The following is a 51211-nucleotide window of genomic DNA, read 5'->3' on the forward strand; positions in this document are numbered from 1 at the left end:
ACAGGTTGTCAGTTCTGAACAGTTCAAAGCGCGGCTACAGCATGCCAGAAATGTAGAATACATCGATTATGAGGCGGTTGCTGCGGTCAAGCTTGAGGCACTAAAGGCAGTGTTTGAGGTATACAATGCGCGTTACCTGTCGAAAAACAGCAAGCAAAACCGCGCGTTCAGAGCGTTTGTTAAAGAAGGCGGTGAAAGTCTTGATATGCTGGCAACCTATGATGCGCTGCAGGAAACCCTGAAAGATCAGGGTAAGCCGTTCTGGGGCTGGCCAGTATTTCCGGATGACGTCAAAGATTTTCATACCGACGCTGTGGCTAAATTTAAGAAAAAACACGCACGGCACATTAAATTTTATCTGTTCCTGCAGTGGATTGCCGCGCAACAACTTAAGCACGCCAGTGCTATCGCCGATGAATGCGGAATGACCATTGGGTTGTATCGTGACCTTGCTGTGGGTGTCAGTGAGGGTAGTGCCGAGATCTGGGGTAACAAAGACTTGTACTGCACCGGTGCCAGTGTTGGCGCGCCGCCCGATATTCTTGGTCCGTTAGGCCAGAACTGGGGACTGCCGCCGATGGACCCGCACAAACTGTATGAGCAGGCGTACCAGCCAATCATCGATTTGTTTTCATCAAACATGGCAGGCTCCGGGGCATTGCGCATTGATCATGTCATGGCGTTGTTACGTCTGTGGTGGGTGGTCAAAGGTGATCATGCAAGAGACGGCGGTTATGTGTACTACCCGGTCGATGATTTGCTGGCGATTCTGGCATTAGAAAGTCATCGTCATCAAAGTCTGGTGATTGGTGAAGACCTTGGTACCGTGCCTGAGGAAATCCGCAGCAAACTGGCGGATAACGGGGTTTACTCTTACCGTGTATTCTTCTTTGAACAGGCCGAAGACGGTGGCTTTTTCTCACCCAGCCACTACCCGGTGCAATCCATGTCCACCTTGACAACCCACGATATGCCAACCTTAATTGGCTACTGGCACTGTCTTGATCTGGAGTTGGGCAAAGAACTCGGTTTATACCCGACTGACGAAATTCTTGCGCAATTGTATCAGGACCGCCACGACAATAAGCAGGCTATTCTGGATTCCCTGCATGGTCATGGCTCTGTCGATGACCATGTCGGGCGCGACGTAAATCAAACCGGCATGACACAGGCGCTTAACTTTGGCCTGCAAAAACATATGGCCGGTGGCTCCAGTGCGCTGCTAAGCTTGCAGCTGGAAGACTGGCTACAGATGGATAAACCGGTAAATATCCCCGGTACGTTTGATGAGTACCCCAACTGGCGACGAAAATTGTCGCGGGACTTGTCAGGTATATTCGATGATCCGGATATTCAGTCACTGGCGCAGGCACTGACAGAGGCGCGCAAGCGCGCCAGCGAATAACACAGTATAATGACGCCCGCTTCTGGCGGGCGCAGGTCAGGAGTACTTCATGCAAGACTACCAGCAACTGGCATCGGCCACATGCGCTCACCCTTTCTCGTACCTTGGCGTAACGCCACACAATAAAGGCGTGAAGGTGACTGCTTATGTGCCCGGCGCGATTAACATCAGTGTGCGTTTCGCTTCGGGTAATAAGGCTTACGCGCTGGAGGCAAATAGCCTGGATGGCATTTTTAGTGCCACTATCAGCATGCCACCGGGCGATCAGTACTTGCTGGAGATCACTACCGCAGACGGCACGTTCACGCGTATCGATCCCTATCAGTACCAGGACGATGCCTTTCATGCTGTGCACTTTATAGATCATGAGCCCGCTAACCTGTACCGGCAGGCAGGGGCACAAACGGTCTCTGTGCCATTTGGTGATAATCGGGTCGATGCTATCCGCTTTGCGGTCTATGCGCCGAATGCCTCTTCTGTGTCTGTGATTGGTGATTTTAATCAATGGGATGGCCGTCGCCATCCTATGCAGAAAACAGAGCTGGGTTACTGGGTACTGATTATTCCTGAGCTGGCAGTGGGTCAGCGTTATAAATACGAAATAAAGGATGGGCAGGGAAATGCGCTGCCGCATAAAGCCGATCCCATTGGGTTTTATGCAGAGCAATACCCGTCGCATGCGTCCGTCATATTCGACCATCAGCAGTACGAATGGAACGATGACGCCTGGATGAGTGCACGTAACAAGGATAAATACAGTGCGCCGATGAGTTTTTACGAAGTTCATCTTGGCTCCTGGCGACGTCCCGATGACAGCGAGAATAAGCGCTACCTGAGTTATCGGGAACTGGCCGATGCACTTATCCCTTATGTAAAAGATATGGGTTATACGCACATAGAGTGCCTGCCCGTATCGGAATACCCGTTTGACGGCTCCTGGGGCTACCAGCCAGTGGGGATGTTTGCCCCGACCAGTCGCTTTGGTAACCCGGATGACTTTAAATTTTTTGTCGATGCCTGCCATCAGGCTGACATTGGTGTGGTTATCGACTGGGTACCCGCGCATTTTCCTGAAGACGGACACGGGCTGGCCCGGTTTGATGGCAGTCATGTGTATGAGTATGCCGATCCGCGCCGTGGCTGGCACCCCGACTGGAATTCCTGCATTTACGATTTTGGTAAAGATACGGTGCGTCAGTTTCTGGTGGCGAATGCCCTGTACTGGCTGGACAAATTCCATATCGACGGGCTGCGTGTCGATGCCGTGGCCTCTATGCTGTATCTGGATTACTCGCGTAACGAAGGAGAGTGGATCCCCAACGTCGATGGCGGTAACGAAAACTATGAGGCCATCAGTCTGTTGCGTTGGCTGAATGAGGAAGTGTATCGCCATTATCCGGGGGCCATGACAATTGCCGAAGAGTCTACTTCCTTTCCAAAAGTGTCCCGCCCGGTTTATGACGGCGGCCTGGGTTTCGGCTTTAAATGGAATATGGGCTGGATGCATGACTCTCTGCATTTCATTTCCAAAGACCCGGCCTATCGCCGCTATCATCACGGTGATATCACCTTCAGTATGGTTTACGCTTTTGATGAAAACTTTGTGTTACCCATTTCCCACGACGAAGTTGTGCATGGAAAGGGCAGCCTGATTGGTAAAATGCCCGGTGACGAGTGGCAACAGGCGGCAAATCATCGTTGTTATGCAGGCTTTATGTATGGGCACCCTGGTAAAAAGCTGAATTTTATGGGGAACGAACTGGGCCAGAGTAAAGAGTGGGACCACGATGGTCAGTTGCAGTGGGAGTTGCTTGAGTATGACAAACACAAGGGGCTGCAGACACTCTACCGCGACCTGAATAAGCTTTATCAGTCAATGCCTGCGCTTCACGAGGGCGACCATGATCACAATGGCTTTGCCTGGATTGACCATGAAAATGCGGGGCAGAGCGTGGTGTCATTCGTGCGTAAAGGCCGCAAGCACATGCAAAAAGTGTATGTGGTGAGTAACTTTACCCCCATTCCCCGCGAACATTTTCGGCTTGGCGTAGAAGACGCCGGTGAATATACGCTGGCACTGAATACCGACGACGGGGTATATTGGGGCAGCCAGTATCCGGTTCGCGAACGCATGCAGGCAAGTCAGGAGCCCTGGAATCATCAGCCCTGTTCGATAGAACTGGCATTGCCGCCGCTGTCGACGCTGTTTATTGTTTATGAGTAGGAGCATGTGTGGACACGCACACAAGTATGGAATCCCTGTCTGTTTCTGCGGGCGTTGCCTATCCATTGGGCGCGACCCTGACACACGCAGGCTGTAATTTCGCAGTCTACTGTCCGGATGCCCGGGCCGTGCTGCTCTGCTTATTTAATTCGGACACGGAAGAGCCGGTAGCCGAATTACTGTTGCCGGAACGATCCGGGGATATCTGGCATGGCCATATTGAGCCAGTGGCTGCCGGGCAGCTATATGGTTACCGGGTCGAGCGTAAGGAGGTGCAGCTCAATGAAGCGCCGTCCAATAAGCTGCTTATCGATCCGTATGCCCGCAAACTATCACGTCCTCAGCAGTGGGACGCGCGCCAGTATCAGCACGACTCTCAGTTTATGATTGCCAAAAGCGTGGTGGTTGATCCACTTGCTTATCCGCCAGCCCGCAAAGGGCCGGCACTGGAAGATAACCAGCGGGTGATATACGAAACGCATGTCAAAGGGTTAACCAGGCGACACCCGGAGGTGCCAGAAGACGAGCAGGGCACATACCTGGGGGCGGCGCACCCCTCGGTTATTGCACACCTGGTGTCGCTGGGGGTGACTTCGGTGCAGTTCATGCCAATGGCGTCATTTATGCCTGAGCCCTATATCGTGGGAAAAGGGATGACCAATTATTGGGGTTATAACCCGGTGAATTTCTTTGCGCCGGAACCCCGCTATGCAATAAAAGATGCACTGGGCGAAATAAAAGCCATGGTCGACGCCTACCATGATGCCGGGCTTGAGGTGATTGTGGATGTGGTGTTCAACCATACAGCCGAAGGTGGCAAAGGCGGTCCGGTGCTCTCGTTTAAAGGTATGTGTCCGCTTCAGGCCTACATGATGGAGCAGGCCTCCAGTGGCGAGCTTGTTTATGCGAATCATTCAGGTTGCGGCAATACTATTGACACTGCTCACCCTGCGATGACAACGCTGATCATGGACGCGTTGCGCTTCTGGTATTCCGTCATCGGTGTGGATGGCTTCCGTTTCGATCTGGCGGTGTGTCTGGGGCGTGATCCTCGCATGTTCAGAGCGTCCGCCGGATTATTGCGTGCCATTCACCAGGACCCAATGCTGCAGGCCGCGGTACTTATCGCCGAGCCCTGGGACATTGGGCCTGATGGCTATCAGTTAGGCGGCTTTCCGACTGGCTGGCTGGAGGTCAATGATCAGTTCCGCGATACGGTCAGGGCGTTCTGGCGCGGCGATGAAGGGCTCACCGCTGATTTTGCCACGCGTCTGATGGGCTCACGGGATATTTTTCACAAAGGGGCCCGTCGCATCACCGCTTCAGTGAACCATATTACTTACCATGACGGCTTTACGTTACATGATCTGGTGAGTTATGCAGAGCGCCACAATCATGCCAATGGCGAAGATAACGAAGATGGCCATGGCCATAATATTTCCGCCAACTACGGCGAGGAAGGCGAAACCCGCGATTCCCGGATACTCTCTCTGCGTGAGCGACAAAAGCGTAACATGGTAACCACCCTGATGCTGTCGCAGGGCACGCCGCATTTTCTTGGTGGCGATGAACTCAGTAAAACCCAGGACGGCAACAACAACGCGTATTGCCAGGACAATGAGATTAACTGGTACCAGTGGGAACTGAATAAACGCCAGCAGGACTTTCTGGACTTTTGCCGGCATGTAATTACTCTGCGCAGACGCAGCAATCTGTTCAGCGAGCTAAGACTGGATGATGATCACTTTACAGTGAGCCGCAATGTGGCAAGTATTCAGTGGTTTAAGCCGGATGGCTCAAACAAGGCGTCGGAAGACTGGCAGACGCAGCACAATCAGGCCTTTGGTGTTGAAATTCGCGGCTGTGCACAGGCGTCAGACAATCCTGAACACTGGTTTTTGTGTGTCAACGCCAGTGACAATGATGTACGTTTTAATATGCCGGTACTCACCCCCCGCGGCGGCTGGACTCTGGAGCTGGATACCCGCTACGCCTCTGTGGCTGATCAACCTCTGATTTGTATTCAGCAGATATTTTTACAGGCCGGGAAGTCAGTCGCACTGTTCAGTTATGCCCATCAGCGTAAACAGCCGTAGCGTGCTAAACGCTTTACAGCCCGGGAAAGAAACACTGTGCAGGAGTCGGGTATTGTTCGCATCCTCGTAACGCGGGTGGTATGATGCGCACCCATCTGAAACAAGAGGGTGTCTCTATGCAAAATGAAGGTGGAAAAGCGCAGTCAGCAGAATGCGATATCGGGTTTATTGGTCTTGGCGTTATGGGCAACAATCTCACCATGAACCTGGTGGACCACGGTTACCGTGTTGCCTGTTTTGACCTTGATCAGCAAAAGGTTGAAGCCATTCGCAGTAAAGATGCGTCTGAACGCGCTGATGGTACCGCCCCCCGCGTAGAAGGCTGTAGTTCCTACACAGAATTACTCAGTAAACTTAAAGCGCCTCACCTCATTTTTCTGTCTGTTCCTGCCGGCGACCCGGTTGATCACGTCTGCAATCATCTTATTGATGCCGGTATTCAGGCCGACGATATCGTAGTGGATACCGGTAACAGCCTGTGGACGGATTCGGTGGCACGTGAAGAGCAGTACAAAGGCAAGTTCATTTTCTTCTCTACCGCAGTATCCGGTGGTGAAGTGGGCGCCCGCTTTGGTCCGTCGCTCATGCCCTCCGGGAATCCGTATGCCTGGACACGTATTGAACCTGTGCTAACGGCCATTGCAGCTAAAGTCGATCCTGAAACCGGTAAGCCCATCACTTCGCATACGCCAGGGGAACCCATCACTGAAGGGGAGCCCTGTGCCACCTATATTGGTCCGGTTGGTGCGGGTCACTATGTCAAAATGGTACACAATGGGATCGAGTACGCTGACATGCAGCTTATCTGCGAAACATACCATGTTATGCGTAACGCGCTGCACATGGCACCGGCAGAAATAGCCGAAGTCTTTCGCCGCTGGAATGACGGCAAACTCAATAGCTATCTGATGGAAATCAGTGCTGAGGTACTTGAGCAGCTTGACCCTGAAACACACACGCCGCTGGTCGATGTGATCCTCGACAAAGCGGGGCAAAAAGGCACCGGTCTGTGGACCGCGGTTAGCGCTCTGCAAGTCGGCAGCCCGGCTCAGACCATTGCCTCGGCCGTTTTTGCGCGCAGTCTTTCCAGTCTCAAAGACGAACGCATGGCAGCCAGTGAAACCCTCAGTGGTCCAAGCGCTAAAAACTACAGCGATGAAGAAAAAGCCGAACTAATCCACAAACTGGAAGAGGCACTGTACTGCTCTAAAATCTGTGCCTATGCGCAGGGCTTTCAGTTAATGGCCATGGCCGGTAAGGAACATGGCTGGGATCTGGATTTTGGCGAGATTGCCAAAATCTGGCGGGCCGGCTGTATTATTCGTGCGGTCTTTTTGCAGTCGATTTCACAGGCTTATGAGAAAGACGAAGAGCTGACCAACCTGCTCATCGATCCGTTCTTTGCTGAGCAGATCACCCGTTATCAGGCTGACTGGCGTGAATCCATTGCCCAGGCGACGCTTGCCGGGGTGCCATGTCCGGCTATGATGTCGGCGCTGAGTTATTACGACTCCTATCGCACGGCGGTGTTGCCTGCGAACCTGCTGCAGGGACAGCGCGACTATTTCGGTGCGCATACCTATCAGCGGGTGGATAAACCTGCTGGCAAGAAGTATCACCTAGAATGGAGTGATCCTGCCCGCCCGCAAACCGCTATCAAACGGTAATTCAACCGGGTAATGAGGGTAGTATGACCCAGCAACAAAACTGGCGTGAAAAACTAAGCGATGAGGAATACCGGGTGTGTCGGGAAGCAGGCACAGAGCGGCCTTTCAGCGGTGCACTGCTGGATGAGACGCGCGATGGCATGTACCTGTGTAAGTGTTGCAGCGCGCCGTTGTTTCCTGCGGATGCCAAGTTCGATGCAGGCTGCGGCTGGCCGTCTTTTTATAAGCAGGCTGACAGTGATAACGTGGGTTACCGCGATGATGACAGCCTGATGATGCGCCGCATTGAGATATTCTGTAAACAGTGCGACGCGCACTTAGGTCATGTGTTTCCAGATGGACCGAAACCGACGGGACAGCGTTATTGTGTGAACTCGGTATCAATGACATTTGAGCCGCAACAGGGCGATAAAGTGGAAGGCTGACAGCTGAAAAGTACCTTATCTAATGGTTAAAAAATAACCATGTTGCGATTCGAAATAGTAAAATCCGTGCCGGGCAGCACGGATTTTTACTTTGTGGCATGAAAATTTATTACAGACCGACTGTCAGAGCCGGGCAAGCTGCAGTTCATCAGCGTTAAAGTCACCGCCATTAATCGCTGAGATAATCTCATCAGCGACTGCGTCAAGGACGTCGAAAGGAAGCTCGGTACGCGCAGCCATAAGGGTTTTGGAGTCGGTCAGAGCTTCGTCATCGTAATATTCTGTGACTTTCAGCCAGACATACGCGAGCCGGTAGTTTTCCTGCTCAAGGGCAATGGAAACCAGGGAATGATAAATTTCCATATCCACGGCGTCGGCAGTTTCGTAAAGCGATAATGCCTCGTACAAAATGGCAGTGGTCCGCTGCAGATCCCGCTTTACTTCTTCTTCTGCCCGAAACACCAGCAGTGCCGGATCCTGCACGTCATGGCTGCGCATATACTGTCGGAAACGTTCAAGCGCCTCTTTATTACCATGGCGAGACCAGTGATAGTAGGAGAGATAAGGGTCGGCAGCATGGCGAGTTTCCCGGGACAAGCGTTTCAGCTCTTTCTGTGCGGTCAGTACGCCTTTGAGACGGGTCGCCTCTTTGTCGCGGTACTTTATGTGCTCAATGCCTGACGCCTTGTCTACACAGGCCAGATAATCCTCAAACGCCAGCATCAGTGGGTATTTGTACTGCTCTGATTTGTCATCCTTATGGGTATGGCGCAGCCGTATGATGGTTGCCTTTTCCGAGCGACACCAGCCATCCTGATTGAGATCGCTGCACAGGGCAGGATCGTCCTTACAAATTTCTGCGACCGTGGGTTCAAACAGGTTGTCACAGCCTGTGAGCAGTAACAGACTAAACGGCAAACTACGGACAGCGACTGAAAGTGTGGAAAACTTACGAAAAAATTGTCGCTTTCGTCCATTGTGCGCCACGTTTTTGAAATTTATCAACAATTTGGTCATCCCAGTCTCTTTACTTACACTAACGCTCGCTGGTGCGCAGCGCTGGATTCACACATTCATAATGTACCCTATAGTATCGCGTTTGCGTGTGCAGTCATTGGTTAAATTTTTCCATGAGAAGGCGAGAGCATGAATCAACAGTTTGAGCAGGAATTACAAAGTAGCTGGCAGGAGCGCCAGGAATACGCAGAAATGATGTTACCGCTGATTGGTAAACTGTACCGCAATCACGCGGTCGAGATTTCTGTTTACGGCCGTCCATTGTTAAATGCCAGTGCCATTGATGTCATTAAAGCGCACCGCAAAGTGCGTCTGCATGAAGGCGTCAAACTGCGTCTGCGTGAGAGTTATCCTATTTTACATGCCCTGAGTGCTATGCAACTGGCGCCTGCCGAAATTGATATTGGTAAACTGGCGTTCGATTTCCACTATGGTTCGGCCGTCGATAAGGACGATTTACAGGCCTATCTGCACAGCAAACTTGGCGATGTGATTGATAAAGACGATGAACAGCAACCGCAGGACGTGGTGCTGTATGGTTTTGGCCGTATCGGACGGTTACTTGCCCGTCTGCTGATTGAACGCCAGGGCAAAAGTAACAAACTGCGCCTGCGCGCCATTGTCGTGCGTGGCGGCCGCGAAGGCGATCTGGAGAAACGTGCCAGCCTGCTGCGCCGCGACTCTGTACACGGCCCATTTAATGGCAGCATCACCATTGACGAAGAACGTAATGCGATTAAAGCGAACGGGTCCTATATTCAGGTTATCTATGCAGACAGCCCTGATCAGATTGACTATACCCAGTACGGTATTGATAACGCCATTGTAGTGGATAACACCGGCAAGTGGCGCGATGAAGATGGACTGGGCCTGCACCTTAAAGCGAAAGGTACCGCGAAAGCTATTCTGACAGCACCGGGTAAAGGCAGCATCAAAAATATCGTGCACGGTGTTAATCATGACGCGATCAAGGCCGAGGATAAAATTCTGTCGGCGGCCAGTTGTACCACCAACGCCATTACTCCCGTACTCAAAGCGCTGGACGAAGAGTTTGGCATCAGCAGTGGACACGTTGAAACGGTGCATTCCTATACCAACGACCAGAACCTGATTGATAACTACCACAAGGCTGACCGGCGCGGCCGTAGTGCACCACTGAACATGGTTATTACTGAAACAGGTGCAGCCAAAGCGGTGGCCAAGGCATACCCTAAACTGTCTGGTAAACTGACGGGTAATGCGATTCGTGTGCCCACACCCAATGTGTCGCTGGCTATTCTTAACCTGACGCTGGACAAAGACACGGACAAAGTGGCAATTAATGAGTTTTTGCATAACACTGCGCTGTTCTCTGCGCTTCAGCACCAGATTGATTACACGGGCAGTAAGGAGATTGTCTCAACGGATTTAGTAGGCTCCCGGGCCGCCGCAATCGTTGATTCACAGGCAACCATCGTGTCAGAAAACCGTCTGACATTGTATGTCTGGTATGACAATGAATTTGGTTACAGTTGCCAGGTAATGCGCTGCGTGCGCGATATGGCTGGACTGACATTCCCGTCGCTGCCAGCTTAACTGCGAAGCGACACTGAAACCGGCACCGTCTGCGACGTGCCGGTTTTTTTATACCTGTTACAGTATATAAGTGGCGGTTTGTGTGCGTGTCAGCGTACACTTGCGATTGCAGTTCAGCGTGGTCTTTGGCCTGAATCGCATAGCACTGATACAGCCGACTATGCTAGATTAATGCAATCTCAGGTCAGCTAACGCTGATCCGCTACCGCCAGAAAACACGAAGAGGTTGTTCTGGCTGGTCATCAGCCCGCCATACAACTGGCATAAGACCAGTATGAGCGGAGCGACCGGGCGTACCTTCCCTGACACGACAATTACAAAGGAACACGACAGAAAATGCATATATCCAGTCAGTTCGATAGCGGCAACATTGAAGTAGTTAATGCCGAGTCTGCCGACAATATTCAGCTTAAAATTAATAAAGATAATCAGTCAGAATTCTACCAGTGGTTTCATTTTCGTCTGGTAGGCGATGTGTATGCAAAGCACACCATGACGATTACCGACCTGGCACGGTCAGCATACCCGGATGGCTGGAAAGAATACCAGGTACTGGCCTCTTATGATCGTGATACCTGGTTTCGGGTTCCCACTCAGTTTGACGGCGATAACCTGACATTCTCGCTTACACTGGAACAGCCTAGTGTGTTTTTCGCCTACTTTATTCCTTACAGCTATGAGCGCCACCTTGACCTGATTCATGATGCGCAGATGTACCTTGACTGTGAGCACCGTTTTCTTGGTCTGACCCTTGATGGGCGTGACATGTCGATGCTGGTGATAGGTGATGAAGCGCCGAATAAGAAAAAAATTTGGGTCACAGCCCGCCAGCATCCGGGTGAATCAATGGCCGAGTGGTGTGCAGAAGGACTGTTATACCGGTTACTGGATGAAGAGGATGGTCTGAGCCGTCAATTACTCAAAGACGCCGTTTTTTATATTATTCCGAACATGAACCCCGATGGCTCTGCACGCGGTCATTTGCGCACTAATGCTGTAGGCAGTAACCTCAACCGGGAATGGGCAGAGCCAACCGCTGAAAAAAGCCCTGAAGTGTTATATGTCACACAGGCCATGCAGGAAATTGGTGTCGATATGTACCTGGATCTGCACGGTGATGAAGCCCTGCCATACAATTTTGTCGCGGGCAGTGAAGGGATTCCGTCTTACAACGATAAGCTGAAGGATCTGGAGGAGACGTTCAAGCAGGCGCTGCTTACCGCCACCCCAGAGTTTCAGGACATCCACGGTTACGAAAAAGACAAACCAGGCGAAGCGAATCTGACGGTTGCCTCCTGCTCTGTTGCAGAAAAATTCAAGTGCCTGGCGTACACGGTTGAAATGCCGTTTAAAGACAATGCTGACCTTCCTGATGAAGTGTATGGCTGGTCTGTGCAGCGCTGCCGTCAGCTAGGTGAAGATTTGCTGGTGGCGACACGTGCCGTTGTCAACAAGCTTAGATAAAATAAACATTTACAACAATAACAATATAAAAAGGAACTCAGCGTGGAATGGTTATATAATTTTCTGACGACGATCGACGGCTTTCTGGGCGGTGCGTTCTGGTTTCCGTACGTGCTGTTGGGAGTAGGGCTGTTTTTTACAATCTATCTGGGTTTTCCTCAGATCCGATACTTTAAACATGCCTGGCTGGTGATTACAGGGAAGTTCGACAAAGAGTCGGACCCCGGTGACACTACACACTTTCGGGCACTGACCACGGCACTCTCCGGTACGGTAGGTACGGGCAATATCTCCGGCGTCGCATTTGCGTTGTATTTAGGCGGGCCGGCAGCCATATTCTGGATGTGGGCAACGGCCTTCATGGGCATGACAACCAAGTTTGTGGAAGTCACCCTGTCGCATAAATACCGCGTAAAAACCGAAGATGGCACGATGGCCGGTGGCCCTATGTACTACATGGATCGCCGTCTGAACATGAAATGGCTGGCGGTGGCGTTTGCCGTTGCAACCGTGATTTCCTCATTTGGTACCGGTAACCTGCCACAAAGTAATGGTATTGCGCAAAGTATCGAAGCCACATTCGGTTTTGAGCCCTGGATTGTTGGCAGCGTGCTGGGCGTACTGCTGGCGCTGGTGATTCTGGGTGGCATACAGCGTATCGCAGCGGTCACCGCCAGAGTCGTGCCGTTTATGGCCGTTATATATCTAATTGGTGCGCTGGCAGTTATTTTCGCTAACCTTGAAAATATCGGCCCCTCGTTCACCTCCATCATTAAAGATGCCTTCACCGGATCAGCTGCCGCAGGTGGCTTTTTGGGCGCATCGCTGGCCTATGCGTTTAATAAAGGTGTGAACCGTGGTCTCTTCTCAAACGAAGCCGGTCAGGGTTCTGCGCCCATTGCGCACGCTGCTGCAAAGACTAAAGAGCCTGCCTCGGAGGGCATGGTGTCACTGCTTGAACCCTTCATCGATACCATTTTGATATGTACCATTACGGGTCTGGTGATCCTGTCTTCAGGGGTATGGAAAGAGAAGCATGAAAATATCTTTGACCGCTCTGACATGTATTACGTGGCAGGGGACTACACCGATAGCAACGATGCCGATGTTAACAGCCTTTACGAATACTTAAATGAGATTGACGGCAATTCAGTGAAGCCCTACACCGGTACGATTACGGTGGTAAACGGCACCGCTGTAAGTGATGGCTACACCCTGATCAATGCCCGTTCGGTGGCAGAAAACGTTAAGTACTACGTGGGCGGCGATGATGCCTTTACCGGTACACTTGAAATTGACGAGGGTAAACCGGTTAAAGACAATCTGGAGGTGCGCGGCAAGTCGCTGGTGCATTCAGCAGCGCTGACGACCATCGCCTTCACCCGTGGCTTCTTTGGTGATTTTGGTCAGTACATTGTGTCAGTGGGTCTGATGCTGTTTGCTTTCTCTACGGCCATTGCCTGGTCTTACTATGGTGACCGGTCGATGACCTACCTGTTCGGGCCGCGTTCGGTGATGCCGTACCGGGTTATCTACGTAGCCGGCTTCGTATGGGCAGCAGTCTCAGATACAACCCTGGTATGGGCGTTGTCTGCGGTTGCCATTGTGGTCATGACACTGCCTAACCTGTTTGGGATAATGTTACTGGCCAAAGAAATGAAGCAAACCATCAATGATTACTGGAGCCGAGTACACAAATAATCATGAAATGGTACACTAACCGCCCTGCACAGGCGTGGTAGCGTGAAAGCTTGTGCAGAAACGGTTTTTTCATTCCCGCCGGAACACCGCCGGCGGGAATTCTTGTTAGACCATCGCTGCCCTGACTAACGAATGAAGCAAACAGGAGCATTACATGGCACTGATAGACTGTCCTTCCTGCAACAAGAAAACATCAGACAAAGCTGCATCCTGCCCGCACTGTGGGTTTGGTGTTAGTGATGCCACAGATGAAGATATCGAACGTAAACGACAGCTTAAAAAGTTTCAGAAACTGCAGAGCATCCAGAATCAGTCTCTGATCGCCGTGCTGATGTTCGTAGCTGGTTTTGGCATGATGTACTGGGGCGGCGCTCAGGGCAGTGATCTGCAGTACAATCTGTCTATTCTCTGCAGTGTGGTTGGTTTTGTATGGTACATTATTAACCGCGTGCGAATTGTTATGGTTAAACGGTTTTCCAAATGAACGTAGATGCACTTTTACAGGCCATGACGCCGGATGTTTTTGAACGTTTGCGTCAGGCCGTAGAAACCGGCAAGTGGCCCGATGGCACAGCACTCGATGCTGCGCAGCGAGAGAGTTGTATGCAGGCGGTGATGCTGTATCAGGCAAAAGTTGCCAGGAGTACTGACCACATGACGGTCAATGCGAACGGTGAAATTGTGCATAAAACGAAACGGGATTTTTTACGCGACCTCAAGCAGGATGTGGAAGACGACAACACCATTGCACGGTTCAATCAGGATGATATTTAATCGTTTCTTTACCCCCGCGTACCGCAGTGACAACCCGCAAACCCGGATAAAAGCCATTGACTCGCTGGCGCCGGATAAGCCGCAGGAAAAAACTATTCTGCATGAACTGGCGTTCAATGATGCCAGTCCTGACGTTACGCTTGCGGCGCTGCACCGCCTGAACAGCTTCGCGCTGTGGCAAAAAATGGCGGCTATCGCACACACCGAACGGGTCAGGCGTGAAGCAGAAAAACAGGTGGAGGGGATCCTCAAAGGTCAGATTGACGTGGCGATCTCTGATAACGAGCGTCGCGCATTTCTTACAGAGTCAGCAAGCTCCGCGCTTATCCGCGAGCTGCTCCTGGCCGATCCGTCATTGCATAACGATGCCAGTTTCGTTGTTACGCTGCTTACGCGGGTCGGGGAGTCGAGATTTACACAGCAGGTGTTCCATTTTACGCCCAATGCCTCAGTTCAGGATGCGATAATCAGCCAAAGTGCTGACACCGACTTTCTTGGCCGCCTGCAGCGCAAGGTCACAGACTCAGCGCTGAGCGAAAAAATTGCAGGACGCATAGACGCGCTGGTCGCACAGGCAGAAAAGCCGGTTGCACTGAAAAAGGCGGTAACCCTGTGTCTGTCAAAATATCAGGCATTGCTGGATAAAAATGATTACGCGGATGCAGCACAAAGAGCAGAGTCGCTTGAGGCGGAGTATCAGACGCTGATGGCCGACAGTGACTGTCTGACAGCAGAAGACGCATCCACGCTGCGAGACAAACACGCAGTAATAAGCGAGCAAATCAGTCGTCACTGCGCGCGTTTAAAGCCACAGTGGCAGGCGCAGCAAAAAGCGCGCGAGATAGAGCAGACCCTGCAGCACGCTAAATCGCAGGCTGACGCTTTGCAACGTGAAGTGTCAGCGCTTTATGATGAAAAGCTGTTAACCGCCACCGCCGAAGAGGTTGGTCAGGTGACAGATAGTCTGGCTGCTTTTAAGCAAGCGCTGTCGACGCTATCCGGTCTTGATGATCAGCACACCCATCTGCCACAACTGACGCGGCAGTGGGAGCGGCTAAGCGACGATGTGGGAAGTTTTGCCGCGCAGCAACAAGCCGGTCAACGGGTGCTGGCATTACTCGAAGACGCCGACGCTTTCTTGCAGCGCGTACAGCAAGACTCACCGGTTACCCACGAACAGCGTCACCAGGCAGAGCAGTTCGCTGTAAACTGGCGTGAAACGTCTCAGGCTCTCAGGCATCTGCCTGCACCGTGGCAGGCGCGCTGGAAACAAATCTGGTCAGCCTGGAAGACGACAGTCAGCGCGCAGGATGACGCGGCAGAGCAACAAATAAAGGCGTGTCGTAAGCAATTGAATATTATCGACAGCCAGATTGAGAAAGGCCGGTTTCGTCCCGCCATGCGTGCTTTTGACAAGCTTCGTATGACGTACCAGCAGTTGCCCGCGGATGCACAGCAGGCGCTCAGGAAGCGCTTTGACAACACGCAGGCCGATATAGAGCGCCTCGAGGGCTGGCAAAGTTACCTTGCTACGCCGCGTAAACCCGCACTGCTTGAACAAGCCCGTGAACTGGCTGCCAGCACGCCGGATGATATTCAGGCGCGCTCTGACGCGATTCGGTATCTGCGTCAGCAGTGGAAGTCGCTGGGTAGTACCGGCGACGCCCATGATGATGAGCAGAATGCACAGTTCGATGGGTATCTGGAGGCGGCATTCGCACCCTGTCGGGAATACTACGCAAAGGAAGATGCACGTCGTGAGCAAGCCTTTGGTGTCAGGCAGGCATTGATAGAAAATGTGCGTCAGCTTAATAGTGAAGAGGAGCCGGCCACGCTGGTCAGGACGCTGGACCGGCTTCGCGACAAATGGCACCATGCCGGGCAGGTAGACGTGAAGCGCTACCGCAAGTTAAAACAGCAGTGGGACAGTGCCATTGCGCCACATCAGCAGCGCATTGATGCATGGCAGCAGCAAAACCGGGAAGCCAAACAGGCGCTGATTAAGCAGGCTGAAGCCTTAAGTCAGTCCGATGACGTTGCCGCGGCGGCCAGAGACGCGCAGCAGTTACAGCAGCACTGGAAAACCATTGGCCATACCGGGCGGCGCACTGAGTCGGCGTTATGGCAACAGTTTAAAGCGGCCAACGATGCATTGTTTGCGAAACTAAAGGCTCAGCGTAAGTCGCAGGATGAGGCGCAGTCGCAGCAGGCCAATACGTTGCTTGATAAGCTCTCTGAACTGCACAGTCAGCGGGAAACGCTGCCTGACAATGAAATGCGCAGTGCCATCAGAGACATCGAGCGGGCACTGAACGGATTAAATGGGTCGCTGAAGCGTAAAGTGCTCAATAAGATGAAAGAACTGGATACGTTGCTTACCCGTCAGCGAACGCAGCAGCACCAGCGTGAGCAACAAGCTAAGTATGCAGCATTACAGGCGCTGCTGCGCAACTGGCGCGATGGCACAGCAAAGGACGCGATAGCTGCGTCTGAGTTTGCAGATCTGGGCAGACAGTGGCAGCAGGCCTGTGAAAGTCAGGAGACCTCGGCCTATACGCGTGCCTGGCTGACCACCGCTCTGGAACTTCATTGTGCAATGCCATCGCCGGCCAGCGTGTCTGAAGAACGTCAGGCAGTGCAGCTGGCGTTGCTCAGTGCCAAAATGGAGCAGGGTGAAAAGTGGAATACCGACGCGCTTGTCGAGCACTGGTTGCGGGCCGGGCCTGTCAGGGAGGACGAACAGCCTCTGGCCGCGCGCGTAAGTGAGGTTATCCAGGCGCAGCAACAAAAACAGGAGCAGCAATAAGTGCACACCGATATTGAATACGGCTTCCCGAGTGAAGCGATTGCCTATAAATTTCTCAATACGGTGCGGCATTTTGATGCTGAGGCATTGCGGGTCAGACTGGGACGCAACGATCATCATGTCAGTATTGCGTACCGGCCAGTTACTGATGGTTTTGATCCCACATTGTCGGAGCTTGATGATTTGGCAAGAGAGCTGGGTGGCGAAGAGGCACGCTGACAACGCCAGAGGGAAGCGTGACGATTGCCGCCGCTTCCCTGATCCGTCTCAGGTGTTCAGCGTGACCTGATAGCCGGCATATTTGCGAATATTAATCACTCTGTCCTCATCCAGCAGCCAGTATTGCCCCTTAATTCCCTGCAATGTACCGCTAAAAGACGGGGTTTTGTCCAGATTAATGGATTTGATTTTTTCCGGGTAGCGTTCAACCGGATAATCAATGGCATGGATTTCATCTGTTACCGGACTGACAGCCTGCAAGCCTTTTTCATGACGCAATTCATCCAGCGGCGCGGCAATGGCTTCAAGTAACTCATCACGTACCTGGCTGAGGTTGACCTCATCAGGCTGACCTTTAAGCATGGTGCGCCAGTTGGTTTTATCGGCAATATGCGCCTTGCACAGTGTCTCGACTTTACCACTGGTCAGTCTGTCTGGTACCCGCAGCATCACCATAGCCTGTGTGGCACCCTGATCCATCCAGCGGGATGACACCCCCTCAGTCACATGGCGGGTAATCCCAACTTTAACCGTGCCGGTATTGGCCAGATACACAAAATGGTCTGTCAGGCAGTGCTCTTCACCCCATTGCGGCTCTCTGCAGGTGCCTTCGTGATAGTGGCATTGTTCCGGCTTGATGATACAACTGTCACATTGCGCCAGCGTGATCAGGCACCGGTAACAATAGCCCTGATTAAAGCTTTTTTTGGTTTTAGAGTGACAGTGCACGCAATGAATTTCACCGTTAAAGGTAAGGGTCAGTGACTGACCAATAAGTGCGTTCATATCCACGCGCTCGTCACCGACGGGCAGCGTGTACTGTACCTGGTTTTCTTTATTGGTTGCGACCTGCATTTTGCGCAGGCCGCCGGAATACATCGTCATCACTTAGTCCTGTGTTAATTCGCCGCGGATATTGGCCGCCAGTTGTGTTTGTAATGCGTCATAGGGCATCGACTTACTCAGCAGGTAGTGCAGTTTCGCCAGTGCCGCCTCTGGCGTCATGTCGCTGCCTGAGATCACGCCCGCCTCGCGCAGACCGTGGCCCGTCGCATAGCCCCCCATATTCACGCGGCCACGCAGACACTGCGTGCAGTTTACCACCGGTATTTCCCGGTCTCTGGCGTAGTTAAGTTGGGCAATTAATGCCGGATTTTGCGGTGCATTACCCACCCCATAACTCAGCAAAATGAGTGCATTTACCGGCTGCTGCAGAGTATTTTTAATTACCTCTGCGGAAATTCCCGGGTATAGACTTACCATGCCGATTGGCTGCGCAGTGACCGGTGACACCGTCAGCGGCGTATCGGTATCTGTGGCGAGTTCACCGGCTTTCAGACGAATATTAATGCCTGCTTCCAGCAACGGCGCAAAATTTGGCGACTCAAAGGCATTAAAGCCGTCGGCATCAACCTTACGGCTGCGGTTGCCGCGTAGCAGGCGGTTGTTGAAAAACAGACTGACTTCCGCAATTGGAAAGTTGGCAGCGATGTATAAGGCGTTAAGCAGGTTCACTTGCCCGTCGGAGCGCAGCTCTGCCAGCGGGATCTGTGAGCCGGTGACAATCACGGGCTTGCCCAGATCTTCCAGCATAAAGCTCAGAGCCGACGCCGTGTAGGACATGGTGTCGGTGCCGTGCAAAATAATAAAGCCATCGTAATCGTTATAATTACCGGCTATATCATCGGCAATGCGCTGCCAGTCGGTAGGATCCATGTCAGAGGAATCGATCAGGTTGTCGTACTCGTGCAGCGTAAACTCCGGCATTTCAGGACGATGAAACTCGGGCATTTTTTTGAGCGTGTCAGACAAAAAACCGGGCGCCGGGACATAGCCCTGTGAAGAAGGCCGCATACCAATAGTACCGCCAGTATAGGCAACATAAATACGTTTTCGCATACTCTGCCTGTTAAACGTTTGGGGGAAGATGCGCGGTATTGTAGCAGGGCGCAGCCGATTGTCATCTCTGTGCGAGAGAAGGCTTGTATTTCGCTGCAAAACCAGCCAACAATAGCAGTAAAACGGAAACGCCCTGCGACACAGAAGGAGCCTTACCTTGCGCACACCCCTGATTTTATTGTTCTGCCTGATAGCCGGTCCCGCCATGGCGCTGCACGGGCAGCCGTCAACGCCAGCACAACCACATAAGAGCGCAACGCGCGCCTTTCTGAATAGTCTTGATGACAAATTACTGCCGCTGAGTGAACGCAGTAACGTTCGCGACGCCATCACCCGCGATCGTTTTGAAACGGTCTTACCCGATATCATGCGACGCAATAATCTGGATATGTGGGTCATTATTGCGCGCGAATATAACGAAGATCCGGTGATGAAAACCATGCTGCCCGCCACCTGGCTGTCGGCGCGCCGGCGTACCATGCTGGTGTTTTATGATCCGGGCTCAGGGCAGGATCTGGAACGCCTTGCCGTTGCAAAATATGATATTGGGTCGCTATTTGAACGTGCCTGGGATGAACAGCGTTTCGCCGATCAATATGCGGCGCTGGCCCACCTGATAAGCCAGCGTGATCCGGCGCGTATCGGGGTCAACATGTCGACCCATCATGGTCACGCGGACGGACTGTCTGCGACCGAATGGCAGTTACTGAATGACGCCTTACCCGAGCGTTATCAGGCGCGTCTGGTGAGCGCCGAGAAGACCGCGATCGGCTGGCTTGAAACCCGTACCGAAACAGAAATGACGCACTACCAGACACTGACAGAGGTTGGTCATGCCCTTATCGCTCACGCGTTTTCCCGTGCGGTAGTAACGCCCGGTAAAACCACCACCGCTGATGTTGAGTGGTGGCTGCGTGAACAAAGCGCGGCGCTGGCGCTACCAAACTGGTTTCATCCTACCGTGTCGTTTCAGCGTCCCAGCGCGACCACCGGGAACGATTTCAGTGGCGCGCGTCGCAGCGGCGTTGTAGAGCGCGGCGATCTGCTGCATGTAGATTTTGGCATGACCTATCTGAACCTGAATTCTGATCAGCAGCAGCACGCCTACATACTGAAAAAAGGTGAATCACAGGCTCCAGGCGTGCTGCGCGAGGCGTTGACTGTGGGTAATCGCCTGCAGGATATCTTGCTGAGTCACTATAAAGTGGGAAGAGAGGGCAATCAGATCCTGGCACTCGCCCGTGAACAGGCCAGCAATGAGGGCATTACGCCCATGATTTATACGCATCCTATTGGCTTTCACGGTCATGCAGCAGGTACGACTATAGGTATGTGGGATGCCCAGGATGGTGTGCCGGTTCACGGCGAGTATCCGCTGCACCCGAATACCGCTTATTCCATCGAGTTAAATGCCGCGGTTGAGATCCCTGAGTGGGGCGGCGCGGTGCGCATTATGCTGGAGGAACAGGCCTTTTTTGATGGCGACAGCATTGAGTATATGGATGGCAGGCAAACGGCACTGCACCTGATTGGCGACGTAAAATAACAACTGGCTTTCAGTGACGAGCAGTTCGTATCTTCCTTAGTGGGTTATCGTTTAATGTCGGCGTAACATAAAAATTTAAAAAGGTATCTATGACTGAAAAACAGGGAACACTGGTCTGTGTCGGACCGGGGGTTATCGTTGGTGCGCATATTTCCATTCGTTGCCAGAAGCATATTGAACAGGCAGATGTCGTGTTTGTTAATTCTCATCCGATTATGCTGCAGTGGATAGAAACAATGAATACGGATGTGCGAAGCCTCCAGCATTTTTATGGTGAAGGTAAGGACAGGCGCATTACCTACCAGGAAATGATTGACGCGATCCTCGACGAAGTGCGACAAGGTAAACGTGTTGTTGGTGTGTTTTACGGTCACCCTGGGGTCTTCGCCAAAGTGCCGCACAAAAGTATTGCCCAGGCGCGAAAGGAAGGCTTTCGTGCCGTGATGGAGCCGGGCATATCAGCCGAAGATTGTCTGTATGCGGACATGGGCATTGATCCGGGCGATTATGGGTGTCAGCACTATGAAGCCAGTCAGTTTTTATTTTACAACCGCCGGTACGATCCCTCGGCTTACCTGATTTTATGGCAGATTGCGCTGGCTGGTGATATCACGATCGCTAAGCGTCTCAGCAGCCCGGAAGAACGGCAGTTTCTGGTGGATATGCTGAAAAAATCCTATCCGGGTACGCATAAAGTCGCATTGTATGAGAGCCCTACGCTAATCACCGACGCTGTGCGTGAAGAGTGGATAGCCCTTGATGAACTGCCGACTGCTGACCTGACACCAGTGACTACACTGGTTATTCCTCCATGCGAAAAAATGGTGAAAGATGAAGGGATAGTGGGTGCCATTCGCGCCTTATCTTTACCATCATAGCCGGGCACTATAATGTTTGGCAGGCAGGGAATTCGAATTCCCCGTTTTTGTTTTTTCAGCACCTTGGCTGCATAGCAGCATGAGGTTATTCATCGTCCCCGGCACAGATGCTGATATCTGGCTGTTGTGGTAGCGATGGAGTAAGCTGCCGGGGTATCGGCGGGTATGTCAAAAAAAAGTTCGTCTGGGATTAGTAATTGGTGCCGATACATGGCTTTCTCATGCATGCAGATGCATATTCTGTAATGATATTTAAAAGGAATTAGACTACTATAGCGTTTTGTGGCGTGGTTGTTGATCTGTGTCGACACAAAAGCTATCAGCGCTTTCATGTTAAGAGAGAGTAACTATGAGCATAATAAAAACCCTGGAACAACTGGGTCAAAACCCGGGCATGTCACCTGAAACATTGAGTGTACAGCAACGGGAAGAAATTCAGCGTCTCAAAGACAGTGCACTTTTTATCAACGCATCAATGAATATTTCAGATCCAGACGAACCTGACGATTCTCCTGATCCTGACAAAAATCCTGACAGATAATCCCTGACGCAATCAGCATGAGGAAAGTAGTTGTAACCTTATTGTTTGCTATGGTGTGGCATGTTGCCACGCCGGCTCATGCACTATCAGACCAGGAGAAGTTACAACGGGCTGAAGCAAACCGTCTGGATAATCACCGCCAGGCACAAGAGTTAATAGACTCCATTGATATCAGTAACCTAAGCCGAAAAGAGAAGGAGTTATACTGGTATCTGAAAAACTGGCTAAGGACATTTGATGGCAATGATTTGCTTGGGATTTATGAGCGTTATGGAGAATTAGTTCACACCGTTGAATCTGCAGAAGTAAAAATACGGGTGCTGACCTCTCAGCTTTCACTGGCGTCTTATTTAGGCAAGTGGGCAGAAGGCTTTACGATGGCCAACAAGGTGCAGACATTGTTGTCTGACTCGCTTTCCGAGGCCGTCCAGGCCAGTACTATCAACGGCATGATTACGTTCTATATCAAGGCCGAACAACCACAAATTGCGAAAAACCTTATTCAACGATTTGAACCCATCGCAGAAAACGTGCCTGGCGCGAAATGTCTGCTGGGCGTTCAGAAAATTGACCTGTTGTTAGAGCAGGATCTTAAGCAGTTATCACTTAACGATATCCTTAATACTAAGCTTGAGTGTGAACGGGCCAATAATAGCTATCATGCGCTTTACAGTGAGATGAACCTGTTTTATTACCTGGTCGAAACCGGTAACCTGCAACAGGCGAAAGTGATAATGGGGCCGCTTGAAAAAAAAGTCGAAACGCTGGATTTCGTGTTTATGAAAACCGGTTTTTTAGCGTATGTCAGTGAGCTGTATAAGCAACAGGGTCAGTTGGTTCAGGCGTATGAGACGGCGCAGGATGTGCTCAGCATGGATGTTGAGGGACAGTACTTACCCACCAAAATCCAGGCACTCGAAATTCTCATCGATATTGCCAAACAACAGGCTAATTTCGAACAGGCGGTTGCGTATATGGAAACGCTGGAGAGTCTGCGCGCCGAATTTCGCGAACTCAGTGTGGTCAAGCAGGCGGCCTTCCAACAGGCAAACTTTGAGCTGGCGCTGAAACAAAGCCAGATTGATTTGCTGGATAAACGCAATAAATTGCTGGAAACCCGTTCTGCGCTCTCAAAAGCCCGGGTACAAACAACATTGATTGCGCTCTGTTTTGTCGGTGTCGTGATGCTTGGCTTACTGGCGTGGATCTGGCGCAGCCGAAAATTACAGAAAAAGCTGAGTGAAATGGCGCGTATTGACTCGCTGACTGGCATTTTTAACCGGGGCTATTTTCTGCAGAGTGTGAAGCAGCGTCTGGTCAAAGCACAAAACAAAGACCTTACCTGCTGTTTATTACTGCTTGATCTGGACCATTTTAAACGGGTGAACGACAGCTACGGGCATCAGGCCGGTGACTGGGTCCTGACCGAAGTGGTGCGCACGCTCAAGGTGGTGTGTGACGAGCAGTGTACACTGGGGCGCATGGGTGGCGAAGAATTCGCGATTTTTGTCTATGATACCGATTTGCGGTCCGGACTGGCACTTGCAGAGCAGTGTCGCTCGGCCATTGAAGGCATTGACACTGCGCATAGTGGTTATCGATTCCCACTGACAGCCAGCTTTGGGGTGAGTGACACTACTCAGGTGGGTTACCGGTTCGAAAATCTGTCGTCTGCTTCCGATCTGGCGCTATACCAGTCCAAGCAATACGGTCGCAACCGGGTGTATGAATACGACATCAATATTGAAGGGCAGGGCGCGACGCCCTGACACAGAGACAAGGCGTCACTAAGCAGGTGGGGCGTTATTTCACTTCTGCCCCAGCAGCTTGCTGATCGGCGTGGTAGCTGGAACGCACCATGGGGCCACAGGCTGCATGCGTAAAACCAATTTCTTTTGCATACACACCCAGCGCATCAAACTCATCCGGATGTACGTAGCTCTTCACCGGAAAATGATGGCGGCTCGGCTGCAGATACTGGCCAAGGGTGAGCATATCTACGTGGTGCTCGCGTAAATCCCGCAGCACACCTTTAATTTCTTCGCTGTCTTCACCCATGCCCATCATCAGGCCTGACTTGGTTTTAATTTCAGGATGCTGTTCTTTAAACTTGCGCAGCAGATCCAGTGACCACTGGTAATTGGCACCAGGACGGCATTCACGGTATAAGCGCGGAATGGTTTCAAGGTTGTGGTTAAACACATCCGGTACGCCGTTTTTAAATATTTCCAGTGCGCGGTCCATACGGCCACGGAAATCCGGTACCAGCACCTCGATGGTGGTGTCCGGGCTGTGCTCACGAATGGCATTAATGCAGTCTACAAAGTGCTGGGCACCGCCATCGCGCAAGTCGTCACGGTCAACCGATGTAATGACCACGTAATTGAGCTTCATTTCTGCAATCGTTTTTGCCAGTTTCTCAGGCTCTTCAGCGCTCGGTGGCAACGGCTTACCATGCGCAACATCGCAAAACGGACAGCGGCGGGTACAAATATCACCCAGGATCATAAAGGTCGCAGTACCATGATTGAAGCACTCGGCCAGGTTCGGACAACTGGCTTCCTCGCACACCGAATGCAGATTATTTTTCCGCAGTGTGCTCTTAATATGATCGATGCGGTCAGTGGTACGCGGCAGTTTGATCTTGATCCAGTCCGGTTTGCGCAGCATTTCCTCTTTTTCTGAGGGAACAATGGTGACCGGAATGTGTTTCACTTTTTGATCATCGCGGAGTTTAACTCCGGCTTTAGGTCGTGCGTTACTCATCAAAACCTTCTTTATACTGTGTGTGTTGGATTGTAAGCTCATCCAATAAAAGTTGCGCCAGTGCCGGGCCTGCTATGCTTAGCGAGTCCGGACCCTGCAGACGGGCGGTATCAATCATTTCCATACCGGCATAGCCACAGGGGTTAATACGCGAAAACGGCGCAAGATCCATATTAACATTTAACGCCAGTCCATGAAATGAACAACCCCGGCGAATGCGAAGCCCCAGTGAGCAGACCTTCTTCTCATCAACATACACACCGGGCGCATCCTGTTTCGCGTACGCGGTAATATCGTCTGCGGCCAGTAGTGCGATCACGGCGTTTTCCATGGCATTCACCAGGTGCCTGACTCCCAGTTTGCGGCGGCGTATATCAATCAGCAGGTAAATCACCTGCTGGCCAGGGCCGTGATAGGTAACCTGACCTCCACGGTCCACCTGTACCACCGGGATGTCTCCGGGCATCAGGATGTGTTCAGCTTTACCGGCCTGGCCCTGCGTGAAGACAGCGTCATGTTCGACCAGCCAAATCTCATCCTGATCCTGTTCACCACGGGTGTCAGTGTAGTGCTGCATGGCATGCCAGACATGCTCATAAGACTGACGCCCCAGTTGTCTGACAATCACTTGCTGGTTATCACTGCTCACTTATAAGACTACCCGCACCAGTTCCAGCTTAGACAGCTCGGTATATATCAGTTCCATATGCTCTTTACTGGTAACACGGACACTCACCGAAACTGAATGGTAATTACCTTTGCTGCTTGGCTTTACCGTTGGCGAATAGTCACCAGGTGCATGCTGCTGCAAACACTCGACCACCTGACCAGGCAGTTCTTCATGGGCTACTCCCATGACTTTAAAGGTTTGTGAGGTGGGGAAGTCGAGTAGTTCGTCGAACCGGGTATCCATGCGATATCCTCTTAATAAATCGGGTACATACAAAAACGGCCAGAGGATAACAAATCTGGCCGTCCTATAGCGAAGTTAGGTGTAGCTGCGTGAACTGTCACACCACAGAACCGGGCTTTACCTGTCTGCACTGGTGCGCGGTATTGCCACACCTTCCTTATTGGTTGCGGTTATTAGCCCTCCCAGCCCAACTGCAACATAATGTAGTCTTTCAGTCGGTCAAACATACCGCCTTCCTTAACTTCCTGCAGCGTGACCAGCGGGTAAGAGGCAATATCTTCACCTTCCAGCTGAATATACAGCGTACCGACCACCTGACCTTTCGCCAGCGGTGCTTCCAGCTTGTTATCCAGCTCAAAGTTGGCTTCCAGATTGGCAGCCTGACCACGGGGAATAGTTATGGGGGTAGACTGATTAATTCCAAGGTCGACAGTTTCGCGATCCCCCATGTAAATGCGGTGGGCGACAAAACTCTCACCTGCCTTGTACGGTGTTACCGTTTCGTAGAAGCGGAAACCGTACTTTAGCAGCTTTTTATTCTCTACTTTTCTGGCACGTTCAGAGTCTGTTCCCATTACCACAGAGATAAGGCGCATGCCGCCTTGTTCTGCCGACGTGATCAGACTGTAACCAGCATCTGAGGTATGCCCGGTTTTAATGCCATCGACGTTCAGACTCTTGTCCCACAGCAGGCTGTTTCTGTTGTACTGCTTAATACCGTTGTACGTATACTCTTTTTCACTGTAAATATCGTACATTTTCGGTGTTTCACGGATCAGGGCTTTGGACAAAATCGCCATGTCACGGGGTGACGTGTAGTGATCGGGATCATGCAGACCGTGACTGTTTACGAAGTTGCTGGCGGTCATACCTAAGGACGCCGCGTGCGCATTCATCATGCTGGCAAAGGCATCTTCAGAACCGGCGACATGTTCGGCCATTGCCACACAGGCATCGTTTCCGGACTGAACGATAATTCCGCGTAATAATTCACTCACCTTGAGCTTGGTACCCACTTCAATAAACATTTTAGAAGATTCAGGGAAGTTCTTAGCCCAGGCGTTCTCTGAAATAGTGACCTCGTCATCAATACTGATGTTACCTGCCTGAATTTCTTTTCCAATCACGTACACCGTCATGATTTTGGTCAGGCTGGCGGGGGCCAGTTGCATATCGGCATTTTGCTCTGCAATAAGCTGGCCTGTTTCATAATCCATCAGTACGAAGCCTTTGCCATCGACTGCTGGTGCAGGGGGAGTGACAACGGCTGCCATAGCCGTAGTGGTCATCATAAGCAGGCTCATGACAAAACACGCAAGCAAACGAGCTGTACGTGACGAGTTAGCGCAGTGATTATATTTATGCATGGTTCTTTTTCTTTAGTACCGTTTTGTCCCGAAAATAAGAGCGACAAATTCTATCGCAAGACCCCTAGTACGACTAGGTATTGCGTGAAAAGTTTACTCTTTTAACGGCAGAACACCAGCCCTTGTCGATTAAACCCTTACCTTGCCCCATCAGCGCCATAATTTGGCCATGATTGTTAAAAAAACTGTGGCCAGCAGTTGCTGTACCGTCAATCTGGTCGCGCAGATTAACCAGAGTTAACCAAACTATTTATAGGTTTAAGCAGTAGAAAGCACTGAACAAAGACAGAACGCGGTTGCCAACGACGTTGCCGCGTTATCTGATTTGCCTGGCATGTCTACCAGGTTGCGATACCCAACAGGAGGAAGTATGAGTAACGACAATATTGAGTTTACTGCCCCGGGCATGAACAACGAATCGGCAAAGCAGACCATTGCGTTGCTGGAGCAGCGGCTGGTCGCGTTGCTGGATTTACAGCTTACCCTTAAACATATTCACTGGAATGTGGTTGGGCCTAATTTCATTGGTGTTCACGAAATGCTGGATCCTCAGGTGGATGCCGTACGGGAAATGACCGATACCATTGCGGAGCGTATTGCCACACTGGGCGGCGTTCCTAAAGGCACGCCCAAAGCTATCGTGGAAGGACGCAGCTGGGACGATTATGCCATTGGCAAGGGGCTGGTGACCGATCACCTGGTCGCTCTGGATAAGGTATATACCGGGGTTAACGGTGATCACCGCAGTGCGCTTGAAAAGCTGGGCGAAATTGATCCGGTATCAGAAGATATGGTAACGGGCCAGCTTGCAGACCTGGAGCAATTTCAATGGTTTGTGCGGGCGCATATTGAATCAGCCAGCGGCGAATTAAAAGGGTAAATCTACGCGATACCGGCGCTTCCTGCGCCGGTAGCCAGCCTTATAAGGCCAGCTTATAAGCACCAGGGTAGCCGTTGCGTTTCAGTTCATCTAACAACGCCTGCGCCTGGTGTTCGCTGTTAAGCGGTCCCAGTCGAAGCTTATAAATATTATCAATAAGCGGGGCAGCCGCAGGTACCTGATAAAGTGCCGATAACACATCAGAAATCGAGGCGGCACGGGCCGCATCACTGATGGCTGCAACCTGAATAAATAAATCACCGGAGGCAGTGCTTTCAGTCGTCTGGCGGCTTACCGGCCTGGCTTCTGTATTGTCTTCTTCTGCTGAGGTGGCCGGAACAATGCCGGCGTATTCTTCCCAGCTTACCGTTGGCGTATTTCCTACGGTTACCTGGTTATTCTCATCCACGTGAATCACTTCCAGTTTCACCCGTGCCACGCCACTGTTGTGATAATCAAGCTTGGTGGCCGCTGCATATGACAGGTCAATGATTCGGTTGTCGTGAAAGGGACCACGATCGTTAACCCGCACAATAGCCTGTTTGCCATTATCCAGGTTGGTTACACGCACATACGATGGCAGGGGCAGCGTTTTGTGCGCCGCTGACATGGCGAACATATTGTAGGTTTCGCCGTTTGAGGTCAGGTGGCCGTGAAATTTCTGACCGTACCAGGACGCCACTCCCTCGGCCTGGTAGCCCTTGCCGGTTTTCAGCGGATAGTAGCGCTTGCCCAATACTGTATAGGGGCGGGCATTATATTCCCGGTATGGCTCATACTTGGGTACCGCATTGATGGTTTTAACATCGCCATTGATAAACCGTGGCGGGGAGTCATGCTTTTGCGAATAGCGCCCGCTGCCTGATGACTGGCAGGCAGTGAGCAAAACCAACAGTGTTAGCAGAAATACAGTGCGCATCATCGTGACAACAGACGTTTTTGTGTACTTATCGCCATAAGCATGCCAAACCCGGCCATCAATGTCACCATTGATGTGCCACCATAACTTACCAGTGGCAGGGGCACGCCCACCACTGGCAACAAGCCGGAGACCATACCCATATTAACAAATACGTAAACAAAGAAGGTCAGGGTAATACTGCCAGCCAGTAATTTGCTGTATGCATCCTGCGCGCGGTTCGCAATAATCAGTCCCCGTAAAATAATGGCCAGGTAAATCATAAGCAGAATAAATACGCCAATCAGACCGAACTCCTCGCTGAATACGGCAAAAATAAAGTCGGTATGACGTTCCGGCAGAAACTCAAGCTGAGACTGAGTGCCCTGTAACCAGCCTTTGCCCTCAAGCCCGCCAGAGCCAATGGCAATTTTAGACTGAATAATGTGATAGCCCGCGCCGAGCGGGTCGGACTCAGGGTTAAGAAATGTGATCACGCGTTGTTTCTGATACTCCTGCATCAGGAAAAACCACATAATTGGCGCGAAAGCACCGCCAATCAGGGCCACAAAGCCAATCAGTTTCCAGCTCATGCCAGCCAGAAATATAGCAAAAATACCTGAACTGGCGACCAGCAGCGACGTGCCTAAGTCTGGCTGACGGGCAATCAATACGGTAGGAACGGCTACCAGAACAAAAGACACCACCACATTGAGCAACTTTGTGGGCATGGTAAATTTACTGATATACCAGGCAATCATCATAGGCACGGCAAGCTTCATTAGCTCAGAGGGCTGAAAGCGCAGTACTTTGAGATCCAGCCAGCGCTGAGCGCCTTTGCCGATATCACCAAAAAGTAACACGGCAATGAGCATCAGCAGGCCGATGATATAGGCGTACGTGGACAGGCGCCGGTATGCCATCGGCGGAATTTGTGCCATCACCGCCATTACCACCAGACCCACGACTAAACGTGCTGCCTGACGTTCCATTTGTCCTACATCCTGACCAGAGGCAGAATACAGGGTTACCAGTCCGACGCCCATCAGTGCTATCAGACCGGCCAGTAGCCAGCCGTCAATGTGCAGGCGTTGCAGAAATGTCTGCTTGTTCGGGTTCAGGGTGATGGTCATATGGAGATATCGCTTGTGGTTTCTGACGGTGTGGAGTCTGATTCTTCGGGCTGGGTTTCAAATACGCGATCCCGGAAATAGAAATCCATCATTCGTCGCGCAACCGGGGCCGCATTGCTACTACCACCACCGGCGTTTTCAATGACCACGGTTAACGATAATTCCGGGTCTTCATACGGGGCAAATCCGACATACAGTGCATTGTCGCGAAGCCGTTCATCGACTTCCTCTTCTTTGTATTTTTCGCCCTGTGCGATAGAAAACAGCTGCGCCGTGCCGGTTTTCCCGGCCGACTGGTATGGTGTATCACTGAAGGCGTGCCGCGCGGTTCCTTCTTCACCGGAAACCACCAGTTTCATGGCGTTCATGACCAGGTCCCAGTGCGAATCATTGCCAATCTTTACCGGCTCAAGTGATTTAAGGGCCTCCAGATCAACCGTGCCATTTTCATTACGAAACCCCCGCAGCAGCTGCGGAACATAGCGTTGGCCGCGATTTATGAGCGCATTCACCGAGTTGGTAAGCTGAATAGGCGTGGCGGTCCAGAAGCTCTGGCCAATCCCAACCGGGATGGTGTCACCCACGTACCAGGGCTGGTTAAAGCGCGCCCTTTTCCAGCCCCGGCTGGGCATATTGGCATTCGATTCTTCAAACAAATCAATCCCTGTGTAGCTGCCAAACCCAAATGACTTCATGGAGTCGCTGATATTGTCGATGCCAAGCTCGTAGGCCAGGTCGTAATAAAATGTATCACAGGACACTTCAATGGCCTTGGACACATCCACCTTACCATGTCCCCAGCGTTTCCAGTCTCGCCACACGTGCGACACATTCGGTAGCCGGTAGCGGCCGGTATCACGAATTGTGGTGTCTTTATCAATGGTTCCTTTATCCAGGCCTACCAGCGCCAGGTGTGGTTTGATGGTAGAGGCGGGGGAATACTGGCCCTGAGTAGAGCGATTAATAAGTGGCCGATCAGGCGAATTAAGCAGTCTCGAATAATTTTTACTGCTAATCCCGTGTACAAACAGGTTTGGGTCATAGCTGGGGCTTGAGAACATTGCCAGGACACCGCCGGTGGCAGGTTCGGTAACCACAATCGAACCGCGCTGGCCATCCAGCGCACGCTGCGCCTCCATTTGCAGCTCCAGATCGATATTCAGCACAATATCTTTGCCCGGCACGGGCGGATCCACATTCAGTACCCGGATAATTCTGCCCTGACTGTTGACCTCTACCTGTTGGTAGCCAACCTCGCCATGCAGTAATTCTTCGTGGTACTTCTCAATGCCCAGCTTACCGATATCATGGGTCGCGGCATAATTGTCTTCCTGACCGGCTTCAACGAGCTTTTGCAGATCTTTTTTATTGATTTTGGCGACATATCCGATGACATGCGTGAACGTATCGCCATAGGGATAATGACGTGCCAGCCGGGCCTCAATCGACACGCCCGGGTATTTATGTTTATGGACGGAGAACTGCGCCACCTCCTGCTCACTAAGGTTAGTTCGCAGCGCGACAGGCTTGAACCGTCGCTGGCCTTTCAGGGTGGCGTAAAACGCCTCTTTTTCTTCTTTGGTTATCCCCATCAGCGCCGTCAGCTGGGTCATGGTGGCGTCCAGATCATCAATCTGTTCGGGGATCACTTCGAGGCTGAATACCGGACGGTTCTCAGCCAGCAGTACGCCATTGCGGTCATAAATCAGGCCGCGGTTAGGGGCGACGGGCAGTACTTTAATTCGATTACCGTTGGAGCGGGTCTGGTAGTCGTTGTGTTCTTTTACCTGCAGTACATACAGGTTGGATAACACGGTTATCAGCATGGCGACCACCACCAGAAAGGCAATGGACGCACGCCGGGCAAATAAGTTGGCTTCAGCCGTATGGTCACGAATAGTCTGGCGTTTTAATGGCATGACTTACTCGCGGTGATAGGGATGGTTTTGGGTGACCGACCAGGCGCGGTACAAACTTTCCGTCACGACTATCCGCACCAGCGGGTGGGGCAGGGTCAGTGGTGACAAAGACCACTTCTGGTCAGCCGCGGCAATGCACGCCGGCGCCAGGCCTTCAGGGCCACCAATCAGCAGACTGACATCGCGCCCGTCCATTTTCCAGGCGTCCAGTTGTTTTGCCAATGTCGGCGTATCCCAGGCCCGCCCGGTGACTTCCAGCGTGACAATGCGGTTACCCTTATCCACAGCCGACAGCATCTGCTCGCCCTCTTTATGCAATATACGGGGGATGTCGGCATTCTTGCCGCGCTTGCCGGGCGCAATTTCGGTAAAAGACACTGCCATGTCTGGCGGAAACCGCCGTAAAAACTCGTCTACCCCCTGCGTTACCCAGGCGGGCATTTTATTTCCAACGGCAACTATTTGAATACGCACTTAACTACTTCCTTACTGCAATTCACCATCCGCGGAAAGGCACACTCGCCAATACTCAGCATCTGAGTTTTGCTATCTTCACGCGCGCTAGCCGAAGCGTTTTCGGTTGCACTACGCGCAAGGCTTATGCCCAGAGCTTTTCCAGCTGGTAAAAGTCGCGGGTTTCATCCTGCATAACATGAACAATAATATCACCCAGGTCAACGAGAACCCATTCGCCGGAATCCTTGCCCTCAACATTAGAAGGGGGGTGGCCTGCCTGCTTTGCTTCTACCTGCACATTCTCGGCAATCGATATGACGTGACGCTTTGAATTCCCTGAACAGATGATCATGGTGTCGGTAATCGACGATTTCCCTTTTACATCCATCACCACCACGTCGCGCGCTTTCATATCATCAATTTTGTCGATCACAAACGTTTTGAATTGCTGACTATCCAAAAGTTCTCCTCACTTTACGTTGGCATACAGTTTATGTTGATTAATATAGCTGATGATTTCATCAGGCAGCCATTGTGCTACCTCAGGCATCATCGCGCCTGATTTTGCGGCCTCATTACGTATTGCCGTTGATGAGGCCTGATGCAGTTCGGTCTGTGCGATATAGAGCTGCCCCCATCTTGTGGTGCTGAGCATCGCGGGATCATGACAGCGGTGCTCTTCAATCCACAAATTAAGCTCAGCCGACCGACTGACGTTGAGATCCTGGCGACGCATGACAATTACATGGCACAGCGACAGAAGTGTGCGCCACTGATACCAGCTCTCAAGGGTATTCAGCGAGTCTTCGCCCATCACAAATAACAGCGGTGAACCCGGGTGCTGCCTGCGCAGCGCACGTAACGTTTTAACGCTGTAGGACGGGGCCGGCAGGTCCAGTTCAATCAGCTCGGGGTATAAGCCGGGGTTACTGTCACACAACAGACTGACCATGGCGACCCGGTGATGCTCACTGACACCGGCCGTGGTTTTATGCGGCGGCAGTTTACAGGGCATCAGGCCCAGCTGCGGTATTCCTAAGTGCTCAATAACCTGCAGTGCGCCCTGAATATGCCCCAGGTGCGGCGGGTTAAATGTGCCGCCTAACACAGCAATACTGGTGCTCACGTTACGCCTCCGCCACGGGCAGTGTATTGACGGGCATGCCCAGAAACAACATACACAAATGGCACAACTTGACATACGGGCGGGTGACCGCTTCCTGCTTAAACAGGTGATCAGCCTGTGACAGGGCCTCGCGGATCTCGCTTAAGCGCGCCTTATCCAGACGTTGCAGGGCACTCTCGTAAAAGCCCTGGCGGTTACGCCAGATCCCATGTCGCTGCCACTGAATGCTCCCCTGGCTTTCACGGGCAGTAACCAGGTTGGTGAGGGTTTGCCATTCACGGATCAGTGCCCAAATCACAATGTTTGGCTCAAGGCCTTCGCTTTCCAGCCGGTAGAGCATTTTGATACAGCGCTGCGCGTTGCCTTCCAGCATTACATCGACCAGCTGAAAGACGTTGTAGCGTGACTGATCGACAATTGCCCGTTCAAGCGCAGCGTCATCAACCTGCTGGCCGGGGTAGAGCAGGGCAAGTTTATCGATTTCCTGCCTGGCGGCCATCAGGTTACCTTCACAGAAGTCTGCGATAAGGCGCGCGCCCTGAGGACTCACTGCTACGCCGGCGACGTTCAGCTGATTGCCAATCCAGGCCATCAGTGGCTTGCCTTCCAGTGGGTAGCACAGGCTGTGAATGCCATGCTCATCAAGGGTCTTAAACCACTTGCTTTTTTGCACATCTTTGCCGATTTTGGGGCCATGTACCACCAGCAGCGTGTCTTCACCCAACAGCGGCGCGACCTGCTGCAGGGTTTTACTGCCTTCGCTACCCGGTTTACCGGTAGGCAGTTCAAGCTCGATGAGCTGACGCGCCGAAAACAGCGACAGACTTTGTGTTGCTTCAAGCAGGGTCTGCCAGCTAAATTCATTATCAGCCACCAGCACCGTACGCTCATCGAACCCTTGCTCTCTGGCGGCCGAGCGTAATGCTTCGATGATCTCAAATTTCTGCTGAGGCTCATCACCAAAAATCAGGTAGCAGGGTTTGAGACCTTTGCTGAGCGTGTCATTAAAACGGTTAGGATAAACCTGCATGATGTTACTGGCCTGTCCCTAGTCGGGCAGCCTGAGTCGAGAGCCGGCGAATGATTCGGTCAGCGGCTTCCTCACGCATTTCACTGAGCACCAGATCAAGCTCGCGCGACTTAGCCAGTACCTGGTCCGGATCGTCCTGATAGTCACGCAACACCTCGAAATACGAGGAAACCGGGTCAAAGCCCGGGAACGTCACCGTATAGTTAACACCATAGATGAGTTCATATTCTGCCACCTGACCGGAGGAGTATACTGACAGCAGGCGTCGTTCAAGTTGCTCCGGTGCCAGCGATATCACGAGCTGACGTTCCACAGGCGCCACATTTGTGCGAGTACCACCTTCCAGACCATAGATATCCAGCTGGTTAACCAGGGCCCGTTTAAGCGGTGCGTGCTGTCGGGCCGATACAATCAGGACATAGTCCAAATCATCAGGCAGCGCGGGCGCTCCGCGCAACGTAAAGCCGCAGCCAGCCAGCAGGCTCGCGGCGACCAGCATACTTATCCAGTACAAACGTCTCATTAACTGGCCACAATATTAACCAGTTTACCAGGTACCACGATCACCTTGCGGATCGTCTTACCGTCGATAAACTGCTGCACATTGGGCTGCGCTTTTGCAGCGGCTTCTAGTTCCGCTTTTTCTGCGTTAGCGGCAACGGTCATTTTGGCCCGCACTTTACCGTTGACCTGCACCACAATCAGCTTTTCATCTTCGATGAGTGCCTGTTTATCAGCCTGGGGCCAGCCAGCAAACTCAATGTCGCTGTCATGGCCAAGCTGTTGCCACAGGGTATGGCACATGTGCGGCGTAATGGGGTTAAGCAAGCGCACGATCGCCTCGACGCCCTCACGCATCAGCGCGATATCCTGGGCCGCTTCCTGAGGGGCTTTTTGCAGATGGTTAAGCAATTCCATCACTGCCGCAACGGCCGTATTAAACGTTTGACGGCGGCCAATATCGTCGCTGACCTTATCGATGGTTTTATGAATTTCTCTGCGTAGTGCCTGCTGGTCTTTATTCAGCGACTGCGTATCCAGCGCGGCGACAGGGCCTTTGTCTGCGTGCTCTGTGGCCAGCTTCCATACCCGGCGCAGGAAGCGGTTGGCACCTTCTACACCAGACTCGACCCATTCCAGCGTCTGTTCCGGTGGCGCGGCAAACATGGTAAACAGACGCACCGTATCGGCGCCGTACTGGTCAATAACCTGCTGCGGATCGATACCGTTGTTCTTAGACTTGGACATCTTGGTCATACCGCCGTGCTGAACCGGCGTACCGTCCTCGGTCAGCCACGCCTTTGTGATGCGTCCCTTGTCGTCTTTCTCAACGCTGACATCGGCCGGTGAAAACCAGGTTTTCTTGCCTGATTCATCTTCCCGGTAGAACGAATCTGCCAATACCATTCCCTGACACAACAGGCGTTTGAATGGCTCATCAGAATCAACCAGCCCTTCGTCGCGCAGCAGTTTGTGGAAAAAACGCGAATACAGCAGATGCAAAATGGCATGCTCGATACCGCCGACGTACTGATCCACCGGTAGCCAGTAGTTGGCCTGTTCCGGCGAGAGCATGGCGTCATTATTCTGAGCACAGGTATAACGCGCGTAGTACCATGATGATTCCATAAAGGTATCAAAGGTATCGGTTTCACGGGTGGCAGCCTGGCCCTGATAGTCGGTTTTTGCCCAGTCCGGGTCGGCTTTGATTGGCGAAGTCACGCCGTCCATCTGTACATCTTCAGGCAGTACCACGGGCAGTTTGTCGGCAGGGACCGGCACCGACTCACCGGATTCCAGATTCAGCATCGGGATAGGTGCGCCCCAGTAGCGCTGACGGCTGACGCCCCAGTCGCGCAGACGATAGTTTACGGTACGTTTACCCGCCCCTTTTTTCTCCAGCGCTTGTGCAATGGCGTCGAATGCGTCTTCAAATGCCAGCCCGTCAAAACTGTCGGAGTGAATCAGGCGGCCTTTTTCTGTGTAGGCGCCGGCGGTCAGATCACAGTCTTGCTCGGCATCTTCAGCAGGCGCGATAACCTGTCTGATGGTTAATCCATACTTAGTGGCAAACTCCCAGTCACGCTGATCGTGGCCCGGTACTGACATCACGGCCCCTGAGCCATAATCCATCAGTACAAAGTTAGCGGCCCATACCGGCACCAGTTCACCGGTGAGCGGGTGAACGGCCTGAAAACCCGTATCACAGCCTTTTTTCTCCATGGTGGCCAGCTCTGCTTCGACGGTTTTAGTGTTTTTGCACTCGTCAATAAACGCTGCCAGTTCCGGGTTATTTTTGGCGGCCTGTTCTGCCAGCGGGTGTTGGGCGGCAACCGCCACGTAGGTCACACCGTACAGGGTGTCAGGACGCGTGGTGTACACCGACAGGCTGGCTTGCTCGCCAGTACCCTGCGGCACATCAAAACGGATGTCCACCCCTTCGGAGCGACCAATCCAGTTGGCCTGCATGGCACGCACCTGTTCCGGCCAGTCGTCTAACTGGTCCAGGTCACGCAGCAGCTCTTCTGCATAATCAGTAATTTTGATAAACCACTGGGGAATTTCTTTTTGCTCAACCAGCGCACCAGAGCGCCAGCCGCGGCCATCGACCACCTGTTCATTGGCCAGTACGGTCTGATCAACCGGATCCCAGTTCACCGTGGCATTCTTCTTATACACCAGGCCTTTTTCGAACAAACGGGTAAAGAACCATTGTTCCCAGCGGTAATAGTCGGGTTTACAGGTCGCCACCTCGCGATCCCAGTCGTAGCCAAAGCCCAGTGATTTAAGCTGGGACTTCATATAATCGATGTTGGAATAGGTCCAGTTTGCCGGTGCGGTATTGTTGTTAATGGCGGCGTTTTCCGCCGGCAGGCCAAATGCATCCCAGCCCATTGGCTGCAGGACATTCTTGCCCTGCATACGCTGATAACGGCTTATTACGTCACCAATAGTGTAATTGCGGACATGCCCCATATGCAGTCTGCCACTGGGATAGGGAAACATGGAGAGGCAGAAAAATTTTTCTTTGCTGGGGTCGTCAGTAGCGCTGAAGGTCTGACTATCTTGCCAGTATTGCTGGACACGTTGTTCTATTTCTTTGGGATTGTACTGATGTTCTGCCATGAAACTAAGGCTTCCGCATTTTTTAAGTGGTGTCTCATACACTGAAAGCTGAGGGCGTTGTTGCTTTGCTTAAGAACGCACACCCGCGCATATCGGTCAGAGAACACAATGTGTGATAATTTCAGACCGCATAGAATACCTCAGCGCCACCGCCTGCCTCAATAGCAAGAGCGTTCAATTGCGAATTAAACTTAAGTCTTGGCATAACAGCGCGCTCGGTGAGGTACCTTGCCGGCATTCGATGCGTGTGATTGTCTGACATCGTGGCGGGTAATTGCCAGCCAGACCTAATGGTGGCCGTCGGTCGTTCTTCGACAGATTAGGGCGTTGCGGTATGCCCGGCGCTGACATAGTCGGCCAGGGCCTGTAGCTGCGACGCCTGCACCCGATCGACAACGGATGCCAGTTCTTCAAACCCGGATGGGCTTATGCCGTGCACGTTGTAGGTCAGTGTAATCTGGGTGGCATCTTCGTTTTGTGACGGCGTGATTGACCAGGTCAGCGCACCGCTTATGCCCATTTGCTGCAGCGGTCCCAGTCCGCCTTCCATGACCAGCCTGACAGGTGGTGCCACATGCGCAATCTGCATATGGCGGGCCTGCTTGTCACCGGCAATTTCACAAAAGCAGCCACCGGCCACAGGATCAATAGAAAAGGTTCCGCGCCACCAGCTGTGATCTTTAGGCCACCAGTTGTCCACGTTCTCTGTCAGTGCGGTATACACCTGCTGGGGCGTCGCCGCGGTGCTGCTGGTATTTTTAATCATAAAGCCATGATTTTCGACCTGAAGCACTTCTGCGGCAGCGGGCAGGCTGCAGAACAGGGCGACACTAATAAGCGTATTTTTCATTGAAAGGATCCTGTCGCATCAAACCTGATGCATATTGATATGCGTGTGTTGAGTGTATAGCGATGCCAGCCATCTGCCAAATTCTGGCGGTGCCTGTCCGGTCAGACGTGCATGATATATTCCCTGTTAACAAACATGTTTGACAGCCACACACTTTAGCGGTTCACTTACACCCTTATACAGGGACGGTCTCACAGGCTGTCGAATGTTTAATAAACCTGAGCAAAACAACAAGGATCAATCCGGGCGTGTCAACCATTGAGCAGTTACCTTATAAAGCGTTATCCGTAGCAGTCAACCGGCGGATCATCAATGCCGCATTAAAGGATACAGAGGCGCTTAACTCGACGTTTATTGGCCAGGAGCGCGCCCGCGAGGCCCTCACTTTTGGACTGGGCATTGATGCCCGGGGCTATAATCTGTATGTCATGGGTGAGGCGGCAACTGGGCGGTTTACGCTGGTCAAGGAGCATATTGAGCGTCAGGTGGCATCACTGCCGACACCGGACGACTGGTGTTATATCAACAATATCGAAGAAGAACGCGAGCCTGTGGCGCTGCGCTTTGAGCCCGGCGGGGGCCGCGCCTTTCAGCAAGATATGGCGTCGCTCATTGACGATGTGCTGGCGACATTTCCGATGGCCTTTGATAACCCTGGTTATCAGCGCAGACGGGCCGCTATCACCCGCGAATTCGAACAAAAATATCAGGATGCGATTGGCAAAGTTGAGACCTATGCCAATGCAAATGATATTGCCTTATTCGAAGACGACGGCAGGATCAGTTTTTCACCGATCGTGGAGGGAAAAACGCTGGAAGATAACCAGTTCAGTGAAATGACAGACGCCCAGCGCAGCGCATTTTATGAGCTGGTCGATGAACTTGAAAACCGGCTAAGCGAAAGCCTGCTCGGTCTGCCCGCCTGGCGTCGTGAAAATTCTGAGCGACTGCGGGAGTTAGATAAAGAAACGGCTGAGCAGGGCATTAAGCCGCTGATCAAAGCGCTGGAGCATAAATACACGGCCAACCTGGGGATTTTGAAATACCTTAAACAGCTGCGTCCGCACCTGATTGATTTGATCGTGACTTTTCTGAACGACGAGCGCAAAGAAGAAAAAACCGAAGAAGAGGATAGGCGGGATTACCTGGAGCAGGAATTTCTGCCAAACGTGCTGGTGGGCCACAAGCTCGACGATGGTGCACCGGTAATTTATGAGCCAAACCCGACTTACCAGAATCTGTTTGGCAAAATAGAATATTCCAGCGAACAGGGCAGCGTGTTTACCAGTTACCAGATGATCCGCCCGGGTGCCCTGCATAAAGCCAATGGGGGGTATTTATTGCTGGATGTAGATAAGATTATTGAACAGCCCTATGTGTGGGATACGCTGAAGCTGGCTATAAAATCAGGCCGGCTGCGTATGGATCTGCCGCAGCAGGATGTAGGCATGGTCAATGCAATTACCCTGAACCCGCAGCCAGTGGATCTGAAAATTAAAGTTGTCCTGCTCGGCTCGCGCGAACTGTATTACACGTTGCAGGAGTACGACGAAGAATTTGATGAGCTGTTCCGGGTGCTGGTCGATTTCGATACTGAAATTCCGGTTACCCGCCAGTCACTGTTCGATTTTGTGGGGCGGGTTCGTCACCACGTCGCTAAGTGCGGGCTTGCTGGTATTTCGTCTGCGGCGATGCGCCGGCTGGTTGAATACTCACTGCGCAACGCAGAACATCAGCAAAAGCTGTCTGCACACTTTGCCGATGTTATCGAGCTTATCAATGAAGCCCGGTATTTTTGCCGTAAAGCGGGCACTGACACCATTGAACTCAGTCACATTACCACTGCACTGAGTGCTAAAAAGCGCCGCACCGGCCGGGTCAGCCAGAGCCTGTTAAACGACATTAAGGAAGGGCATGTGCTGATCGCCACCGAAGGGGAGGCGGTTGGAAAGGTAAATGGACTGACCGTTCTGGAAGTGGGTGACACCGCGTTTGGCACCCCGGCCAGGATCACGGCAACGGTTTTTGCCGGCGCCAGTGGGGTGGTGGATATTGAACGGGAAGTCGAGCTGGGCCAGCCTATCCACTCAAAAGGGGTGATGCTGTTAACCGGTTATCTGGGCAACAAATATGCACAGCATTTTCCGCTGACCCTGTCTGCCAATATTGCGCTGGAACAGTCGTACGGTCATATCGATGGCGACAGTGCTTCGTTAGGCGAGCTGGTCGCGCTGATCTCCGCATTAACCGATATTCCGGCACTGCAGACGTTGGCTGTGACCGGCTCCATCAACCAGTATGGTGAAGTGCAGGCGGTGGGCGGTGTGAATGAAAAAATAGAAGGCTTTTTTGATCTTTGCCAGCACCGTGGCCTGACCGGAAATCAGGGCGTGGTCATCCCCAAATCCAATGAAATAAACCTGGTACTTGATCAGGCGGTGATTGAGGCCGTGAAAAAAGGCCAGTTTCACATTTACAGTGTGCAAACCGTCGACGATGCCCTGTCGCTGCTGATGCAAAAAGACGCAGGTGGCTTAAGTTCTAAAGGCCGTTATCCAAAAAATTCCATTAACTATCACGCCGTTAACCGGCTGTATAATATCGCGCTGATGGTCAACGGCGGGGACGGGGATTAATAGTTTTCCGCGCCGTTACCAGAAAAAGTATGTCTGCCTGCGACGTCCGGGAGGACGGTTTTTCGTGCGCCCGATAGCCAGACCGTCGTCCCCTCGAAGGCGGGAACTTCCAGCCCTATGATGTAATCAGTATCAGGCACGTTCCGGTAACTGAGCCGCAATCCACTCGTTAATATTGGCTTCTAGTACGTTAAGCGGAACCGACCCCGCTCCCAGCATGGTGTCGTGAAATGCGCGGATATCGAATTTGTCACCAAGCTCTGATTCCGCTTTTTCACGTAACTCGAGCATTTTTCGCTGACCAATTTTTACGCCAGCGCCTGACCTGGGTTGGTGATGTAACGATCGATTTCATTAATAATATCCTGCTCTGACTTGGCGGCATTGGCTTTGAAGTAGTCGATGGCCTCCTGGCGTGTCCAGCCCATGTAATGTATACCCGTATCGACAACCAAGCGCACCGAACGCCACATGTCATACGTTAACTGGCCAAAGCGTGAATAAGGATCGGTATACAAGCCCATGTCGTAGCCAAGTCGCTCACTGTACAACCCCCAGCCTTCAGTGAAGACGGTAAAATTCAAAAACCGTCGGAACATGGGTAAATCCCCAAGCTCCATTTGTAAATGATGCCCGGGCACTGCTTCATGCACACTCAGCACCTCCATTTCATATTTGGGCCGGGTCTCTGGTTAATACAGATTCACGTAATAATAACCCGGACGAAGGCCGTCTGCTTTGCACAGGAGGGACACTGATATCTATTGATGAGCGAAGGTTTGCAATCCGTATATTTCAGCCCCTGCGTGGCAGGCTTTTTTAGAAAAGGAGCGGACATTGGTCAGCGTTGATCGAATGAACTCAAACAATCACTATTAACGATGACGTGCAGATTATTTACTCTAGGAGAATTGGAAAGATATGCTCCTTGCTGAGTTTTTGATGCGAAGCGTTGCCGTATTTATCAATATAGCTGTTGAGCAATATAACTATAGAAACCTCAAAATCTGGTAAATATTGTACTAGAGCTGTATAACCAAAGTCTGTACTACCCCCTGCGTAATAGCTTAAAGTTCCCCATGAAGAAAAATGTCTAATGTTACCAAGAAACCATTGTGCGTTTGCTTTCTGAAGCATCAGGTTATCTTGGCTATCTGGGAATAGTTTTCCATCTAGAATAGCACTAAACCATATGCTTAAATCATTTGCTGAAGATACCATTCCCCCTTGCCCTACTAATGCCCATGTGAGTCCTTTTTCGAATGTAGTTTTGCCACTGTCCCTTCCTCCATAACCTTTGGCAACGATTGAATCACGAATATAATCATCGCCATAGAAGCCTGTATCATTAAGTTTTAACGGATTAAGTAGATTTTTGTAAACATAGGTTTGAAAGGAAGTTTGAGATACGTCTTCCACGATAGCGGCCAAAAGTGTATAAGCGGCATTAGAGTATGCAATGGTTTGATTCTGCTCCCCAAGTAGTCGAAGGGAAAAGATTTTATCAATGGCTTCATCTTTGCTCATCAGGTCAAAATCAGTTTCATTATGAAAATTATCAAGCCCTGAGCTATGAGAAAGTAAGCTTCTTATAGTTAACTTTTTTTTGTCGATAGGTGAATCTGGAAAAATATCAGCTATTGTAGTTTCAAGTTCTAGCTTACCTTCTGAAACTAGCTTTAATATTGCGGCAGCAGTAAATGTCTTTGATATTGAACCAATATCTGTCACGGCTTCAGATGTATTTTCTAACCTAGTAGTTTTATCTGAAAAACCATAGGAGTGACGGAATAACTCTTCCGTCCCAGATGTTATTATAATTGTTCCATCAAACCTTTCTTTTTCATGTAAGCGATGCAACTCATTTGATAGCTTACTGACCAGATCTTGACTAGATTTTGTGTCCGATGAGCTCTTTAATTTTTGTTCAGCCAAAACACCTGAACAGTTCATAAGGATGAACAGTGTAAAAAACGAACTGATTAAGTATTTTAGGCTCACTTACTTTCTTCTCCATAACCTGCGTTTAGGGATTAGCATATTATGAACTAGCGAATTAATAAAATTTTGATATGTAACAAGTTTTATCTATCATCATCCTAATGATACAAACGCAAATTCGAATTTGCCGCTCTGTGCTAATGCCCAATATTTTTTAAAGCTGTAAACGGCCGCTTCACGTTCAAAACTGCCGCACATGAGAGGACGAACCAACGGCAGATACGGGCACGAACACACCAGCCCCCGCTTGCGTTATGGGAGTGGGGTGGCTATATAAAAAAGCCCCTCACTGTCGCGAAGGGCTTTTAAGAGATCAGCGTATCACGCCAGGATTGACCGGGCGTGCACTCTTACTTAGGCGGCATCCGTAAGCCACCATCCAGGCGAATCGTCTCGCCGTTCAGATAGGCGTTTTCGCTGGTGCTGATAACCAGTTTGGCGAACTCGGCAGGGAACCCCAGTCGTTTGGGAAACTGAACGTTGGCACTTAGCGCATCCTGCACTTTGTCCGGCATGGCCAGCAGCATAGGTGTACCCATAACCCCAGGGGCAATGGTGTTTACGCGGATACCAAGCGGTGCCAGATCGCGGGCCATAGGCAGGGTAAGGCCGATGATGCCAGCTTTACTTGCAGCGTATGCCGTCTGGCCAATCTGACCTTCGTAACCGGCAACCGAGGCGGTATTGATAATCACACCCCGTTCGCCTTCCTCATTTACGGCGTCCTGCATTGCCATCTGTGCGGCGGCCAGGCGGCAGACGTTGTAGCTGCCAACAAGATTAATATCGATGGTCTTCTGAAAACCATCCAGATCCGCTGGCTGGCCCTCTTTATCTAACAGACGTTTAGCGGGCGCAATACCGGCGCAGTTCACCACCAGGCGAATGTCACCCAGCTCGCTGACCGCGGAGGCAATGGCATTGGTCACATCATCTTCTTTGCGCACATCAACCTGGTAAAAACGGGTACTTTCTTTACCCAGTTCTTCTACACGGGTCTGGCCCTGTTCATCATTAACATCCAGCAGCGCAACCTTCATGCCTGCGTCACGCAGGGCAATGGCCGTTGCATGCCCTAATCCGGAACAGCCGCCAGTAACGAGGGCTGTGGCTCCTGTTAATTGCATAGTCATTTCCTGTTGTTATTAACTGTCAGTTAACCCGATGTTAGCGCGTCGTGCTGACAAAAACTATGCTGACACCAGCGGCAAAAATTCTTATACCCTTATTTTGGCAACTGTATTTTACGGTCTTCACTTGGGCGGTACAGTACCAGCGTATGGCCGATAACCTGCAGCTTCTCTGCGTCAGTTTCACGGGCAATGGCATCCATGATCAGTGCTTTTTCTTCGCGGTCGTCTGAAGGCACCTTGACCTTGATGAGTTCGTGGTGCGCCAGGGCGTTATCAATTTCCGACACCACCCCTTCAGTCAGCCCGTTGGCACCTAATTGCACCACTGGCTTTAGTGGGTGGGCCAGGCCTTTTAAAAATTGCTTTTGCTTATTTGACAGTTTCATTTGGTAACTTCTTACAATCCATTTTTAAATTTAAACAGTTGGGACGAGAGGCACTTTTTACACGCAGCCAGCTTTGCGCCTGCCACAGTTTAGTGGGTCCACCCGGAGGATTTTCACGCCGTCCCTTGAAAACGCTTATTCTAACGCCATCTACCTAACAATCCCAAACCATAAGTGTCGGGATGACAAAAATTAAACACAAGGGCTGCACTTCACGCGGAAGCGTAAGGCAACGTAGCTGTCATCAGTTAAGCATGAAGTTAGTGAGTGGTGGCGCGTGTCGCACACTTTTACTGGCAGTGTGGCATCAAAGCGCCGTGTGATTGTGTTAATAAGCGGTTCTCGCTGCGCTATTGAACACAATTGGTGGGAACCACGTAGGTGTAGTAGTGTCTGAAGTAACACCAAAGTGGGATGGTGTCTTTGTGGGGTGTTGGGTTTGGTGCGTGTTTCTGTTTGAATTTGCGCTGAACGCGAACCTGGAGATGCCGACAGGTGAACAAGACTAACGGTGGCATGTCAGTGCGGGGGCTTCGCTGCGTTTTAAGCAGCAACAAGACCGCGTTTGGTAGCGTAAAAACGTGTAAACCGGCTTCGTTGCGGGCCTGTTTGAAGATAGTGGATTTGGTAGCTTGCGGGTATAAAGTGTAGTACCCTGAAATCAGCGAGTTTTCGTTCGGATAACAACTGTGAAGGCCGGTAAACGGCCACCGGTGTTATTCGGGTTTACAAGAGGTTAGTAGCATTGAGCGATATGGCAAAAAATTTAATCCTGTGGTTGGTTATTGCTGTGGTTCTGATGTCTGTGTTTCAGAGCTTTTCACCCAGCGAATCAACACGTGCACAGACGGACTACACAGCATTTCTTAAAGAAGCGAATCAAGGAAATATTCGCGAAGTTCGTATCGACAGTGAAGCGGGTGAAATCCGCGGCACACGTCGCTCTGGCGAGTCCTTCGTAACCTATATTCCCTATTATGACGATAAGCTGATTTCTGATCTTATAAAGAATGACGTACGCGTGTTGGGTAAACCACGCGAAGAACAGTCGTTACTGGCGTCTATCTTTATTTCCTGGTTCCCGATGTTGCTGCTCATTGCAGTGTGGATCTTCTTTATGCGCCAGATGCAGGGCGGCGGTGGCCGTGGTGCCATGTCGTTTGGCAAGAGTAAGGCGCGTCTGCTGGGTGAAGATCAGATCAAAACCACGTTTGCCGATGTGGCCGGTTGCGACGAGGCAAAAGAAGACGTGGCAGAGCTGGTCGACTTTTTGCGCGACCCGTCCAAGTTCCAGAAACTCGGTGGTAAGATCCCTAAAGGTGTGCTGATGGTAGGCCCGCCGGGAACCGGTAAAACATTGCTGGCAAAAGCCATTGCCGGTGAAGCCAAGGTTCCGTTTTTCACCATTTCCGGTTCTGACTTTGTAGAAATGTTCGTTGGTGTGGGTGCATCTCGGGTGCGCGACATGTTCGAACAAGCTAAAAAGTCAGCGCCCTGTATCATCTTTATTGATGAGATTGATGCCGTCGGTCGCCAGCGTGGTGCCGGCTTAGGTGGCGGACACGATGAACGTGAGCAAACCCTTAACCAGATGCTGGTAGAAATGGATGGCTTTGAAGGGCATGAAGGCATCATCGTTATTGCCGCAACTAACCGCCCGGATGTACTGGATCCGGCCCTGCTGCGCCCTGGTCGCTTTGACCGCCAGGTCATTGTCGGGCTGCCTGATATCCGAGGCCGTGAGCAAATTCTGAAAGTGCATGTACGTAAAGTACCGGTTGCCGACAATGTCGATCCTTCAGTGATTGCACGCGGTACACCTGGCTTCTCAGGTGCTGATCTGGCCAACCTGGTGAACGAAGCGGCGCTGTTCGCAGCCCGCGGTAATAAACGCCTGGTGTCGATGGAAGAATTCGATAAGGCCAAAGACAAAATCATGATGGGCTCTGAGCGTAAGTCGATGGTGATGACCGACGATGAAAAAGCCATGACAGCGTATCATGAAGCGGGTCACGCTATTGTTGGCCGGCTAGTGCCCGAGCACGATCCGGTTTACAAAGTCTCCATTATTCCGCGTGGCCGGGCGCTGGGTGTGACAATGTACCTGCCTGAACAGGACAGAGTCAGCCATTCCAAGCAGCATCTGGAAAGCATGATTTCCAGCCTGTTCGGTGGCCGTATTGCAGAACAAATCATCTACGGCGATGACAAGGTCACCACCGGTGCATCTAATGACATCGAGCGTGCGACTGAGATTGCCCGTAAGATGGTCACGCAGTGGGGCTTGTCGAATAAAATGGGGCCGATGCTGTATGCAGAGGACGAAGGCGAAGTATTCTTAGGTAAGTCGATGTCAAAAGCATCGCACATGTCTGACGATACGGCCCGTGCGATTGATGCAGAAATTAAAGCACTGATTGATTCAAATTATGAGCGTGCCAAGCAGATTCTGGAAGAAAACGAAGACATTCTGCACTCCATGAAAGACGCGCTGATGAAATATGAAACCATCGATGCGAAGCAAATCGATGATTTGATGAATCGTCGCGATGTGCGTCCACCGTCAGACTGGGATGATCGTTCGCCAGACGACGGTGACAAGCCAAGCGGTGGTAAACCTGCCCGTGAAGGTGAAATTACCGATGACGGTGTAGATAAGCCCTCGGTAGGAAAGCCGGGTGACATGCCGGGCTAAACATCGGCAAGAGTAAAAAAAAGCGCCGCTTGCGGCGCTTTTTTAATGTCTCAGCGTTGGGCCGGCGACGTGTCTCCGGCAGGATTTTGGCAAGCTGTTTTCAGGAGTCAGGATGCAGTTTAAAGATAAACAACTTTCGCTTTCCAGCCCCCGGGTTATGGGGATCCTCAATGTAACACCGGACTCGTTCTCCGACGGCGGTCAGCACAATGCACGCGACAGTGCCATTGACCGTGCGCACAGGATGGCAGAGCAGGGCGCTGACTTTATTGATATTGGGGGGGAGTCTACCCGTCCAGGTGCGGCTGATGTGGCGGAGCAGGAAGAACTGGACCGCGTGATCCCGGTGATTGAAGCCTTATCTGGACAGCTTGATGCTGTAATTTCTATCGACACCAGCAAAGCCGCGGTGATGAAAGAAGCCGTTAATGCCGGTGCCGCGCTCATCAATGACGTCCGAGCGTTGCAGGAACCCGATGCACTGGCCATGGCCAGCGAACTTAATGTACCTGTGTGTCTGATGCACATGCAGGGACAGCCGCGTAGTATGCAGCAGGCCCCGCATTACCGCGATGTGGTCAGGGAAGTGAACGATTTTTTACTCGCGCGGGTAAAAGCCTGTCACAATGCGGGGATCAAAGAGCAAAATATCATACTGGATCCGGGCTTCGGCTTTGGTAAAGCACTGAGCCACAATTATCAGTTACTCAGGCATTTACCGCAGGTCGCTGCACTGGGCTATCCACTGCTGGTTGGCATGTCCCGTAAGTCTATGATTGGTAATCTGTTATCGCGTGATGTTGAGAAGCGCTTGGCGGGAAGCGTGGCTGTCGCTACAATTGCTGCGCATCTGGGTGCAAACATAATCCGCGTACACGATGTTGAGGAAACGGCAGATGCCGTCAATATTGTGAAGTATATTAATGCATTAGAAGAATAAATAAGGACGTATTGGCACATGAGTGAACGCAAGTATTTTGGTACTGACGGTATTCGCGGCAAAGTAGGTGAAAGTGCAATTAATCCGGAATTTGTGATTAAACTTGGCTGGGCGGCCGGACGCGTGCTGGCAGGCCGTGGTACAAACAAAGTTTTGATTGGTAAAGATACCCGTATTTCCGGTTACATGCTTGAATCCTCGCTGGAAGCCGGGCTGTCCGCGGCCGGGATCAATATCGGCCTGTTAGGGCCCATGCCAACCCCGGCCATTGCGTATCTGACCAAAACCTTTCGTTCAGAAGCAGGTATTGTGATAAGTGCCTCGCATAACCCGTATTACGATAATGGCATTAAGTTCTTTTCAGCAGATGGCTTTAAACTGCCTGATGACATTGAGCTGGCTATCGAAGCCATGATGGACGAGCCCATGACCTGTGTTGAGTCAGACAAACTGGGTAAAGCCACCCGTATTGAAGATGCAGCAGGGCGCTATATCGAATTCTGCAAAGGCTGTTTCCCGACTGAACTCTCTCTGAAAGGACTGAAGATGGTGGTCGACTGTGCCCATGGCGCTACTTATCACATTGCTCCGAATGTGTTTGAAGAGCTGGGCGCAGAAGTGATAGAAATCGGCACCTCCCCCAATGGCCTGAATATCAATGATAAGGTGGGGGCGACTTCCATGCGTGCGACAGCAGAAAAAGTGCTGGAGACTGGTGCAGATCTTGGCATCGCGCTTGACGGCGATGGTGACCGTATCATGATGGTCGATCACAAAGGCAATGTGATTGACGGCGACCAGATCGTTTATATCATTGCCCGCGACGCATTGAAAAACGGCCGGATGCAGGGCGGTGTGGTCGGCACACTGATGAGCAATTTAGGTCTTGAAAACGGCCTGGCAAAGCTTGGCGTACCGTTTGAAAGAAGCAAGGTCGGCGATCGCTATGTGATGGAACTTCTGCAAAAAAATGGCTGGCACATTGGCGGCGAGAACTCCGGGCATGTTCTGAACCTGGCGGCAGCATCTACCGGGGATGGTATCGTGGCCGGACTTCAGGTGCTGATTGCGATGCTGCGCTCAGGTATGAGCTTAAATGAACTGGTCAGTGGTTATGAAGTGTATCCTCAGTCGCTGGTTAATGTGCGTTATACGGCCACGGCGGAAGATCCTACCCAGCACCAAGCCGTCGCCGCTGCGGTGCAGGAAGCTGAAAATACACTGGGTGACGAGGGCAGGGTGCTGCTGCGCAAAAGCGGTACTGAGCCGGTGATTCGGGTTATGGTAGAGTCAGAAGATGCTGACACATCAACACGTTGGGCTGAATTCATTGCGGATGCTGTACGTAAAGTCGCCAGTTAGGTGATTCCCCGCTGTTTTTTCAGTTTTGTGCTTGTATATTAGGGCGTATATCGTTAATATCACGCCCGCTTTAAGACAGGGTTGAGGTCAGTAAAGTGAATACAGATTCTAGAAAACCGCTGGTAGCGGGAAATTGGAAGATGAATGGTTCTCTCGCATTAGCGGAAGAATTCTGCACTGCCATGAAGGGCACCAGCATCGAAGCTGTCGATGTTGTATTATGTCCGCCTTACCCTTTTCTGACGTCCATGACTGACAGTGCCTTTGCACTGGGCGCGCAAAATGTGAGCGCACAGAAAAATGGTGCGCATACCGGCGAAGTGTCAGCAGACATGCTTAAGCAGTGTGGGTGCGAATACGTTATTGTCGGGCATTCAGAGCGGCGCCAGGATCAGGGCGAAAGCAGTGAAAGCGTTGCCGGAAAAGCACTGGCTGCGTTACGCGCAGGGCTAACGCCAGTTATCTGTGTAGGTGAGCCACTGGATGTGCGCGAAAAAGACGGGGTTAACCAGTACATTGCCGACCAACTGGCGCCGGTACTCGAAACCCTGAACAGCGAAGATTTGAAACAATGCGTACTGGCCTACGAACCCATATGGGCAATCGGCACAGGCAAAACAGCGTCACCGGAGCAGGCTCAGGCCGTTCATGCATTTATCCGGAAGCAAGTGTCTGAGAAAGGGGCAAAAGACGTACGGATTGTTTATGGCGGCAGTGTGAAGCCTGATAATGCGGCGACTCTGTTTGCACAGCAGGATATAGACGGCGGGCTAATTGGTGGCGCCAGTCTGAAAGTTGATGATTTTGTAGCGATTTGCCAAGCGGCAAACTGACGAGGTTTTTATGTTATACGAAGTGCTTCTGGTAGCGTACCTGATAGTCGCTTTGTTGTTGATTGGTTTTGTGCTGATCCAACAGGGTAAGGGCGCGGACATGGGTGCGTCATTCGGTGCCGGCGGCTCTAATACGGTCTTTGGTTCATCAGGCGCAGGTAACTTTATGACCAGAACAACCGGTATTCTGGCAACGCTATTTTTCCTGATCAGCCTGAGTCTGGGTAATCTGACCGCTAACCGTGAAAAAGCAGCGGATGAATGGGATAACCTGGAAGTACCTGTGAGTGAAAACAGCCAGCCAGCGACTGCACCAGCAACGCAACCGGCAAACCCTGATGTCCCGGTCTCCGGTGAACAGGGCAATAATGATACAGAGTCAGACGTACCTAATTAATAGAATTTTCGCGGAAGTGGTGGAATTGGTAGACACGCTATCTTGAGGGGGTAGTGAGCTATGCTCGTGCGGGTTCAAGTCCCGCTTTCCGCACCAATACACAACCCCGCAGCACGCAGTGCTGCGG

At 51.6% G+C, this 51211-nt stretch carries 43 protein-coding genes, 1 tRNA gene and 1 pseudogene (1 of these 45 only partly in view); 24 read left to right on the forward strand and 21 right to left on the reverse strand.

All coding sequences use genetic code 11. The annotated features are described in order from the left end of the window. The 5 genes from malQ to msrB all read left to right on the forward strand — a co-directional run. A protein-coding gene (malQ, locus tag IE054_RS03790; protein WP_189403720.1) for a 4-alpha-glucanotransferase crosses the window boundary here: on the forward strand, nt 1–1405 show its 3' portion. The gene continues 797 nt to the left of window position 1, outside the view; only the last 1405 of its 2202 coding nucleotides appear in the window; the start codon falls outside the window, past its left edge; the stop codon is at nt 1403–1405. A 49-nt stretch (nt 1406–1454) separates the two neighbouring features. After that, nucleotides 1455–3629, forward strand: coding sequence for a 1,4-alpha-glucan branching protein GlgB (gene glgB / locus IE054_RS03795; RefSeq protein WP_189403721.1), 2175 nt, complete (start codon nt 1455–1457; stop codon nt 3627–3629). Between the two features lie 26 nt (nt 3630–3655). Continuing rightward, a complete protein-coding gene (gene glgX, locus IE054_RS03800; RefSeq protein ID WP_189403801.1) occupies nt 3656–5725 on the forward strand; it encodes a glycogen debranching protein GlgX in 2070 nt (689 codons plus the stop codon). 116 nt (nt 5726–5841) lie between these two features. Further along, complete coding sequence (gnd, locus tag IE054_RS03805) at nt 5842–7392, forward strand: NADP-dependent phosphogluconate dehydrogenase (protein WP_189403722.1); 1551 nt, start codon at nt 5842–5844, stop codon at nt 7390–7392. 23 nt (nt 7393–7415) lie between these two features. Beyond that, on the forward strand, nt 7416–7817 hold the full coding sequence (gene msrB / locus IE054_RS03810) for a peptide-methionine (R)-S-oxide reductase MsrB (RefSeq protein ID WP_189403723.1): 402 nt from the start codon (nt 7416–7418) through the stop codon (nt 7815–7817). A gap of 123 nt (nt 7818–7940) precedes the next feature. Here the strand turns inward: msrB and IE054_RS03815 are convergent, their stop codons facing one another. Next, nucleotides 7941–8834, reverse strand: a complete 894-nt coding sequence (locus tag IE054_RS03815; protein WP_189403724.1) for a DUF2989 domain-containing protein — start codon at nt 8832–8834, stop codon at nt 7941–7943. 129 nt (nt 8835–8963) lie between these two features. Between IE054_RS03815 and IE054_RS03820 the strand changes: the two genes are divergently transcribed. The 7 genes from IE054_RS03820 to IE054_RS03850 all read left to right on the forward strand — a co-directional run bounded on the left by IE054_RS03820 (nt 8964) and on the right by IE054_RS03850 (nt 17373). Then, entirely contained in the window at nt 8964–10409 is a 1446-nt protein-coding gene (locus IE054_RS03820) for a glyceraldehyde-3-phosphate dehydrogenase (protein ID WP_189403725.1), read from the forward strand. Nucleotides 10410–10745: 336 nt separating this feature from the next. Beyond that, nucleotides 10746–11873, forward strand: coding sequence for a M14 family metallopeptidase (locus IE054_RS03825; RefSeq protein WP_189403726.1), 1128 nt, complete (start codon nt 10746–10748; stop codon nt 11871–11873). A 42-nt stretch (nt 11874–11915) separates the two neighbouring features. Further along, nucleotides 11916–13574 (forward strand): alanine/glycine:cation symporter family protein, encoded by a 1659-nt coding sequence (locus IE054_RS03830; RefSeq protein WP_189403727.1) that lies wholly within the window; start codon nt 11916–11918, stop codon nt 13572–13574. Nucleotides 13575–13728: 154 nt separating this feature from the next. Then, on the forward strand, nt 13729–14058 hold the full coding sequence (locus tag IE054_RS03835; protein WP_189403728.1) for a zinc ribbon domain-containing protein: 330 nt from the start codon (nt 13729–13731) through the stop codon (nt 14056–14058). Continuing rightward, nucleotides 14055–14348: a YeaC family protein gene (locus tag IE054_RS03840; RefSeq protein ID WP_189403729.1), complete on the forward strand. Its 294-nt coding sequence runs from the start codon at nt 14055–14057 to the stop codon at nt 14346–14348. Before IE054_RS03835 ends, IE054_RS03840 begins: the two co-directional genes overlap by 4 nt. Further along, on the forward strand, nt 14338–17154 hold the full coding sequence (locus IE054_RS03845; protein ID WP_189403730.1) for a DUF349 domain-containing protein: 2817 nt from the start codon (nt 14338–14340) through the stop codon (nt 17152–17154). The genes IE054_RS03840 and IE054_RS03845 overlap by 11 nt, the downstream gene beginning before the upstream one ends. Beyond that, entirely contained in the window at nt 17155–17373 is a 219-nt protein-coding gene (locus IE054_RS03850) for a hypothetical protein (protein ID WP_189403731.1), read from the forward strand. It begins immediately after the preceding gene. A gap of 48 nt (nt 17374–17421) precedes the next feature. Here IE054_RS03850 and IE054_RS03855 read toward each other — a convergent pair whose 3' ends face one another. Together IE054_RS03855 and ansA are read right to left on the reverse strand one after the other, a co-directional pair. Then, nucleotides 17422–18258: a DUF2797 domain-containing protein gene (locus IE054_RS03855; protein ID WP_189403732.1), complete on the reverse strand. Its 837-nt coding sequence runs from the start codon at nt 18256–18258 to the stop codon at nt 17422–17424. Between the two features lie 3 nt (nt 18259–18261). Continuing rightward, nucleotides 18262–19272 (reverse strand): asparaginase, encoded by a 1011-nt coding sequence (gene ansA / locus IE054_RS03860; protein WP_189403733.1) that lies wholly within the window; start codon nt 19270–19272, stop codon nt 18262–18264. A 157-nt stretch (nt 19273–19429) separates the two neighbouring features. Here ansA and IE054_RS03865 point away from each other — a divergent pair, with 157 nt between their 5' ends. The 4 genes from IE054_RS03865 to IE054_RS03880 all read left to right on the forward strand — a co-directional run bounded on the left by IE054_RS03865 (nt 19430) and on the right by IE054_RS03880 (nt 24006). Continuing rightward, nucleotides 19430–20818, forward strand: a complete 1389-nt coding sequence (locus IE054_RS03865; protein ID WP_229804988.1) for a M24 family metallopeptidase — start codon at nt 19430–19432, stop codon at nt 20816–20818. Between the two features lie 89 nt (nt 20819–20907). Further along, complete coding sequence (locus IE054_RS03870; protein WP_189403734.1) at nt 20908–21696, forward strand: SAM-dependent methyltransferase; 789 nt, start codon at nt 20908–20910, stop codon at nt 21694–21696. Between the two features lie 349 nt (nt 21697–22045). After that, on the forward strand, nt 22046–22237 hold the full coding sequence (locus tag IE054_RS03875) for a hypothetical protein (RefSeq protein ID WP_189403735.1): 192 nt from the start codon (nt 22046–22048) through the stop codon (nt 22235–22237). A gap of 17 nt (nt 22238–22254) precedes the next feature. Then, the gene (locus IE054_RS03880; protein WP_189403736.1) at nt 22255–24006 is read left to right on the forward strand and encodes a GGDEF domain-containing protein; all 1752 of its coding nucleotides are present in this window, start codon (nt 22255–22257) and stop codon (nt 24004–24006) included. A 34-nt stretch (nt 24007–24040) separates the two neighbouring features. On the opposite strand, the gene lipA is transcribed toward IE054_RS03880, so the two are convergent. From lipA to IE054_RS03900, 4 genes are all read right to left on the reverse strand, one after another. Beyond that, nucleotides 24041–25003, reverse strand: coding sequence for a lipoyl synthase (gene lipA, locus IE054_RS03885; protein ID WP_189403737.1), 963 nt, complete (start codon nt 25001–25003; stop codon nt 24041–24043). Next, complete coding sequence (lipB, locus tag IE054_RS03890) at nt 24996–25652, reverse strand: lipoyl(octanoyl) transferase LipB (protein ID WP_189403738.1); 657 nt, start codon at nt 25650–25652, stop codon at nt 24996–24998. The genes lipA and lipB overlap by 8 nt, the downstream gene beginning before the upstream one ends. Beyond that, complete coding sequence (gene ybeD, locus IE054_RS03895) at nt 25653–25916, reverse strand: DUF493 family protein YbeD (protein ID WP_189403739.1); 264 nt, start codon at nt 25914–25916, stop codon at nt 25653–25655. A gap of 173 nt (nt 25917–26089) precedes the next feature. Then, on the reverse strand, nt 26090–27208 hold the full coding sequence (locus IE054_RS03900; RefSeq protein ID WP_229804989.1) for a serine hydrolase: 1119 nt from the start codon (nt 27206–27208) through the stop codon (nt 26090–26092). Between the two features lie 445 nt (nt 27209–27653). Here IE054_RS03900 and dps point away from each other — a divergent pair, with 445 nt between their 5' ends. Beyond that, nucleotides 27654–28163 (forward strand): DNA starvation/stationary phase protection protein Dps, encoded by a 510-nt coding sequence (dps, locus tag IE054_RS03905; protein ID WP_189403741.1) that lies wholly within the window; start codon nt 27654–27656, stop codon nt 28161–28163. Between the two features lie 40 nt (nt 28164–28203). Here dps and IE054_RS03910 read toward each other — a convergent pair whose 3' ends face one another. The 10 genes from IE054_RS03910 to IE054_RS03955 all read right to left on the reverse strand — a co-directional run bounded on the left by IE054_RS03910 (nt 28204) and on the right by IE054_RS03955 (nt 38701). Then, nucleotides 28204–29082, reverse strand: a complete 879-nt coding sequence (locus tag IE054_RS03910) for a septal ring lytic transglycosylase RlpA family protein (RefSeq protein ID WP_189403803.1) — start codon at nt 29080–29082, stop codon at nt 28204–28206. Then, nucleotides 29082–30194 carry a rod shape-determining protein RodA gene (gene rodA, locus IE054_RS03915; RefSeq protein ID WP_189403742.1) on the reverse strand — a complete coding sequence of 371 codons (1113 nt, stop codon included), beginning with the start codon at nt 30192–30194 and terminating at the stop codon, nt 29082–29084. Before rodA ends, IE054_RS03910 begins: the two co-directional genes overlap by 1 nt. Further along, the gene (gene mrdA / locus IE054_RS03920; RefSeq protein WP_189403743.1) at nt 30191–32113 is read right to left on the reverse strand and encodes a penicillin-binding protein 2; all 1923 of its coding nucleotides are present in this window, start codon (nt 32111–32113) and stop codon (nt 30191–30193) included. The genes rodA and mrdA overlap by 4 nt, the downstream gene beginning before the upstream one ends. Nucleotides 32114–32116: 3 nt before the next feature. Beyond that, on the reverse strand, nt 32117–32587 hold the full coding sequence (gene rlmH / locus IE054_RS03925) for a 23S rRNA (pseudouridine(1915)-N(3))-methyltransferase RlmH (RefSeq protein WP_189403744.1): 471 nt from the start codon (nt 32585–32587) through the stop codon (nt 32117–32119). A gap of 124 nt (nt 32588–32711) precedes the next feature. After that, nucleotides 32712–33029, reverse strand: coding sequence for a ribosome silencing factor (gene rsfS / locus IE054_RS03930; protein ID WP_189403745.1), 318 nt, complete (start codon nt 33027–33029; stop codon nt 32712–32714). Between the two features lie 9 nt (nt 33030–33038). Further along, complete coding sequence (gene nadD / locus IE054_RS03935) at nt 33039–33695, reverse strand: nicotinate (nicotinamide) nucleotide adenylyltransferase (protein WP_189403746.1); 657 nt, start codon at nt 33693–33695, stop codon at nt 33039–33041. 1 nt (nt 33696) lies between these two features. Further along, complete coding sequence (gene holA / locus IE054_RS03940; RefSeq protein WP_189403747.1) at nt 33697–34725, reverse strand: DNA polymerase III subunit delta; 1029 nt, start codon at nt 34723–34725, stop codon at nt 33697–33699. Nucleotides 34726–34729: 4 nt separating this feature from the next. Continuing rightward, entirely contained in the window at nt 34730–35248 is a 519-nt protein-coding gene (locus IE054_RS03945; RefSeq protein WP_189403748.1) for an LPS-assembly lipoprotein LptE, read from the reverse strand. Beyond that, nucleotides 35248–37851 carry a leucine--tRNA ligase gene (leuS, locus tag IE054_RS03950; RefSeq protein ID WP_189403749.1) on the reverse strand — a complete coding sequence of 868 codons (2604 nt, stop codon included), beginning with the start codon at nt 37849–37851 and terminating at the stop codon, nt 35248–35250. The genes IE054_RS03945 and leuS overlap by 1 nt, the downstream gene beginning before the upstream one ends. Nucleotides 37852–38170: 319 nt before the next feature. Then, entirely contained in the window at nt 38171–38701 is a 531-nt protein-coding gene (locus IE054_RS03955) for an SRPBCC family protein (protein ID WP_189403750.1), read from the reverse strand. A gap of 248 nt (nt 38702–38949) precedes the next feature. Between IE054_RS03955 and IE054_RS03960 the strand changes: the two genes are divergently transcribed. Further along, a complete protein-coding gene (locus IE054_RS03960; protein WP_189403751.1) occupies nt 38950–41337 on the forward strand; it encodes a Lon protease family protein in 2388 nt (795 codons plus the stop codon). Between the two features lie 132 nt (nt 41338–41469). Here the strand turns inward: IE054_RS03960 and IE054_RS03965 are convergent. The 4 genes and pseudogenes from IE054_RS03965 to yhbY all read right to left on the reverse strand — a co-directional run. After that, nucleotides 41470–42029 (reverse strand): annotated as a pseudogene (locus IE054_RS03965) (DUF885 domain-containing protein); the annotation flags it as partial. A gap of 205 nt (nt 42030–42234) precedes the next feature. Continuing rightward, complete coding sequence (locus IE054_RS03970; protein ID WP_189403752.1) at nt 42235–43338, reverse strand: serine hydrolase domain-containing protein; 1104 nt, start codon at nt 43336–43338, stop codon at nt 42235–42237. Between the two features lie 350 nt (nt 43339–43688). Further along, entirely contained in the window at nt 43689–44465 is a 777-nt protein-coding gene (locus IE054_RS03975; protein WP_189403753.1) for an SDR family NAD(P)-dependent oxidoreductase, read from the reverse strand. A 98-nt stretch (nt 44466–44563) separates the two neighbouring features. Beyond that, on the reverse strand, nt 44564–44857 hold the full coding sequence (gene yhbY / locus IE054_RS03980; protein WP_189403754.1) for a ribosome assembly RNA-binding protein YhbY: 294 nt from the start codon (nt 44855–44857) through the stop codon (nt 44564–44566). 745 nt (nt 44858–45602) lie between these two features. Between yhbY and ftsH the strand changes: the two genes are divergently transcribed. From ftsH to IE054_RS04010, 6 genes are all read left to right on the forward strand, one after another. Beyond that, entirely contained in the window at nt 45603–47552 is a 1950-nt protein-coding gene (ftsH, locus tag IE054_RS03985) for an ATP-dependent zinc metalloprotease FtsH (protein ID WP_189403755.1), read from the forward strand. Between the two features lie 112 nt (nt 47553–47664). After that, nucleotides 47665–48492 (forward strand): dihydropteroate synthase, encoded by an 828-nt coding sequence (folP, locus tag IE054_RS03990; protein WP_189403756.1) that lies wholly within the window; start codon nt 47665–47667, stop codon nt 48490–48492. Between the two features lie 18 nt (nt 48493–48510). Continuing rightward, nucleotides 48511–49854 (forward strand): phosphoglucosamine mutase, encoded by a 1344-nt coding sequence (gene glmM / locus IE054_RS03995; RefSeq protein ID WP_189403757.1) that lies wholly within the window; start codon nt 48511–48513, stop codon nt 49852–49854. A 95-nt stretch (nt 49855–49949) separates the two neighbouring features. Next, nucleotides 49950–50687, forward strand: a complete 738-nt coding sequence (gene tpiA, locus IE054_RS04000) for a triose-phosphate isomerase (RefSeq protein WP_189403758.1) — start codon at nt 49950–49952, stop codon at nt 50685–50687. A 10-nt stretch (nt 50688–50697) separates the two neighbouring features. Continuing rightward, the gene (gene secG, locus IE054_RS04005; protein ID WP_189403759.1) at nt 50698–51084 is read left to right on the forward strand and encodes a preprotein translocase subunit SecG; all 387 of its coding nucleotides are present in this window, start codon (nt 50698–50700) and stop codon (nt 51082–51084) included. 10 nt (nt 51085–51094) lie between these two features. After that, nucleotides 51095–51180, forward strand: a tRNA-Leu gene (locus tag IE054_RS04010). Nucleotides 51181–51211: the final 31 nt, after the last annotated feature.

The sequence above is a fragment of the Alteromonas halophila genome, from assembly GCF_014651815.1.
Lineage (GTDB): Bacteria > Pseudomonadota > Gammaproteobacteria > Enterobacterales > Alteromonadaceae > Alteromonas > Alteromonas halophila.

What these genes read in the sequence shown, in the direction of transcription:
- IE054_RS03845 (WP_189403730.1), top strand. Translation starts at nt 14,338, where the DNA reads ATGATATTTAATCGTTTCTTTACCCCCGCGTACCGCAGTGACAACCCG.
- ybeD (WP_189403739.1), bottom strand. Translation starts at nt 25,916, where the DNA reads ATGGATACCCGGTTCGACGAACTACTCGACTTCCCCACCTCACAAACC.
- leuS (WP_189403749.1), bottom strand. Translation starts at nt 37,851, where the DNA reads ATGGCAGAACATCAGTACAATCCCAAAGAAATAGAACAACGTGTCCAG.
- IE054_RS03955 (WP_189403750.1), bottom strand. Translation starts at nt 38,701, where the DNA reads ATGAAAAATACGCTTATTAGTGTCGCCCTGTTCTGCAGCCTGCCCGCT.
- IE054_RS03825 (WP_189403726.1), top strand. Translation starts at nt 10,746, where the DNA reads ATGCATATATCCAGTCAGTTCGATAGCGGCAACATTGAAGTAGTTAAT.
- IE054_RS03875 (WP_189403735.1), top strand. Translation starts at nt 22,046, where the DNA reads ATGAGCATAATAAAAACCCTGGAACAACTGGGTCAAAACCCGGGCATG.
- mrdA (WP_189403743.1), bottom strand. Translation starts at nt 32,113, where the DNA reads ATGCCATTAAAACGCCAGACTATTCGTGACCATACGGCTGAAGCCAAC.
- IE054_RS03880 (WP_189403736.1), top strand. Translation starts at nt 22,255, where the DNA reads ATGAGGAAAGTAGTTGTAACCTTATTGTTTGCTATGGTGTGGCATGTT.
- holA (WP_189403747.1), bottom strand. Translation starts at nt 34,725, where the DNA reads ATGCAGGTTTATCCTAACCGTTTTAATGACACGCTCAGCAAAGGTCTC.
- IE054_RS03910 (WP_189403803.1), bottom strand. Translation starts at nt 29,082, where the DNA reads ATGCGCACTGTATTTCTGCTAACACTGTTGGTTTTGCTCACTGCCTGC.
- rodA (WP_189403742.1), bottom strand. Translation starts at nt 30,194, where the DNA reads ATGACCATCACCCTGAACCCGAACAAGCAGACATTTCTGCAACGCCTG.
- glgX (WP_189403801.1), top strand. Translation starts at nt 3,656, where the DNA reads ATGGAATCCCTGTCTGTTTCTGCGGGCGTTGCCTATCCATTGGGCGCG.
- folP (WP_189403756.1), top strand. Translation starts at nt 47,665, where the DNA reads ATGCAGTTTAAAGATAAACAACTTTCGCTTTCCAGCCCCCGGGTTATG.
- IE054_RS03835 (WP_189403728.1), top strand. Translation starts at nt 13,729, where the DNA reads ATGGCACTGATAGACTGTCCTTCCTGCAACAAGAAAACATCAGACAAA.
- IE054_RS03815 (WP_189403724.1), bottom strand. Translation starts at nt 8,834, where the DNA reads ATGACCAAATTGTTGATAAATTTCAAAAACGTGGCGCACAATGGACGA.
- yhbY (WP_189403754.1), bottom strand. Translation starts at nt 44,857, where the DNA reads ATGAAACTGTCAAATAAGCAAAAGCAATTTTTAAAAGGCCTGGCCCAC.
- dps (WP_189403741.1), top strand. Translation starts at nt 27,654, where the DNA reads ATGAGTAACGACAATATTGAGTTTACTGCCCCGGGCATGAACAACGAA.
- secG (WP_189403759.1), top strand. Translation starts at nt 50,698, where the DNA reads ATGTTATACGAAGTGCTTCTGGTAGCGTACCTGATAGTCGCTTTGTTG.
- IE054_RS03820 (WP_189403725.1), top strand. Translation starts at nt 8,964, where the DNA reads ATGAATCAACAGTTTGAGCAGGAATTACAAAGTAGCTGGCAGGAGCGC.
- IE054_RS03900 (WP_229804989.1), bottom strand. Translation starts at nt 27,208, where the DNA reads ATGATGACCACTACGGCTATGGCAGCCGTTGTCACTCCCCCTGCACCA.
- msrB (WP_189403723.1), top strand. Translation starts at nt 7,416, where the DNA reads ATGACCCAGCAACAAAACTGGCGTGAAAAACTAAGCGATGAGGAATAC.
- gnd (WP_189403722.1), top strand. Translation starts at nt 5,842, where the DNA reads ATGCAAAATGAAGGTGGAAAAGCGCAGTCAGCAGAATGCGATATCGGG.
- IE054_RS03945 (WP_189403748.1), bottom strand. Translation starts at nt 35,248, where the DNA reads ATGAGACGTTTGTACTGGATAAGTATGCTGGTCGCCGCGAGCCTGCTG.
- IE054_RS03855 (WP_189403732.1), bottom strand. Translation starts at nt 18,258, where the DNA reads ATGACGATGTATTCCGGCGGCCTGCGCAAAATGCAGGTCGCAACCAAT.
- IE054_RS03870 (WP_189403734.1), top strand. Translation starts at nt 20,908, where the DNA reads ATGACTGAAAAACAGGGAACACTGGTCTGTGTCGGACCGGGGGTTATC.
- IE054_RS03840 (WP_189403729.1), top strand. Translation starts at nt 14,055, where the DNA reads ATGAACGTAGATGCACTTTTACAGGCCATGACGCCGGATGTTTTTGAA.
- ansA (WP_189403733.1), bottom strand. Translation starts at nt 19,272, where the DNA reads ATGCGAAAACGTATTTATGTTGCCTATACTGGCGGTACTATTGGTATG.
- IE054_RS03975 (WP_189403753.1), bottom strand. Translation starts at nt 44,465, where the DNA reads ATGCAATTAACAGGAGCCACAGCCCTCGTTACTGGCGGCTGTTCCGGA.
- lipA (WP_189403737.1), bottom strand. Translation starts at nt 25,003, where the DNA reads ATGAGTAACGCACGACCTAAAGCCGGAGTTAAACTCCGCGATGATCAA.
- glgB (WP_189403721.1), top strand. Translation starts at nt 1,455, where the DNA reads ATGCAAGACTACCAGCAACTGGCATCGGCCACATGCGCTCACCCTTTC.
- glmM (WP_189403757.1), top strand. Translation starts at nt 48,511, where the DNA reads ATGAGTGAACGCAAGTATTTTGGTACTGACGGTATTCGCGGCAAAGTA.